General features: G+C 63.9%; 51 protein-coding genes and 3 tRNA genes (2 of these 54 running past the window's edge). 13 read left to right on the forward strand and 41 right to left on the reverse strand.

The annotated features are described in order from the left end of the window. A protein-coding gene (locus KI794_RS07700; RefSeq protein WP_255809676.1) for a heme o synthase crosses the window boundary here: on the reverse strand, positions 1 to 20 show its start. Its footprint begins 913 nt before the window's first position; only the first 20 of its 933 coding nucleotides appear in the window; the start codon lies at positions 18 to 20; the stop codon falls past the left edge of the window. Between the two features lie 105 nt (positions 21 to 125). Here KI794_RS07700 and tkt point away from each other — a divergent pair, with 105 nt between their 5' ends. From tkt to KI794_RS07715, 3 genes are read left to right on the forward strand one after another with little or no spacing between them, the layout of a single operon-like run. After that, positions 126 to 2,213, forward strand: coding sequence for a transketolase (gene tkt, locus KI794_RS07705; protein WP_119283768.1), 2,088 nt, complete (start codon positions 126 to 128; stop codon positions 2,211 to 2,213). A gap of 28 nt (positions 2,214 to 2,241) precedes the next feature. Beyond that, positions 2,242 to 3,351: a transaldolase gene (gene tal, locus KI794_RS07710; protein WP_119283769.1), complete on the forward strand. Its 1,110-nt coding sequence runs from the start codon at positions 2,242 to 2,244 to the stop codon at positions 3,349 to 3,351. Beyond that, positions 3,348 to 4,865, forward strand: coding sequence for a glucose-6-phosphate isomerase (locus KI794_RS07715; protein WP_255809677.1), 1,518 nt, complete (start codon positions 3,348 to 3,350; stop codon positions 4,863 to 4,865). The genes tal and KI794_RS07715 overlap by 4 nt, the downstream gene beginning before the upstream one ends. A gap of 66 nt (positions 4,866 to 4,931) precedes the next feature. Here KI794_RS07715 and KI794_RS07720 read toward each other — a convergent pair whose 3' ends face one another. The 10 genes from KI794_RS07720 to uvrA form a co-directional block, all read right to left on the reverse strand. Beyond that, positions 4,932 to 6,890, reverse strand: a complete 1,959-nt coding sequence (locus KI794_RS07720; RefSeq protein WP_255809678.1) for an acetoacetate--CoA ligase — start codon at positions 6,888 to 6,890, stop codon at positions 4,932 to 4,934. A gap of 134 nt (positions 6,891 to 7,024) precedes the next feature. Further along, complete coding sequence (locus tag KI794_RS07725) at positions 7,025 to 7,390, reverse strand: RNA polymerase-binding protein RbpA (RefSeq protein ID WP_119283772.1); 366 nt, start codon at positions 7,388 to 7,390, stop codon at positions 7,025 to 7,027. 23 nt (positions 7,391 to 7,413) lie between these two features. After that, a complete protein-coding gene (secG, locus tag KI794_RS07730; RefSeq protein WP_119283773.1) occupies positions 7,414 to 7,662 on the reverse strand; it encodes a preprotein translocase subunit SecG in 249 nt (82 codons plus the stop codon). 100 nt (positions 7,663 to 7,762) lie between these two features. Further along, a complete protein-coding gene (gene tpiA / locus KI794_RS07735) occupies positions 7,763 to 8,593 on the reverse strand; it encodes a triose-phosphate isomerase (RefSeq protein WP_119283774.1) in 831 nt (276 codons plus the stop codon). Continuing rightward, the gene (locus KI794_RS07740) at positions 8,590 to 9,807 is read right to left on the reverse strand and encodes a phosphoglycerate kinase (RefSeq protein ID WP_255809679.1); all 1,218 of its coding nucleotides are present in this window, start codon (positions 9,805 to 9,807) and stop codon (positions 8,590 to 8,592) included. The genes tpiA and KI794_RS07740 overlap by 4 nt, the downstream gene beginning before the upstream one ends. Before the next feature lie 22 nt (positions 9,808 to 9,829). After that, positions 9,830 to 10,447 (reverse strand): superoxide dismutase, encoded by a 618-nt coding sequence (locus KI794_RS07745; RefSeq protein WP_119283776.1) that lies wholly within the window; start codon positions 10,445 to 10,447, stop codon positions 9,830 to 9,832. Between the two features lie 84 nt (positions 10,448 to 10,531). Next, a complete protein-coding gene (whiA, locus tag KI794_RS07750) occupies positions 10,532 to 11,506 on the reverse strand; it encodes a DNA-binding protein WhiA (protein ID WP_255809680.1) in 975 nt (324 codons plus the stop codon). 59 nt (positions 11,507 to 11,565) lie between these two features. Beyond that, positions 11,566 to 12,444 (reverse strand): RNase adapter RapZ, encoded by an 879-nt coding sequence (gene rapZ / locus KI794_RS07755; RefSeq protein WP_119283778.1) that lies wholly within the window; start codon positions 12,442 to 12,444, stop codon positions 11,566 to 11,568. After that, a complete protein-coding gene (gene uvrC / locus KI794_RS07760) occupies positions 12,437 to 14,308 on the reverse strand; it encodes an excinuclease ABC subunit UvrC (RefSeq protein ID WP_370647874.1) in 1,872 nt (623 codons plus the stop codon). Before uvrC ends, rapZ begins: the two co-directional genes overlap by 8 nt. 112 nt (positions 14,309 to 14,420) lie before the next feature. Beyond that, positions 14,421 to 17,468, reverse strand: a complete 3,048-nt coding sequence (gene uvrA, locus KI794_RS07765; RefSeq protein WP_255809682.1) for an excinuclease ABC subunit UvrA — start codon at positions 17,466 to 17,468, stop codon at positions 14,421 to 14,423. Between the two features lie 132 nt (positions 17,469 to 17,600). Between uvrA and KI794_RS07770 the strand changes: the two genes are divergently transcribed. Further along, positions 17,601 to 18,455: a siderophore-interacting protein gene (locus KI794_RS07770; protein ID WP_255809683.1), complete on the forward strand. Its 855-nt coding sequence runs from the start codon at positions 17,601 to 17,603 to the stop codon at positions 18,453 to 18,455. Between the two features lie 64 nt (positions 18,456 to 18,519). Here the strand turns inward: KI794_RS07770 and KI794_RS07775 are convergent, their stop codons facing one another. Next, positions 18,520 to 19,026 (reverse strand): hypothetical protein, encoded by a 507-nt coding sequence (locus KI794_RS07775; RefSeq protein ID WP_255809684.1) that lies wholly within the window; start codon positions 19,024 to 19,026, stop codon positions 18,520 to 18,522. Between the two features lie 92 nt (positions 19,027 to 19,118). Between KI794_RS07775 and KI794_RS07780 the strand changes: the two genes are divergently transcribed. After that, positions 19,119 to 19,517, forward strand: a complete 399-nt coding sequence (locus tag KI794_RS07780) for a VOC family protein (RefSeq protein ID WP_255809685.1) — start codon at positions 19,119 to 19,121, stop codon at positions 19,515 to 19,517. A 44-nt stretch (positions 19,518 to 19,561) separates the two neighbouring features. Here KI794_RS07780 and uvrB read toward each other — a convergent pair whose 3' ends face one another. The 3 genes from uvrB to KI794_RS07795 all read right to left on the reverse strand — a co-directional run bounded on the left by uvrB (position 19,562) and on the right by KI794_RS07795 (position 22,760). Further along, positions 19,562 to 21,649, reverse strand: a complete 2,088-nt coding sequence (uvrB, locus tag KI794_RS07785; protein ID WP_119283782.1) for an excinuclease ABC subunit UvrB — start codon at positions 21,647 to 21,649, stop codon at positions 19,562 to 19,564. 69 nt (positions 21,650 to 21,718) lie between these two features. After that, positions 21,719 to 22,579, reverse strand: coding sequence for a zinc-binding dehydrogenase (locus KI794_RS07790; protein WP_255809686.1), 861 nt, complete (start codon positions 22,577 to 22,579; stop codon positions 21,719 to 21,721). Positions 22,580 to 22,616: 37 nt separating this feature from the next. Further along, positions 22,617 to 22,760 (reverse strand): hypothetical protein, encoded by a 144-nt coding sequence (locus KI794_RS07795; RefSeq protein ID WP_255809687.1) that lies wholly within the window; start codon positions 22,758 to 22,760, stop codon positions 22,617 to 22,619. Positions 22,761 to 22,978: 218 nt separating this feature from the next. On the opposite strand from KI794_RS07795, the gene KI794_RS07800 reads away from it, so the two are divergent. Beyond that, positions 22,979 to 23,503: a DIP1984 family protein gene (locus KI794_RS07800; RefSeq protein WP_255809688.1), complete on the forward strand. Its 525-nt coding sequence runs from the start codon at positions 22,979 to 22,981 to the stop codon at positions 23,501 to 23,503. Positions 23,504 to 23,774: 271 nt separating this feature from the next. Here KI794_RS07800 and KI794_RS07805 read toward each other — a convergent pair whose 3' ends face one another. Both KI794_RS07805 and KI794_RS07810 read right to left on the reverse strand, forming a co-directional pair. After that, positions 23,775 to 24,974, reverse strand: coding sequence for a winged helix-turn-helix domain-containing protein (locus KI794_RS07805; protein WP_119283785.1), 1,200 nt, complete (start codon positions 24,972 to 24,974; stop codon positions 23,775 to 23,777). A gap of 9 nt (positions 24,975 to 24,983) precedes the next feature. After that, complete coding sequence (locus tag KI794_RS07810) at positions 24,984 to 25,817, reverse strand: helix-turn-helix transcriptional regulator (protein ID WP_119283786.1); 834 nt, start codon at positions 25,815 to 25,817, stop codon at positions 24,984 to 24,986. Positions 25,818 to 25,890: 73 nt separating this feature from the next. On the opposite strand from KI794_RS07810, the gene ilvD reads away from it, so the two are divergent. Beyond that, positions 25,891 to 27,750 carry a dihydroxy-acid dehydratase gene (gene ilvD / locus KI794_RS07815; protein WP_119283787.1) on the forward strand — a complete coding sequence of 620 codons (1,860 nt, stop codon included), beginning with the start codon at positions 25,891 to 25,893 and terminating at the stop codon, positions 27,748 to 27,750. Positions 27,751 to 27,895: 145 nt separating this feature from the next. Here the strand turns inward: ilvD and ndk are convergent, their stop codons facing one another. The 4 genes from ndk to ileS form a co-directional block, all read right to left on the reverse strand. Next, positions 27,896 to 28,312, reverse strand: a complete 417-nt coding sequence (ndk, locus tag KI794_RS07820; RefSeq protein WP_255809690.1) for a nucleoside-diphosphate kinase — start codon at positions 28,310 to 28,312, stop codon at positions 27,896 to 27,898. A 71-nt stretch (positions 28,313 to 28,383) separates the two neighbouring features. Further along, the gene (locus KI794_RS07825; RefSeq protein ID WP_255809691.1) at positions 28,384 to 28,857 is read right to left on the reverse strand and encodes a DUF4233 domain-containing protein; all 474 of its coding nucleotides are present in this window, start codon (positions 28,855 to 28,857) and stop codon (positions 28,384 to 28,386) included. Then, complete coding sequence (locus KI794_RS07830) at positions 28,854 to 30,197, reverse strand: bifunctional folylpolyglutamate synthase/dihydrofolate synthase (protein ID WP_255809692.1); 1,344 nt, start codon at positions 30,195 to 30,197, stop codon at positions 28,854 to 28,856. Before KI794_RS07830 ends, KI794_RS07825 begins: the two co-directional genes overlap by 4 nt. After that, on the reverse strand, positions 30,194 to 33,571 hold the full coding sequence (gene ileS, locus KI794_RS07835; RefSeq protein WP_255809693.1) for an isoleucine--tRNA ligase: 3,378 nt from the start codon (positions 33,569 to 33,571) through the stop codon (positions 30,194 to 30,196). The genes KI794_RS07830 and ileS overlap by 4 nt, the downstream gene beginning before the upstream one ends. A 494-nt stretch (positions 33,572 to 34,065) precedes the next feature. Here ileS and KI794_RS07840 point away from each other — a divergent pair, with 494 nt between their 5' ends. The 3 genes from KI794_RS07840 to KI794_RS07850 are packed head-to-tail and all read left to right on the forward strand — an operon-like array spanning position 34,066 to position 37,328. Continuing rightward, the gene (locus KI794_RS07840) at positions 34,066 to 35,421 is read left to right on the forward strand and encodes a quaternary amine ABC transporter ATP-binding protein (RefSeq protein WP_119283792.1); all 1,356 of its coding nucleotides are present in this window, start codon (positions 34,066 to 34,068) and stop codon (positions 35,419 to 35,421) included. Next, on the forward strand, positions 35,418 to 36,362 hold the full coding sequence (locus KI794_RS07845) for an ABC transporter permease (protein WP_255809695.1): 945 nt from the start codon (positions 35,418 to 35,420) through the stop codon (positions 36,360 to 36,362). The genes KI794_RS07840 and KI794_RS07845 overlap by 4 nt, the downstream gene beginning before the upstream one ends. A gap of 54 nt (positions 36,363 to 36,416) precedes the next feature. Beyond that, a complete protein-coding gene (locus tag KI794_RS07850) occupies positions 36,417 to 37,328 on the forward strand; it encodes a glycine betaine ABC transporter substrate-binding protein (RefSeq protein WP_119283793.1) in 912 nt (303 codons plus the stop codon). A 74-nt stretch (positions 37,329 to 37,402) separates the two neighbouring features. Here the strand turns inward: KI794_RS07850 and KI794_RS07855 are convergent, their stop codons facing one another. Further along, on the reverse strand, positions 37,403 to 38,389 hold the full coding sequence (locus tag KI794_RS07855; protein ID WP_119283794.1) for a diaminopimelate dehydrogenase: 987 nt from the start codon (positions 38,387 to 38,389) through the stop codon (positions 37,403 to 37,405). 94 nt (positions 38,390 to 38,483) lie between these two features. Beyond that, entirely contained in the window at positions 38,484 to 38,957 is a 474-nt protein-coding gene (locus tag KI794_RS07860) for a MarR family winged helix-turn-helix transcriptional regulator (RefSeq protein ID WP_119283795.1), read from the reverse strand. Between the two features lie 188 nt (positions 38,958 to 39,145). Between KI794_RS07860 and valS the strand changes: the two genes are divergently transcribed. Genes valS through KI794_RS07875 form a run of 3 tightly spaced genes read left to right on the forward strand, consistent with a single transcriptional unit; the run spans position 39,146 to position 42,588 of the window. After that, complete coding sequence (valS, locus tag KI794_RS07865; RefSeq protein ID WP_255809696.1) at positions 39,146 to 41,731, forward strand: valine--tRNA ligase; 2,586 nt, start codon at positions 39,146 to 39,148, stop codon at positions 41,729 to 41,731. Between the two features lie 31 nt (positions 41,732 to 41,762). Beyond that, positions 41,763 to 42,095, forward strand: a complete 333-nt coding sequence (locus tag KI794_RS07870) for a Fe-S oxidoreductase (protein WP_255809697.1) — start codon at positions 41,763 to 41,765, stop codon at positions 42,093 to 42,095. Position 42,096: 1 nt separating this feature from the next. Beyond that, entirely contained in the window at positions 42,097 to 42,588 is a 492-nt protein-coding gene (locus KI794_RS07875) for a hypothetical protein (protein ID WP_255809698.1), read from the forward strand. On the opposite strand, the gene clpX is transcribed toward KI794_RS07875, so the two are convergent. The 18 genes from clpX to thrS form a co-directional block, all read right to left on the reverse strand. Next, a complete protein-coding gene (gene clpX, locus KI794_RS07880) occupies positions 42,585 to 43,856 on the reverse strand; it encodes an ATP-dependent Clp protease ATP-binding subunit ClpX (RefSeq protein ID WP_119283799.1) in 1,272 nt (423 codons plus the stop codon). The two genes, KI794_RS07875 and clpX, sit on opposite strands and share 4 nt — an antisense overlap. 129 nt (positions 43,857 to 43,985) lie before the next feature. Next, a complete protein-coding gene (locus KI794_RS07885; RefSeq protein WP_119283800.1) occupies positions 43,986 to 44,657 on the reverse strand; it encodes an ATP-dependent Clp protease proteolytic subunit in 672 nt (223 codons plus the stop codon). Between the two features lie 21 nt (positions 44,658 to 44,678). After that, entirely contained in the window at positions 44,679 to 45,263 is a 585-nt protein-coding gene (locus tag KI794_RS07890; RefSeq protein ID WP_119283801.1) for an ATP-dependent Clp protease proteolytic subunit, read from the reverse strand. 180 nt (positions 45,264 to 45,443) lie between these two features. Then, on the reverse strand, positions 45,444 to 46,982 hold the full coding sequence (tig, locus tag KI794_RS07895) for a trigger factor (protein WP_255809699.1): 1,539 nt from the start codon (positions 46,980 to 46,982) through the stop codon (positions 45,444 to 45,446). A gap of 60 nt (positions 46,983 to 47,042) precedes the next feature. After that, positions 47,043 to 47,117 (reverse strand) — tRNA-Pro (locus KI794_RS07900). A gap of 256 nt (positions 47,118 to 47,373) precedes the next feature. Further along, positions 47,374 to 47,447, reverse strand: a tRNA-Gly gene (locus tag KI794_RS07905). A gap of 89 nt (positions 47,448 to 47,536) precedes the next feature. Continuing rightward, positions 47,537 to 48,085 carry a gamma carbonic anhydrase family protein gene (locus tag KI794_RS07910; protein ID WP_255809750.1) on the reverse strand — a complete coding sequence of 183 codons (549 nt, stop codon included), beginning with the start codon at positions 48,083 to 48,085 and terminating at the stop codon, positions 47,537 to 47,539. A 78-nt stretch (positions 48,086 to 48,163) separates the two neighbouring features. After that, positions 48,164 to 48,236: transfer RNA gene (locus KI794_RS07915), tRNA-Asn, on the reverse strand. A 73-nt stretch (positions 48,237 to 48,309) separates the two neighbouring features. Then, positions 48,310 to 49,155 (reverse strand): ABC transporter ATP-binding protein, encoded by an 846-nt coding sequence (locus KI794_RS07920; protein WP_255809700.1) that lies wholly within the window; start codon positions 49,153 to 49,155, stop codon positions 48,310 to 48,312. A 12-nt stretch (positions 49,156 to 49,167) separates the two neighbouring features. Continuing rightward, positions 49,168 to 51,021 carry a DNA primase gene (gene dnaG / locus KI794_RS07925; RefSeq protein ID WP_255809701.1) on the reverse strand — a complete coding sequence of 618 codons (1,854 nt, stop codon included), beginning with the start codon at positions 51,019 to 51,021 and terminating at the stop codon, positions 49,168 to 49,170. A 255-nt stretch (positions 51,022 to 51,276) separates the two neighbouring features. Continuing rightward, positions 51,277 to 52,539: a deoxyguanosinetriphosphate triphosphohydrolase gene (locus KI794_RS07930; RefSeq protein ID WP_255809702.1), complete on the reverse strand. Its 1,263-nt coding sequence runs from the start codon at positions 52,537 to 52,539 to the stop codon at positions 51,277 to 51,279. Further along, the gene (gene dusB / locus KI794_RS07935) at positions 52,532 to 53,719 is read right to left on the reverse strand and encodes a tRNA dihydrouridine synthase DusB (RefSeq protein WP_119283807.1); all 1,188 of its coding nucleotides are present in this window, start codon (positions 53,717 to 53,719) and stop codon (positions 52,532 to 52,534) included. Before dusB ends, KI794_RS07930 begins: the two co-directional genes overlap by 8 nt. Positions 53,720 to 53,757: 38 nt before the next feature. Further along, a complete protein-coding gene (locus KI794_RS07940) occupies positions 53,758 to 54,543 on the reverse strand; it encodes an isoprenyl transferase (RefSeq protein WP_119283808.1) in 786 nt (261 codons plus the stop codon). 9 nt (positions 54,544 to 54,552) lie between these two features. Continuing rightward, the gene (recO, locus tag KI794_RS07945) at positions 54,553 to 55,275 is read right to left on the reverse strand and encodes a DNA repair protein RecO (protein WP_119283809.1); all 723 of its coding nucleotides are present in this window, start codon (positions 55,273 to 55,275) and stop codon (positions 54,553 to 54,555) included. 190 nt (positions 55,276 to 55,465) lie between these two features. Further along, positions 55,466 to 56,059, reverse strand: a complete 594-nt coding sequence (gene ruvC / locus KI794_RS07950) for a crossover junction endodeoxyribonuclease RuvC (RefSeq protein WP_119283810.1) — start codon at positions 56,057 to 56,059, stop codon at positions 55,466 to 55,468. Between the two features lie 2 nt (positions 56,060 to 56,061). Then, positions 56,062 to 56,826, reverse strand: a complete 765-nt coding sequence (locus KI794_RS07955) for a YebC/PmpR family DNA-binding transcriptional regulator (protein WP_119283811.1) — start codon at positions 56,824 to 56,826, stop codon at positions 56,062 to 56,064. A 66-nt stretch (positions 56,827 to 56,892) separates the two neighbouring features. Further along, positions 56,893 to 57,459, reverse strand: coding sequence for an HIT family protein (locus KI794_RS07960; protein WP_119283812.1), 567 nt, complete (start codon positions 57,457 to 57,459; stop codon positions 56,893 to 56,895). A gap of 18 nt (positions 57,460 to 57,477) precedes the next feature. After that, on the reverse strand, positions 57,478 to 57,671 hold the final stretch of the coding sequence (gene thrS, locus KI794_RS07965; protein ID WP_119283813.1) for a threonine--tRNA ligase. It continues 1,774 nt past the right edge of the window; the window shows 194 of its 1,968 coding nt (coding positions 1,775-1,968); the start codon falls outside the window, past its right edge — the gene reads right to left on this strand; its stop codon occupies positions 57,478 to 57,480.

The following is a 57,671-nucleotide window of genomic DNA, read 5'->3' on the forward strand; positions in this document are numbered from 1 at the left end:
GGAGAAATCTTCGTAGACATCGGGGCCATAGTACCTGGGCTATCGGTAGGATTGATGAGAGTGCGCGCTTGGCGCATGTGCGGCGCCACGAGGCGCACAGGATTGGTTGCGGGAAAGGCAGGCCATTGGCTAACGGACTTGAGTGGACAGAGCTCGACGATCGCGCAGTAGACACCGCGCGGGTGCTCGCGGCGGACGCCGTTGAGAAGGTTGGGAACGGCCACCCGGGGACGGCGATCAGCCTCGCCCCCGTCGCGTACCTCCTGCACCAGAAGGTCATGCGGCACGACCCGAGCGACGCGAAGTGGATCGGTCGCGATCGGTTCATCCTCTCGGTCGGACACTCGTCGCTCACTCAGTACGTGCAGCTCTACCTCGGTGGCTACGGACTCGAGCTTGACGACCTCAAGGCACTCCGCACGTGGGGCTCAAAGACTCCCGGCCACCCCGAGTACGGGCACACCGACGGCGTCGAGATCACCACCGGTCCCCTCGGGCAGGGCCTCGCGTCTGCCGTCGGCTTTGCGTACGCAGCGCGCTACGAGCGGGGCCTGTTCGACCCCGAGGCCGCGCCCGGGACGAGCCCGTTCGACCACAACATCTACGTCATCGCCGGCGACGGTGATCTCCAGGAGGGCGTCACCGCCGAAGCCTCCTCGCTCGCGGGCCACCAGGAGCTCGGCAATCTCATTGCGATCTATGACTCGAACCAGATCTCGATCGAGGACGACACCGACATCTCCTTCTCCGAGGACGTCGCGATGCGCTACGAGTCCTACGGCTGGCAGGTCATCGAGGTCGACTGGAAGAAGACAGGCAACTACGTCGAGGACGTCGCTGAACTGAACGATGCTCTCGAGGCCGCGAAGGCAGAGACGACGAAGCCGTCGCTCATCATCCTGAAAACCATCATTGGCTGGCCCTCCCCCGGTAAGCAGAACACCGGTGGCATCCACGGCGCCAAGCTTGGGGCGGAGGAACTCGCCGGTTTGAAGACCGCGCTCGGCTTCGATCCTGCGGAGCACTTCGCCGTCGCGCCCGAGGTCATCGAGCATTCTCGGAAGGCAGTCGAGCGCGGCGCCGCCGGACGCAACACCTGGCAGGAGTCGTTCGACGCCTGGGCCGCGAAAAACCCTGAGCGCAAGGCGCTGTTCGACCGCATTGAGGCTCAGGAGCTGCCCGAGGGCGCGCTCGAGGCCCTCCCGACTTTCGAGCCCGGCGAGTCCGTCGCGACCCGCTCGGCGAGCGGCAAGGTTCTCGCGGCCCTCGGCCCGATTATGCCCGAGCTGTGGGGCGGTTCGGCAGACCTCGCTGGTTCGAACAACACGACGATCCCGGGTGTGCCGTCCTTCGTCCCCGCGAGCCACTCGACGAGCACCTGGTCCGGTGACAAGTACGGGCGCGTCCTGCACTTCGGTATCCGTGAGCACGCGATGGGCTCGATCCTCAACGGCATCCAGCTACACGGCAAGACCCGCAGCTACGGCGGCACCTTCCTCATCTTCAGCGACTACATGCGCCCGGCCGTTCGCCTGGCGGCGCTGATGAACGTGCCGAGCATCTTCGTCTGGACGCACGACTCGATCGCCCTTGGCGAGGACGGTCCCACGCACCAGCCGATCGAGCAGCTCGCGACGCTCCGCGCGATCCCGAACCTCACGATGGTTCGCCCTGCGGATGCGAATGAGGTCTCGATCGCGTGGCACGAGATCCTCACCCGCCATGCCGGCCCGACAGGCATCGCTCTCACTCGGCAGAACGTCCCCGTGCTCCCCCGCGGCGGCGAGTTCGCGTCGCACGAGGATGCGGCGGCAGGAGTTCGCCGCGGCGCGTACGTGCTTGCTGACAGCGCGACGGGATCGCTCGACGTGATCCTCATCGCGACTGGCTCCGAGGTGCAGCTCGCCGTCGAGGCGCGCGAGCAGCTTGCGGCCGAAGGTATCGGCGCGCGCGTCGTCTCCGCGCCGTCGCTGGAGTGGTTCGCCGAGCAGACCGACGAGTACCGCGAGAGCGTGCTGCCCGCAGCAGTGACCGCCAGGGTGAGTGTCGAGGCAGGGCTCTCGCTCGGCTGGGAGCGCTACGTCGGCGACCGCGGCCGCTCGGTCTCGATCGAGCACTTTGGCGCTTCGGCGGACTACGTCACGCTGTTCGAGAAGTTCGGAATCACGACGGATGCAGTCGTGGCAGCCGCGCGCGAGTCACTCGCGAACTAGCCCCACAGACAGCATCGAAGGAGCACCCATGAGCAACGAGCGCACTCAGGCACTCAGCAACGTCGGCGTGAGCATTTGGCTCGACGACCTGTCCCGCACACGCATCGAGAGCGGCCAGCTGGCCGAACTCGCCGAGACAGTAAACGTAGTCGGCGTAACAACGAACCCGACGATCTTTCAGAACGCGATTGGTTCGGGCGTCGGCTACGCCGACCGCATTTCTGAGAGCGCGAAGAGTGGACTCGACGCCGCCGCAACGATCACCGAGCTGACGACCGCCGACGTTCGCGACGCCTGCGACATCTTCGCTGGCGTGTTCGCAGCGACTGGCGGCCGGGATGGGCGCGTGTCGATCGAGGTTGAGCCCGGTCTTGCCCGAGACACCGCAGGCACGGTCGCGCAGGCCAAAGAACTGTGGGCGAAGGTCGACCGCGAGAACGCGATGATCAAGATCCCCGCGACCGTCGAGGGACTCGAAGCGATCTCCGAGGTCATCGGAATGGGCATCAGCGTCAACGTGACGCTCATCTTCAGCCTCGAGCGCTACCGCCAGGTTATCAACGCGTACCTCGTCGGCCTCGAGCGTGCGCGCGCTGCAGGCATCGATATCTCGAAGATCCACTCGGTCGCATCGTTCTTCGTTTCTCGAGTCGACTCAGAGGTTGACGCGCGTCTCGAGGCCGTCGGCACCGATGAAGCTCGCGCGCTCAAGGGCCAGGCTGGCGTTGCGAACGCTCGCCTCGCGTACGAAGTGTTCGAGCAGTCGTTTGCGAGCGATCGCGCGAAAATGCTCCTCGAGCTCGGCGCGAACGCGCAGCGTCCGCTGTGGGCATCGACGGGTGTGAAGGATCCGAACCTCCCCGACACGCTCTACGTCACCGAGCTTGCAGCGCCGAATACGGTGAACACGATGCCCGAGGCGACGCTGAACGCCCTCGCAGACCACGGCGAGGTGCAGGGTGACCGCGTGAGCGGCACCTATGGCGAAGCCAACCAGGTGCTGAACCTCATCGACGGCCAGGGCGTCGACTATGTCGATGTCACTGACAAGCTCGAGGTCGAGGGCCTCTCGAAGTTTGACGCCTCTTGGGATGATCTTGTCGAGACAGTGACGGGCGCTCTGAGGGCGGCTCAGTGACACTTTCGCTCACCGGAGTGAGTCGGGACGACGCATTTTCGCGAAGCCTCGACTCGCTCCTCGACGCACGCTTCGCCACTCGTCTCTTCGCGCAGGACGCGACGCTCTGGGGTGACGCCGCCGCCGCGGAGGCCGCGACGAGGCTTGGCTGGACGGACTTTGAAGCGAACGCCGCCCAAGTGATCGAACAGACACAGAAGATCGCCGGGCAGTTTGCTGCAGAAGGCGTCGATACCTTCCTGTTGTGCGGCATGGGCGGGTCGAGCCTAGCCCCGCTCATGATCGCCCCCGATCTCGCCGTGCTCGATTCGACGCACCCAGATGCGGTCAGGCGCGCGCTCGAGAGTGACCTTTCGCGCACGGCGGTGATCGTGAGCTCGAAGTCAGGCGGAACAGTTGAGACTGTCAGCCAGATGCACGCCTTTGAAGCCGCGTTCGCGGGAGCGGGGATCGACCCGAACGACAGGATCGTGATCGTCACCGATCCTGGTTCTACGCTTGCTACTGACGCCGCCGAAACAGGCAAGCGCATTGTGTTCGCCGACCCAAACGTCGGCGGTCGATTCTCGGTGTTTACCGCGTTCGGCATTGTGCCCTCGATGCTTGCCGGCGCTGATATGGCAGAGCTCGTCGCCGCAGGCGCCCACTCGCGCGACGTGCTCAGTGCTGACAGTTCGGGAAACCCCGCCCTCGTGCTTGCTGCGGCGCTCGCCTCGGGCGTGCCACAACGCTTTGTTGCTGAGTTGCAGTCTGACGACTCACTCCCTGCCGAGTTCGGATTGTGGATCGAGCAGCTTGTCGCGGAGTCGACAGGTAAACAGGGCACGGGGGTCTTCCCCATCGCACTGCCGGCAGGCGCGACAGCGAGCGGCGCAGCAACTGCAACACTCGTGCGACTGTCAGCGATTCAGGGAGCCGAAACTCCTGGAATCGGCATCCAAGGCTCGCTTGGCGAGCAGCTGCTGCTCTGGCAGGTCGCGACTGCCGCGATGGGTTTCCTGCTTGGCGTCGACCCATTTAATCAGCCTGACGTCGAAGCCGCGAAGATTGCGACGCGGGAGTCGCTTGGTGAGCCTCCCGAACCAGTCGCTGAAGAGCCCTCTCCAGCCGAAACTCACGCTCGGCTGCGTTCGCTCGTTCGTCGTGACGGCTACGTTGGCCTCCAGGCGTACGTCGACCCGAGCGATTCGGCGGTTGCTGAACTTCTCGTGACTCTTCGCCAGGCGCTTGTCGGCGAATTGGGTGTGCCAGTCGCGCTTGGGTACGGGCCTCGCTACCTACACTCCACTGGTCAGTTCCACAAGGGTGGTCCAGGCTGCGGCGCGTTCTTGCAGATCATTCAGACTGGAGCCCGAGAGGTCGCGATCCCCGGCGAAGATTCGGGGTTCGGTGCGCTGTTTGGCGCGCAAGCCCGTGGAGACGCCTCGGTGCTTCGGGCCCGTGGTCGCGGCGTGCTCTCCGTCGAGACGAGCGACCCGGCAGGGTTCCTCCGCGATTTCATCGCGTCGATCTAGTAACTCGGCTCTGCGCAGTGTGAGGTTGTGGTCGGCCGGTCTCGGCGGCCACAACCTCACACTGCGTTATGTATCGAGGGTTCGTTCGGCCGCGTAGGCCTGGAACCAGCGAAGCGCCTCCGGCTGGTCGGTTGAATCAATCGATCCGATCGCTGCTGGGTCTGCGCCGAGCAGAATCCGTTTAATCGGCACCTCCATCTTCTTCCCCGTCCGTGTGCGTGGCACCGTCGGGGTGAGAATGACCTCATCTGGGACGTGCTGCTTCGACGCGCGGCTTGCGACGGCGTCTCTGATTCGCTGCTGCGAGTCGCCATCCTGCCACGACTCAGACGGGACGACGAAGATCGGCATCCAGTACCCGCCGTCCGCTGTATCGATACCGATGACGAGTGAGTCCAACACGTCTGGAAGCTCTTCAACGGCCGCGTAGATCTCGGCGCTTCCCAACCTGATCCCTCGCCGGTTGAGCGTTGCGTCGGACCTGCCGTGCATAACGACCGTGCCGCGCGACGTGACTGTTGCCCAGTCCCCCTGCCTCCACACTCCAGGGTACGTTGAGAAGTAGGCGTCGTGGTACCTGCTGCCGTCTGGGTCACCCCAGAATCGCAATGGCATTGAAGGGAGCGGGCGCGTGATGACCATTTCACCCTCCTCATCAATGAGCGGACTGCCTGCGTCGTCCCACACCTCCAGGGCGACTCCGAGCGTGCGAGCCGAGATCTCGCCGTCCCAGACGGGGGTGATTGGGGACCCTCCAACAAACCCCCCGACAATGTCGGTGCCGCCGCTCACGGAGTTCACCGGCACGCGGTCTCCGAACACGCTGCGAACCCACTGGTTCGCGGCAGCTGGAAGCGGCGAGCCCGTGCTCGAGATGAGGCGAAGTTCAGCGCACTCGGGAACATCGATGCCCGCAGCCGCCGACGCGAGAATCTGGCCGGGGCTCGTGCCGAAGACGTTCACGCCGTGCCTGTCGACGACCTGCCAGAGCTTCTCAGGGCCGGGGTAGATCGGGTCGCCAACGTAGAGTACCGCCGTCGCCCCGAAGAGCAGACTGCTCACCTGGATGTTCCACATCATCCAATTCGGCGTCGTGTACCAGAAGAATGTCTCGCCTGCTGTGAGGTCTGACTGGAGCGCGAGCGACTTGAGCTGCTCAAGGAGTACTCCCCCGTGCCCGTGCACGATGCCCTTGGGCTTGCCCGTTGTGCCCGAGGTGAACAGCACCCAGAGCGGGTGTGCGAACGGGACGGGGTCAGGCGAGAATTCCGGCTGGCCGCCCGCGGCGATCGCGTCGGCCCATGTCGTTGCGCCATCGACCCCTGCCGCACCCGAGAGGGTCGGCACTGAGACCGTATGCTCAACAGAGGGCATGAGGCGCAGCAGTCCGGTCGCCTCAGCCGAGCGGTCGAACTCTGCGCCGCGAAACACGTAACCGGTGCCACTCACGAGCACCTTCGCGTCGAGCTGCCCGAGGCGATCCGCCGCCGCAGGCGCGTTGTAGTCAATACCAGTCTGTGACCAGATCGCTCCGATGCTCGCGGTCGCGTAGAAGGCGACGACGCCCTCATAGCAGTTCGGGAGATAGCCGACGACGCGGTCTTCGCGGCCGACCCCAACGCTCCGAAGATATGCAGCAAATGCGGCAACGTCGCCTCGGAGGGCTTCGTATGTATGCGACTCAATCCGGCCGTCCTCGTACTCGACGATGATGGCCGGCTGGGATGGCTCGCCAATCCGCAGACGATCCGCGAAGTTCAGGGTCGCTCCCGGAAACCACACCGCGTCGCGGATCCCAGTCCCGGCGAGGACAGCGCGCGGCTGGTCGACGAAGCCGGCGCCGAGGAACTCGGCGACCCCGCCCCAGAACGCTGCTGGCTCTGCAACTGACCAGGCCTGAAGCATGCCGTAGTCACCCACAGCCGCGGGATCCAAGCCCCGGTTCTCGACGAACCATCTCGTGATCTCAGTGATTGTTGCAGTTTCGATTGCTTCGGCGGTTGGGCTCCATTGGGGGTGCGTCATTGCTACCTTTTCATTCGCGAACTACTGTGTCCCCTCATCCTAGGACACGTTCGGTGATGAGGCTCCGAACGCGAAAACGCGTGACCCCCGATCCATGTGGATCGGGGGTCACGCGTCACAGTATGCTGCGGAGGCTAGGCGGTGAGCTTCGCAGTACCGCGGCGCTGGCGGAGCTTCAGCAGGGCGGCCTCAAGCAACTCCTCTGCTTCCTCAGGCGTCCGGCGCTCCTTCACGTATGCGAGGTGCGTCTTGTATGGCTCGTTCTTTGCGAGCTCAGGTGGGTTGCTCTGATCCTGTCCAGCGGGGAGCCCCGTTGACGGCGAGTCAATCTGCTCAGGAATGTCCTCGTCGGACACGTCTGCCGCGAAGTAGCGGACAGTCTCGTTGCCGAGCGCGTCCCAATACGAGACCTTCTTACGTTCTGCGCGCACGCCGTGATCCATCTCGCCCATTGGGCCGGATCCGACGCGCGCACCGCGAATGGCGTTACTGCCTGCCACGGGTGACCTGCTTTCGAAAAATGCTAGATAAGCGTGAACCGATCGACGAGGCCGAGCCCGACGATCGAGAAAAACCACACGAGTGACACGATCACTGTGAGGCGGTTGAGGTTGCGCTCTGCGACACCCGACGACCCAAGACTTGAAGTCACGCCGCCACCGAACATGTCGGAGAGCCCGCCGCCGCGCCCCTTATGGAGCAGCACGAACAGGATGAGCAGCAGGCTCGTGAGGACGAGCAGCGAGATCAGAGCGATCTTCAGTACGAGCAAAATAGGTGCCTTTCGCAGCGAGGCGCAATAAGTCAGCCTCCAGTATACCCCGCGCCCGAGAAATGGGCGGAAGCGGGAAGGAAGTGTCTGTCGTGCGGTGTTAGACGGTGACGTGCTTCGTGAACTGCGCGATCCGGCTGAACTCGTCAACCTTCAGGCTCGCGCCTCCAACAAGTGCACCGTCAAGGTTTGGCTGCTTGAGGTACGAGGCCACGTTCTGACTTGCGACAGACCCACCGTAGAGCACGCGTGTGGAGTCAGCCACTGCATCCCCACGCTCGGCGCGCAGAACATCGCGGAGGGCCTTGCCAACCTCTTCAGCCTGTGCGGGAGTCGCCGGGTCACCGCTGCCGATGGCCCAAACGGGCTCGTACGCGACAACGATCTCTGCGCCTGCGGGAAGCTGGGCGAGCGCCGCCTGGAGCTGCTGCACGGGGATCGCCGCGGCGCCGTGCGCCTCGAGATCCTCCGCAGTCTCACCGACGCAAATGACTGGAACCATTCCCGCTTCAACGGCGGCGCGGGCCTTCAAACCGACTGTCTCGTCGGACTCGCCGTGGCCACCGCGACGCTCGGAGTGTCCGACGATGATGTAGCGCACGTCGAGCTTTGAGAGCATTGCAGCGGAGACGTCACCCGTGTAAGCACCGGCTGCGTGGGGCGAGACATCTTGCGCGCCGAGCGCAACCGCAAGCTTGTCGGCCGTCAGGAGCGTCTGCACAGATCGGAGGTCGGTGAACGGCGGGAACACAGCGACCTCAACCTCGCCGTAGTTGTGCTGCGCATCCTTCAGGCTCCACGCGAGCTTCTGAACGAACGCGATCGCCTGCAGGTGATCAAAGTTCATCTTCCAGTTGCCGGCGATAAGCGGCGTGCGCTTCACGGGCGGCGCAGGCTGCACGGGCGCGTCTGTCGCGGGTGCGTCGTTCATGCGAGGACCTCCAGTCCGGGCAAAGCTTTGCCCTCGAGAAATTCGAGGCTCGCACCGCCACCAGTCGAAATGTGACCGAAGGCATCGTCGGCGAAGCCGAGCGCGCGAACCGCGGCGGCGGAATCGCCACCGCCAACTACAGTAAAGCCAGAGGTTTCAGTGAGCGCACGCGCAACCGTCCGGGTACCTTCGGCGAATGCTTCCATCTCGAAGACGCCCATAGGCCCATTCCAGAACACAGTTGCCGACGCCTCGATAACCTCAGCGAACGCTGCAGCGGACTCCGGGCCGATATCGAGTCCGAGGCCGGAAGCACCGAACGAACTCGATTCGATCGCGTCTGCGGGAACCACTTCGTGAGCCGCGTCAGCGGCGAACCGCTCCGCGACAACGATGTCAGTGGGAAGCACGATCTTGACGCCCCGTGCGGCTGCCTGGTCAAGGTATCCGCGGACGGTGTCGAGTTGATCCTCCTCAAGCAGGCTCGCGCCAACGGGGTGCCCCTGCGCAGCGAGGAACGTGAAGACCATCCCGCCGCCGATGAGGAGCGTATCGACACGTTCGATGAGGTGTGCGATCACGCCAAGCTTGTCGGACACCTTCGAACCGCCGAGCACGACGGCGTAAGGTCGCTCTGCCTTGCCCGTGAGACGCTCAAGCACCTCGAGTTCGGCCGCCACGAGGCGGCCAGCGGCGCTCGGCAGCAGCTTCGCGAGGTCGTAGACGCTCGCCTGCTTGCGGTGCACAACACCGAAGCCGTCTGACACGAAGGCATCACCGAGTTCCGCGAGCTGGGCCGCGAATGCTCCGCGGGCCTCGTCGTCCTTGCTCGTCTCCCCGGGATTGAAGCGGAGGTTTTCGAGGAGCACAACGTCGCCGTCGGAGAGCGCGGCGACGGCGGCGCTGGCGGCTTCGCCGACGGTCTCGTCGACGAAGCCGACCTCTGTGCCGAGCAATTCAGTCATGCGCTCGGCCACCGGCCGCAGCGAGTAGCGCTCATCGGGAGCGCCCTCGGGGCGGCCAAGGTGGCTAATCAGCACGATTCGCGCTCCGGCCTCTCGCAGTTCACGAATCGTGCTGAGCGAGGCGCGGATCCGCCCGTCGTCGGTGATGCTCTTCGCGCCGTGCTCGTCAGTGGCGAGCGGCACGTTGAGGTCACAGCGGACAATTACTGTTTTCGAGCCCAACGGGCCGAGCGAATCGAGGGTGCGCATGGTTCCTTCGTGGTGAGCTGAACTAGATCAGGCCGGGCGTCTGGCTGCGCGCGGTCTCAAAGCGCTTCGCGACGTCCTGCCAGTTTGCGATGTTCCAGAACGCCTTCACGTAGTCAGCGCGGACGTTCAGGTAATCAAGGTAGTACGCGTGCTCCCAGCAGTCGAGCATCAAGAGCGGCACCGTGCCGGCGGGCAGGTTACCCTGCTGGTCGAACATCTGCACAATGTTCGCGCGCTGGCCGAGGGTATCCCAGGCGAGCACTGCCCAGCCCGAGCCCTGCACGCCCATGGCTGTCGCGGTGAAGTGTGCCTGGAACTTCTCGAAGTCACCGAAGAACTCGTCGATCGCCGACGCGAGTTCGCCCTCGGGACGGCCGCCGCCCTCGGGCGACATGTTGTTCCAGAAGATCGTGTGGTTCACGTGGCCGCCCACGTTGAATGCGAGATCCTTCTCGAGCTTGTTCACCGGCGCGAGATTTCCAGACTCGCGGGCCTCGGCCAGCTGCTCGAGCGCCGTATTTGCGCCGGTGACGTACGCCTGGTGGTGCTTGTCGTGGTGCAACTGCATGATCTTGCCGCTGATGTGCGGCTCGAGGGCAGCGTAATCGTAAGGAAGTTCAGGGAGTGAGTATGCGGTCATGGCAGCTCCTTTTCTGTTGAGTGCTTCTGATAGGCAGTCTATTGCGGGAACACACGTCGAAACGAGTGTTCGCTGCGAGCTAGATCAGACGAGTTCCTCAGGAACGCTCGCCTCGGTCCCCGGGATTCCCTGGTCCTCGGCAGCCTTGTCGGCCATCGCGAGCAGGCGCCGGATCCGACCAGCAATAGCGTCTTTTGTGAGGGGCGGATCGGCACGGGCTCCGAGCTCATCGAGGCTCGCTTCGCGGTGAGTGAGGCGCAGCTGACCCGCGTACCTGAGATGATCGGGAACATCGGAGCCAAGGATCTCGAGCGCACGCTCAACGCGAGCGCACGCGGCGACGGACGCCTCAGCAGAGCGGCGCAGGTTTGCATCGTCGAAGTTCACAAGCCGGTTGGCTGTCGCACGGGTCTCACGAGCTTTTCGGAGGTTGTCCCATGCCTCACGGCACTGCTCGGCTCCCATCACTCCGAGGAGTGTGCCGATCGCTTCTCCGTCCCTGACAAGCAGCTTCGATACGCCGCGGATGTCGCGACTCTTCGCGTCCACACCGATCCTGCTCGCGGCACCAACGAGCGCCATGGCCGTCTCGCTGCTCGGGCACACAACCTCAAGGCTGACTGTGCGGCCGGGAGGGGTGATCTTTCCGCGAGCAAGGAATGCTCCACGCAGGGCGGCGGCGAGTTCTTTCGAGTCGCCGGTTGTCACGCGGTTCGGGAGGCCGCGGATCGGCCTGCGTCGCTGATCGAGCAGTCCCAGCTGGCGGGCGAGGGTCTCGCCGTCGATAACGCGGACAAGGAACTGCGGTGCGCCTGGGCGCACACTTGTGGGGGGCAACTGTCGGGCTTCGGCGCGCACGCCGTAGAGCTCCGCAAGGTCTTTTCGCACGCGCTGAACTGTCTGCGGAGTGTGCAGTTCAGCTTCAAGGGCAATACGCCCGTTGATCGTGTGTAGGCCGCCAGACAAGCGCAGGATCGTGGCGAGTTCCGCCATTCTCTCCCCAGTCCGTTGCACGGGGAGCTTCACCAGCTCGCTCATGACATCGGCGGTACTCGGCACAGATATTCCTTTCGAAACAGGTGAATAGCAAACTAAATGACGGCGAAGCGCGCCGGCATTTACTCGCGACCGAGGTCGCGGTGGCGGAGCTGAACGCTCACGCCGGGCAGGCCGGCAAGCCGGTCTGCGAGCTCGCGGGCGACAGCCACGGAGCGGTGTTTACCGCCAGTGCACCCAATGGCGAGCGATGCGTGTCGCTTGTTTTCGCGCTGAAAGCCGGCAAAAACCGGGGTCAGCGCTGCGACGTATGCATCAATGAACTCGGTGGCACCCTCACGGCTCAGGACGTAGTCCTTCACAGCCGGATCAACACCGGTGAGTGAGCGAAGATCGGTCTCCCAGAACGGGTTCGGAATGAACCGCATGTCTGCCATGAGGTCGACGTCAGTCGGGGCCCCATACTTGAAGCCGAAGCTCATCACGGTGAGCTGCAGGCCCGCGACGTCCTCTGACGAGAACATTTCACGAGTCGCAGTGGTGAGCTGGTGCACGTTGTATCCGGAGGTATCGACAACGACGTCACTCGTCGCACGAAGCTCCTGGGAACGTTCGCGCTCAAGGCGAATGCCCTCAAGCAACCCCCCTGCCTCAACCTGGAGCGGGTGCGGCCGCCTGACGCTCTCGTAACGGCGCACGAGAATATCGTCGGCAGCATCGAGGAAGACGACGCGAACTGTCGCTGTGTGGCGCAGCTCGTTCACCGTCTCTTGGATATCGGCGAAAAGATCCCGACCGCGAACATCGACAACAGCCGCGATGCGCGGAAGCGCCCCGCCTGACTTGTCAGCCATGTCTGCGAGGGTCTTGACCATCGACAGCGGCAGGTTGTCAACGACATACCAGCCGAGGTCCTCGAGGGTGTTCGCGACGGTGCTTCGGCCAGCTCCGGACATGCCGGTGACGATCAGGATCTCCTGACCTGTTGAGACCTCATTCATCCGCACCCTCCTCAAGCTCCGTGTCTGTCTGCGCATCGTCAATCTTAGCGTCAGGCGCGCCCTTGCGGAGTCGGGTAAGGTGGCTGAGAATCTGTTCGGCCGTGCGTTCCCCAATGCCAGGCACTGCCGCGAGCTCCTCGATCGAGGCGGCCCTCAGGCGCGTCGCAGAACCGAAGTGCCGAAGGAGCTGTTGCACACGCTTCGGCCCGAGTCCAGGTACGTCCGCGAGCTGCGAAGCAATGGCCTCGCTGCGACGTTGTCGTTGGAATGTGATCGCAAACCTGTGCGCCTCATCGCGGGCGCGTTGTACGAGAAATAGGGCTTCGCTCGTGCGCGGAAGCACCACAGGAAAGGGATCCTCTGGCAACCACAGCTCTTCAAGCCGCTTTGCGATGCCGCACAGCGCGACGTCGGTGATGCCTGCCTCCATCAACGCCCGGTGCGCGGCCTTCACCTGCGGTTCGCCGCCATCGACGATGAGGAGTTGCGGGCGGGCGCGATACGCACCGGATGGAAGCTCACCTGACTCACGAGCAAGGTTCAACTGAGCCGCCCTGCGTGACACGACCTGGTAGATCGAATCAGTATCGTCAGTCGTCTCTTCGATCCTGTATTTTCGGTACTCGCTCTTTGCGGGAAGCCCGTCTTCGAACACCACGAGTGACGCGACAACGCCGGTCCCCTGCAAATGGGAGACGTCGATGCACTCGATTCTGAGTGGAGCCTCGCTGAGGCCCAAGGCCTGCTGCAGTTCGGCAAGTGCGTCGGTGCGTGACGTGATGTCAGCGGCACGCTTGAGCTTGTAACGCATGAGATTCTCGCCTGCATTCAACGTCGCCCGGTCCATGAGCTGGGCTTTGTCGCCGCGCTCGGGAGTGCGAATGTGCACCTTTCCCTTGCGCGGGCGGAGCTTGGCGAGGGTCTCTTCGAGCGAGGCGAGCCCGTCTGGCAGCTGCGGTACGAGGATCTCCGGGGGTGGCTCATGCCCGCCCTCGTACGCAGTCTGCAGCACTTGCTCGAGCAGCCGCCCGGGCGAGTCGTCGAGCTCCACGTCAACAATCCAGCTGCGCTCGCCACGCACGCGACCTCCCCGGATGATGAACTGGTGAAGCGCGGCTGAGAGCTCATCGGTGCGGAGACCGAACGCGTCGACATCTACCTCGTGACCGAGCACAATGGCGTTCTTCTCCATCACGTGCTCGACCGCCGCGACCTGATCGCGAAGCCTCGCCGCGTCTTCGTAACGTTGCTCGGCGGCCGCGTCTTTCATGCCGCGCTGCAGCTTTCTGAACTGCGACTGATAATTGCCTCCGAGGAACGACACCAGCGCGCCCACGCGCTCGCGATGCTCGTCAACTGTCACAGTGAAGGAGCACGGACCCGCGCACCGCCCGATCTGGCCCGCGAGGCACGGCTTGCCGCTCGCCATCGCACGCTTGTAATCGGCGTCGTTGCACGTACGAATTGGAAAGGCCTGCTGCAGCAGAGCAGCGGTCTCCCTGATTGCCCACACCTTCGGGTAGGGCCCGAAATATCTCGCACCCTTGATGCGTTCGTTTCGGGTAATAATCAGCCGTGGGGCTTCCTCCCCCAGCGTCACAGCAAGGTAGGGGTACGTTTTGTCGTCCTTGAACTGCACGTTGAACGGAGGCTTGTACTCCGTGATCCAGGTGTGCTCGAGGACGAGCGACTCGGTGTCACTTGCAACGACAGTCCAGTCGACGTTTGCGGCCAGCGACAGCATGCGGCGGGTGCGCGGCATGAGCGAATGCATCGGCTGAAAGTAGTTCGCAAGCCGAGCCCTGAGGTTCTTCGCCTTGCCGATGTACAGTACGCGGCCCTGGCGGTCTGAAAAGCGGTACACCCCAGGGCTCGTAGGGATCTCTCCCGACGCGGGCTTGAACGCGTCGCGGGGGTCAGCAGGTTCACCTGCTAAATTGCCCCCGCGACGCGGGTCAGTTGTCACGCCGCCGCCCTCACGAGACGACCGTAGCCGCGGCGGCCTTCTGTGCTGGCGACTTCTTCGCCGGGGCCTTCTGTACTGAAGACTTCTTTGCCGAAGACTTCTTTGCTTTGGTAGCTACGGGTGCCCCAGGCGCCACCGCGAGCGCCTTCCGTGCCGTCCGCGCGACGGGAGCCTTCTCAAGCGCCTCGGCAAGGAACACGCCCGTGTGGCTCTCTGAGTGCTGCGCGACCTGCTCCGGGGTGCCTGTGGTGAGGATCGTTCCACCGCCGGATCCGCCCTCTGGGCCGAGGTCAATCACCCAGTCCGCACTGCGGATCACATCGAGATTGTGCTCAATCGTGATGACGGTGTTGCCCTTGTCGACAAGCCCGTTCAGTACGAGCAGGAGCTTACGCACGTCTTCGAAGTGCAGACCAGTTGTTGGCTCATCGAGCACGTAAATGCTGCGGCCGTTCGAGCGCTTCTGTAGCTCGGTTGCGAGCTTTACGCGCTGCGCCTCACCACCCGAAAGGGTTGTGGCGCTTTGGCCGAGTCGAACGTAGCCGAGGCCGACGTCGACGAGGGTCTTCATAAACCTGTGGATCGACGAGATCGGCTCAAAGAACTGTTCCGCCTCTGCGATTGGCATCTCGAGGACCTCGGCGATGTTCTTGCCCTTGTAACGAACCTGCAGCGTCTCTCGGTTGTATCGGTTGCCGCCGCACACCTCACAGGCGACGTAGACATCGGGGAGGAAGTTCATCTCGATCTTCAGCGTTCCATCGCCCGAGCATGCCTCGCACCGGCCGCCCTTGACGTTGAAGCTGAAGCGGCCAGGCAGGTAGCCGCGAGTCTTCGCTTCGGGGGTGTCTGCAAACAGGTTACGGATCTTGTCAAAGACGCCAGTGTACGTCGCGGGGTTCGAGCGCGGCGTGCGACCGATCGGTGCCTGGTCGACATGAACCACTTTGTCGAGGTGCTCAAGACCAGTGACACGAGTGTGCTTGCCCGGGACCATGCGGGCGCCGTTCAGCTGATTTGCGAGCACTCGGTAGAGGACGTCGTTCACGAGCGTCGACTTACCGCTGCCTGAGACGCCGGTGACCGCCGTCATGACGCCAAGCGGGAATGTTGCGTCGACATTCTGGAGGTTGTTCGAACGGGCGCCGACGACCTTGAGCTCGCGATTCTTGTCGAGTGGCCTGCGCGTCAGTGGCGTCTCTATGGCGCGGCGGCCAGCGAGATAGTCGCCCGTGACTGAGTTGGTGTTCGCGCGCAACTCGGGAAGCAGCCCCGAGTGGACCACGGTGCCACCCTCGACGCCGGCGCCGGGGCCAATGTCGACAAGCCAATCCGCTGCCTCAATCGTCTCCTCATCGTGCTCAACGACGATGAGCGTGTTGCCAAGGTCACGGAGCTTCACGAGCGTTTCGATAAGGCGCCTGTTGTCGCGCTGGTGCAGGCCGATTGACGGCTCATCAAGCACGTACAGCACTCCCGTAAGTCCCGAGCCAATCTGGGTCGCGAGCCGGATGCGCTGGGCCTCGCCGCCTGACAGGGTGCCTGCGGCGCGAGCGAGCGTCAAGTACCCAAGCCCAACCTCGATGAGGAAGTCGAAGCGGAGCCTGATCTCGCGAAGCACCTGAGCGGCGATCTTCGCGTCTCGTTCGCTGAGTTCGACGCTGTCAAAGAAGTGCTTGGCGTCGAGCAGACTGAACTCGCCAACACTCGCGATCGACTCGTCATCGACGGTCACCGCGAGCACTTCAGGCTTCAGTCGCTGGCCGTTGCAGACGTGGCAGGGAACTTCACGCAGAAACTCGGACCATCGCTCGCGGCGGTTGTCGCTTTCGGCCTCAGCGTACTGCCGCTCGATGAACGGGATGACACCCTCAAACCCGCTTGTGTACTTTACCTCTCTGCCGAACCGGTTCTTCCAGCGCACGTTGACCTTGAAGTCGTTGCCTCGAAGTACAGCCTCCTGCACGTCTTCGTCGAGCTCGCCCCAGGGGGTCTTCAGTGAGAAGTCGAGGTCTTTTGAGAGGCCAACGAGAAGCTTCTCGTAGTACTGGTAGAGGCTCTTGCCCTGACTCGTCCACGGAATGATCACGCCCTCGCTGATTGACAGCTCAGGGTCGCCAAGCACAAGGTCTTCGTCGACAGACATGCTGGTACCGAGCCCGGAGCACGTTGGGCACGCGCCGAAGGGGGCGTTGAACGAGAATGTCCGTGGCTCAATCTCCGTGAGTTGAACTGGGTGCTGATTCGGGCATGAGAGTTGCTCCGAGAACAGCTGCATGCGGTCATCTGCGTCTTGGTCGCGGTCAACATAGTCGATCTGCACCGTGCCGTCTGCGAGCCGAAGTGCGGTCTCCAGTGAGTCGGTGAGCCTGCCCAGCCCATCCGGAGAGGCGACGAGTCTGTCGATAACGACCGAGATATCGTGCTTGATCTGCTTCTTCAGTTTCGGTGGGTCGCTGAGCTGGATGAGCTCGCCATCCACTATCGCGCGGGAGTATCCAGTCGCCGCGAGCTCCTGGAACAGGTCGACGAACTCGCCCTTCTTCTTTGAGACGACGGGTGCAAGCACCTGAAAGCGGGTGCGCTCCTCGAGCTGCATGAGGCGGTCGGCAATCTGCTGCACGGTCTGAGACTCGATGCGTTCGCCGCATACCGCACAGTGCGGGATACCGACCCTGGCCCAGAGCAGACGCATGTAGTCATAGATCTCAGTAATCGTGCCCACTGTCGAGCGCGGGTTGCGGTTCGTTGATTTCTGGTCAATCGACACGGCGGGGCTCAGCCCCTCGATAAAGTCGACGTCGGGCCTGTCGACCTGGCCAAGAAACTGCCTGGCGTAGGCGCTCAATGACTCGACGTAGCGACGTTGCCCTTCCGCGAAGATCGTGTCGAACGCGAGGCTCGACTTACCGCTGCCCGATAGGCCAGTAAAGACAACGAGCGAGTCCCGCGGAATCGAAAGGTCAACGTTCTTGAGGTTGTGCACCCGAGCGCCCTGGACACTGATGTGCGCGTGCGCTGCCGAGGAACGAATAGGTGTTTTGCTCTGAGAAGTCACTCCCCTAGCTTAGCGTCTCCCCGCCCACGATTCGAACATGTGTTCTAAAAAACTTCCGTGTTCGCCGCTGGCGTCAGCCTAGAGAACAAGCTCGGAGTATGCCAGTCTTGACAGTCGAGACAAAATCATCTGATGAATGAGGTAGTGATCATGGCAGCTTCCGCATCTGGAGCACCCCCGCGCCCGGCGCGACCCCAGATAGTGCTTTCCGTCAAGGAGCGTGTGCAGCTCAGCCCGCACCTCGTGCGTATCGTCGCGCACGGGCCGGGCATGGCGCAAATCGATGCGGGACCGTATACAGACGCCTACAGCAAGATGCTCTTCAGGCAACCAGGCAGCGGCATCGAGCCGCCCTACGACCTCGACGCGCTGCGCGACGAGGTGCCACCCGAGGAGATGCCATCGACCCGCACCTACACGGTGAGGCGCGTGGATCACGGGGCAGGCGAGCTCTGGATCGACTTCGTCGTGCACGGCACCGAAGGCATCGCGGGGCCGTGGGCGGCTGCGGCCGAGCCAGGCGATCCCGTGGTGCTTCGGGGAATTGGAGGTGGGTACGCCCCCGATCCGAGCGCCGACTGGCACCTACTTGCGGGCGACGAGTCTGCGATTCCCGCGATCGCCTCGGCGCTCGAGGCGATGCCCGAAGACGCGGTAGGCGTCTGCTTCATCGAGGTCGCGGGCGAGGCCGACGTGCTCCAGCTCCGTAGCCCAGCTGGCATCACGGTGAACTGGCTGTTCCGTGGCACTGCTGCGGCGGGGACGTCGACTGTGCTTGTCGACGCCGTGCGCGAAGCCGAGTGGCTGCCCGGCCGCGTGCATGTCTTCGTGCACGGCGAACGCGGCGCGATGAAGGCGCTGCGTCCATACTTCACGGACGAGCGTGGAATTGATCGCGCAAGCCTGTCGCTCTCTCCCTATTGGGCGTATGGCCGCCGTGAGGATCGCTTCCAAGCAGAAAAGCGCGAGGCGATCGGGCAAATCTAGCGAGCTGCGGCCGTGAGCACGCAGTACTGGTGAGTGAGCTGCATTGCCTGCTCCAGGTGCGACGTCACGAAGCAGCGCGCTCCGGGGCTGAATCAGCGTGTCGAAACGCCCATCGCATGTGGTCGCTTGTCAGGAAGTCGCCTATTCCGATCATGAGCAGGCTAAAAACGATCTGCTCGGTGATCATCCAACCTGGGTACAGCCCTGGGATTGCGGCAATCACGAGTGTCACGACTGGGAATATCTGGGTGAAGAGTCTGAGTCGCTTATAGGCCCACCGCCAGCCGAGTGATGCCCGCCAAGCGAAATAGCCGAGCGTGAGCGTCATGCCAAGCACGACTACCGTTCGCATCCACACGGCAACTGGCACTGATGAGCCGGAGCCCACGAGGATGGCAGCAGTAGCGACCGCTCCAACACCGAGCAGCAGTTCGGCGCCAAGCAGCCACCGAATCCAGCTGAACGCTCTGCGCGTCTTCGCGTGGGCGAGTTCTGCCGCAGCGATTCGTTCCCCGGCCCCGCGGCCACCGGCCAGCCTATCGATCTTCCGTAGGAGGGATTCCCAAGTCATGGCCTCAGGCTACGCGCGTTTCCCCGGGCGTCGGGTCGCAGCTAGTGAAAATCATTCAAAGGGATGACGGGGGTGCGAGCTATGCTGCGTCCATGACACTTGCATTCAACTTCATTGGTATCGTCACTAACGACCTCTCGGCGTCACTCGCGTTCTACCGCACTCTCGGCCTCGATATTCCGGAGGGGGCCGAAACGGAGGCGCATGTCGAGGTCCTGCTTGACGGAGGGATGCGTATCGGCTGGGACACACTGGAGACAATTCGAGGCTTCGACCCAGCCTACGAGCTGCCGTCAGGCAGTCACCGCGTCGCATTTGCCTTTGAGGCTGTGTCACCGGCAGAAGTCGACGAGGTGTTTGCCAAGCTCGTGGCGGGCGGGGCTCGTTCCCGAGTTGAGCCGTGGGATGCGTTTTGGGGCCAGCGCTACGCGACAGTCATGGATCCTGACGGGAACGCGATCGACCTCTATGCGCCGCTTTCAGTGAGCTAGCGGGGTTGGCGGCGTATGCACGCGCCGCCAACCCCGGCGGCTGCCTAGATGTGACCTGCAGCGTCCATGCTGCGCAACTCGCGCTTCATCTCGGAGACCTCGTCGCGAAGCCGCGCCGCGAGCTCAAACTTGAGCTCCTCTGCGGCGAGCAACATCTGCGAGGTGAGGTCGGCGATGATCTCCTCGAGCTTGTCTGCGCCCTCCGCACCGATCGCTCCCGCCCGCGACGCGGCCTTGCCCTTCGTTCGCTGCGGTGAGCCCTTCTGCGCGTGCCTGGACGTTCGGTTCGCGAGCACCTCGTCCGTATCTGCGGCCTCCCGGTTGAGTACCTCCGTGATGTCGCCGATCTTCTTGCGCAGCGGCTTCGGATCGATCCCATGCTTGGTGTTGTACTCGATCTGGATCTCGCGGCGCCGGTTCGTTTCCTCGATAGCAAGCTGCATCGACGGCGTGATTCGGTCGGCGTACATGTGTACCTCGCCCGAGACATTTCGCGCCGCGCGGCCGATCGTCTGGATGAGTGAGGTCGATGACCGGAGGAACCCCTCCTTGTCGGCATCGAGGATGGCGACAAGCGACACCTCAGGAAGGTCGAGACCCTCACGCAGCAGGTTGATGCCAACGAGCACGTCGAACACGCCGGCGCGCAACTCCGTGAGCAGCTCTACCCGTCGAAGTGTGTCGACGTCGGAGTGCAGGTAGCGCACCTGGACGCCGGCCTCTTCCATGAAGGTGGTGAGCTGCTCAGCCATTTTCTTTGTGAGCGTCGTGACGAGCACACGCTCGTCGCGCTCGACCCTGCGGCGTACCTCCTCGAGGAGATCGTCGATCTGCCCCTCCGAGGGCTTCACGACGATTTCTGGATCGACGAGCCCAGTCGGTCGGATGATCTGCTCGACCACGCCGTCGGCGAGTTCCATCTCGTACTTCCCTGGGGTCGCCGAGAGGTAAACGGTCTGGCCGACGCGTTCCTTGAACTCGCCAAACTTCAGCGGGCGGTTATCCAGCGCACTCGGGAGTCGGAACCCGTGGTCGACAAGCGTGCGCTTTCGCGACGAGTCGCCCTCATACATCGCACCAATCTGCGGCACTGTCACGTGCGACTCGTCAATGACGACAAGAAAGTCGTCAGGGAAGTAGTCAAGCAGACAGTGCGGGGCCTCCCCAGGGACGCGCCCATCCATGTGCATTGAGTAGTTCTCAATGCCAGAGCAGAAGCCGATTTGCTCCATCATCTCGAGGTCAAACGTCGTCCGCATGCGCAGACGTTGCTCCTCGACAAGCTTGTTCTGCGATTTCAGCTCCGCTGAGCGCGCTTCGAGCTCGGTCGAGATGTCAGCCATCGCACGGTTCATGACCTCGCGGCTCGCGACGTAGTGTGACCCGGGGAAGACTGACACGCTCTCGACCTGTTTCACCACGTCGCCTGTGAGTGGATGCAAATAGTACAGCGCCTCGATCTCGTCGCCGAAGAACTCGATCCTGATGGCGAGTTCCTCGTACATCGGAATGATCTCGACAGTGTCGCCCCGCACCCTGAAATTTCCGCGAACGAACTCGATATCGTTGCGCTGGTACTGCATTTGGACGAAGCGCCTGAGCAGCACATCGCGGTCGAGGCGATCCCCAACCTGCAGCGGCACCATTGCCTCGTAATACTCCTCGGGCTTGCCGAGGCCGTAGATGCACGACACTGTCGAGATGACGACGACGTCGCGACGGCTCAGCAATGAGTTTGTTGTCGAGTGGCGAAGACGTTCCACCTCGGCGTTCACCGAGGAGTCTTTCTCAATGAACGTGTCTGTTTGCGGGACGTACGCCTCGGGCTGGTAGTAGTCGTAGTAAGAAACGAAGTATTCAACAGCGTTGTTGGGCATGAGCTCACGAAACTCGTTCGCGAGCTGGGCGGCAAGTGTCTTGTTGTGGGCAAGAATGAGCGTGGGCCGTTGCACCTGTTCAATGAGCCACGCGGTGGTCGCAGACTTCCCTGTTCCGGTCGCGCCGAGGAGCACAATGTCGGTCTCACCGGCATTGATGCGGCTTGCGAGCTGCTCGATTGCTTGCGGCTGATCTCCGCTCGGCTCGTACTCACTGACGACCTCGAACGGGCGAACGCTGCGGGTTGTTTCCATGCAATCAAGCATAATCCTCAGATCGCCCTATTCGAAACTTTGTTCGCATAGGGCGATCTGAGAGTGTTGCTACGGGACGAGGACTGCGCGACCGGCGATGCGTCCGTGGTGGAGGTCGTCGAAGGCCTCGCGCGCGTTGTCGAGTGAGTACGGCACGACCTCTACCGCGATCTTGCCCGCGGCGGCGAGGGCAATGACCTCGCGCATGTCGCTTCGGGTGCCGCCGTAGGCACGCTCGATGTTCACGCCCCACGGCAGCCCGGCACCAGCTCCGGCGCGGTACTCGAATGCGCCCCCGCCGAGGCCGACGAAGCGGATTGCGCCGCCACCGCGGACGACTGACACCGCGAGGTTCACCGTGGGCTGCACCCCGACGAAGTCGAAGACGACGTCGGCGCCTACTCCCCCGGTCTCCGCAAGGATTCGAGTTGCGGCCTCGCCATCGCTCGGAATCGCAAGGTCAGCTCCATGCTGTTCAGCGAAGGCGAGCTTTTCTGTATCGGTGTCGAGCGCAATGACCCTGGCGCCCGTCGTGGCTGCGAGAATCTGCAGTGCCATATGGCCAAGGCCGCCGAGACCGATGAGAACGACTGTCGAGTCACCTGTCATGCGGTCGCGAACCGTGTTGATTGCGTGCATAGGGGTGAGTGCGGCGTCGGCGAGCGGGGCAGCTGCCACTGGATCCAGATCACCGAGAGGATCGAGGTGGCGGGCTTTCACCGCAATGAAATCGGCCATGCCGCCTGGGCTGCCGATACCGGGTGACAGCGGCGCGAGGCTGCCTCGGGGTGCGACGACCTCGCACTGGTTGTCTCGCCCTGCGAGACACTCGCGGCACCGGCCGCAAGACAGGATCAGCGAGACAATCGCCCGATCCCCGACCGTCCAGCCAGAGACGTCGGCCCCCAACTGCTCGACGATGCCCGCCACTTCGTGGCCGAGGGTACTGCCAATGAGTGGGCTCTCATCACCCCCCAGCGATAATGCTGATGTCAGAGTGGCAGACGCCCGCGCCGCCGACGCGCAGGAGTACCTCATCTGGCGCGATCTCGGGGGTTGGCTTCTCTTGTACCTCGACTGTGTTGTTCCGAACGAAGGTGACAGCGCGCATGAAACGGTTCCTCTCCTCAACTGACGACCGGCTCGGTTCAGGGCGTTCGGTGCGTGGTCCAACGGCCCCTCCCCTCACTCCGGCTATTCGTTCCCTTAGGCTACGCCTGTGGCCTCTTCTCTGCTGCACGATCGTTCACAGTTATCAAGTTTCACCAGAATTGGGCGTGATAATCTAGGCCCTCCTAGCCGGAGCATCGACAGAGAGTGGGACTACTTGTGAAACTCGCAGAGGCGCTTGCGCTCCGCGGCGACACGCAGAAACGAATCGCCCAGCTGCGCTCGCGCATCGTTGCGAACGCTCACTATCAAGAGAGCGATACTCCGGTCGAAGATGCAGCTGCACTGCTTGCGGAGGTTGAGCTCGCGGTTGGTGAACTCGAGGTGCTCGTGCGGAGCATTAACGCAACAAACTCAGCGATCCAGCTTGAAATCGCGCCGAAGTCACCGAGCGGCGGCCGCCGCCGCCAACAGAGCGGTGCTGCGACAGCGTCCGAGGTCACGATGACCGACGCGTTAGCGCGTCGCGATAGTCTTCGACTGCGTCACTCGATTCTTGTCGAAGCGGCTGACGCCGCACAGGACCAGGGCATGTTCCGCCAAATGCGATCAGAGCTTCGCCAAATCTCTGCCCTGCAGGTCCCTGACCTGCGCGCCCAGGCCGATACACTCGCCCGAGAACTGCGCGAGCTCGACGCTCAGATTCAGCAGGCGAACTGGCTGAACGACCTCGTCGAGGGCTAGCGATCCAGTAGTAAACCACAACTTCATATGCGCGAGTCGGTACCGATTCGACCAGCGGGCACACCCCGAGCCAGACGGGAAACTCTGGCTTCTAGGAGGGTGGCGGGCAACCCACACACTGACAGTGCAGCCCAGCACTTGGCACATGTGACTGCTTACCCAGCACACTGCACTACCGCGTGCCGGGGTCGAGTCGGGAGGGTGGGGTCGGGGACATTTCGCGAACGTTCGAATCAGTGGTGACCGCAGCGTGGGGTGTTGCCTCCAAGAACTAGTTCCTGAGCCTCAGGTCCAGATTGCCCACGCCTGTGCTTCGAATGTCACTCAGCCCCTGCCAGTCAGCCGCGGCACGCAGTAGCTCTGCCGCAACATCGCTTGTATGCTGAGGCGCCCCAGGCTCCTGCCAGGCCGCCTGCACAAGCAGCGCGTCCCCCGGCCTGTCGGCTTTGAGGTCGATACGCCCTGCGAGCCGCCCTCCCACGAGAAGGGGAAGGCAGTAGTAACCGAACTGTCGTTTCTCTTTCGGAGTGTAGATCTCGATGCGGTAGTGGAAGTCGTGGATTCGCTCGGCGCGCGGGCGGAACCATACGATCGGATCGAACGGAGTCAGCAGTGCGTTCGGCGCGAGTCGCGATGGGATGGCCGCGTCACGGTGCAGCCACGCGATCTCCGGCGTGCCGTTCTTGCCGAGCCAACCCTCGACCTCAACTTGGGTAAGCTCGCCCGACTCGACGAGATCTGCAACCGCGGCCTTCGCCTCCGGGGTCTTCAGCCTGTGGTAGTCGGCGATGTCGGCGAGCGTTCCGACGCCAAGCGAGCGGGCGGCTCGTGCCACAAGTTCGCGCTGCGCGGTCGTGCGGTCGACAGCGCGAAGGTGGGGTTCGGCAATGACCTGTTCCGCAAGCGCGTAGCGACGCTGAAAAGACTCGCGCCCGGCGGACACGACCTCGCCTGCAGCAAACAGTACTTCGACGGCGTGTTTCGTGTCGCTCCAGTCCCACCACGGGCCGCGCTTTTGTCGGGGGCCGTCTTCAAGCTCTCGCACGAGCTGTGGGCCGTCACTGCGTAACCGCTCCCTGACAGCCTCGATGCTGGGAGCGAGGCGCTCCCAGCGGCCGTCGCGCGTGTGGCGTGCGCGAAAGTCATCCATGCGCCACCCGAAGAGAGGCCTGTCCGAGACGGGAATGAACGCGGCCTCGTGGGCCCAGTACTCGGTGAACTCGCCGCTTCTCCAGAGGTGGTCGTCGAGATTGTCTTGCGCGTAGCAGCCGTGACGAGAGAAGACAGGCATGTAGTGACTGCGGGAAAACACGTTCACCGAATCGATCTGCAGCACATGCAGTTTAGAGAGCGCCTTGTCGAACGGGCGGCGCTTCGCAATCTTCGGAGAGTTCGCGAAGCCTTGCGCCGCAAGCGAAACACGGCGCGCCTCGGCGGCGCTCAGTGTGGCGGTGGATCCTGCTGGGGTCATGATGCCACGCTACAGTGTGCCACCGACAGCGGCGCGGGCTGCTCCGTGCAGGCCCGGTGGTGCTGGGGCATAGATCACGACGTGCATGTCGGCAGCGTCTGAGGGGACGAGCCTGTGGTGCTCGAACACGAGCTCGCCATCGGTCGGATGCGTGAAGGTTCGAAGCCGCGAGGTGAACCGGCTCACAGTTTGCTCAGCCCACTGTTCGCGAAACTCCGGACTGAGTTCCGTGAGCGACTCGATGAGCGCGCGGTGGCGCTCTGAGCTCAACCTGACGCCAGACTCTGCTCTGAATTCCGCGAGGAAGCTCCTGCTGTCGCGCTCCCAGTTCGGAAGGAGCTCGCGGTTGCGCGGATCTGTGTAGATGATGCGCAGCAGGTTTCGCTCCGCTGCAGGCGTATCTACGATCGGTCCGTAGAGCCACTCGTAGCCAGCGTTCCAGCCGACGATTGTCCAATCGCTCGTAAGAATGAACGCTGGAAATTCGAAGGCTCTGATGAGGTTCAAGAGATGTGCCGGCGCCTCGTCGGGTGGAGCCGGCTGCTGCGCACGGCCAGGCGTGGCTAGGGCGTGCACGTACTCGGCCTCAGGCTCAGTGAGTTGAAGTACTCGCGCCACCGCATGTAACACCTGGTCGGATGCGTTGATGTCTCGCCCCTGCTCGAGCCAGGTGTACCAGCTCACACTGATGCCTGACAGTGTGGCTACTTCCTCGCGGCTCAGTCCTGTCTCGCTGCGGCGGTTTCCCGGTGGCAGGCCGAGCGCAGCGCGTGATTGCGCGCGCCGTTTGCTGGCGAGGAACTCCCCGAGCTGTTGGCCGCGGGCGGTGCGAGGACGAATCATCAGATCATAGTACTCCTAGTACTAGTACTTCTGCTCACTTCCCGTGCACACAGCCTCGTGGCCTACTGGAACAATGCCCACGTATCGCTCATTCACAGTCACCCATGGCCGCAACATGGCCGGCGCTCGCGCGTTGCTGCGTGCAGCCGGAGTCAACGGCGCCGATCTTGGCCGCAAGCCGATCATCGCCGTCGCGAACTCCTTCACAGAGTTCGTGCCGGGCCACACGCATCTTGCCCCGGTCGGGCGCATCGTCTCCGACGCGATCATTGAGGCTGGCGGTATCCCGCGCGAGTTCAACACGATTGCGGTCGACGACGGGATCGCGATGGGTCACGGAGGCATGCTGTACTCGCTGCCGTCCCGAGACCTCATCGCAGACTCGGTCGAGTACATGGTTGAGGCGCACTGCGCCGATGCGCTCATCTGCATCTCAAACTGCGACAAGATCACCCCGGGAATGCTGCTCGCAGCCTTGCGCCTCAACATTCCGACAGTGTTCGTGTCGGGTGGGCCTATGGAGTCCGGCCGGGCCGTGCTCGCGAACGGAATGGTGCGCACGCTTGACCTCGTCGACGCGATCTCAGACGCGGTCAACGACAGCATCTCGGACGAGGACATGCTGAAGATCGAGGAGTCCGCCTGCCCGACATGTGGATCATGCTCGGGCATGTTCACTGCGAACTCGATGAACTGTCTCACCGAGGCGATCGGGTTGTCGCTGCCTGGCAACGGTTCGACGCTCGCGACTCACACAGCGCGCAAGGCACTCTATGAGAATGCCGGCAGAACGATCGTGGACATCACGAGGCGCCACTACGATGACGACGACTACAGTGTGCTCCCCCGTAGCATCGCGACGCCCGAGGCGTTCGGCAATGCGATGGCCCTCGACATTGCGATGGGCGGCTCGACGAACACGATCCTCCACCTCCTTGCTGCGGCCCACGAGGCCGGGGTGGACTTCGGGCTCGACGAGATCGACGCCGTGTCGCGTCGGGTGCCCTGCCTCGCGAAGGTCGCGCCCAATGTTGCAAACGGGAAGACGTATTACATGGAGGACGTGCATCGGGCAGGCGGCATTCCGGCGCTCCTCGGCGAGCTGCGCCGCGGCGGTCTACTCGACGACACAGTGCACACAGTGCACTCGAAGAACCTTGGAGACTGGCTCGACGAGTGGGACGTACGCGGCGGAAAGGCGTCAGACGAGGCGTTTGAGCTGTGGCACGCCGCCCCTGGCGGGGTGCGCTCGTCGACAGCTTTCTCGCAGTCCGAGCGGTGGCGCGACCTCGACCTCGACCAGGAGAACGGCTGCATTCACTCTGTCGAACACGCGTACTCCAAGGACGGGGGCCTCGCCGTCCTCCGCGGCAACATCGCCGTGGACGGTGCGGTTGTGAAGACCGCGGGCGTCGACGAGTCGATCTGGACGTTCTCGGGCCCCGCGGTGGTCTGCGAGTCGCAGGACGAGGCTGTCGAGAAGATCCTCAACAAGCAGGTGAACGAGGGCGACGTCGTTGTGATCCGGTACGAGGGGCCGAAGGGCGGACCCGGCATGCAGGAGATGCTCTACCCGACATCGTTCCTGAAGGGTCGTGGACTCGGTAAGAAGTGCGCGCTGATCACTGACGGCCGCTTCTCGGGTGGCACGTCAGGTCTCTCGATTGGGCACATCTCCCCCGAGGCGGCGAGTGGTGGCATCATCGCCCTCGTTGAGGACGGCGATACGATCTCGATTGACATCCCGACGCGGGCGCTCACGCTTGACGTCCCGGAGGCCGAGCTTGAGCGCCGCCGAGCTGCACTCGAAGCAAGTGGCGGCTATCGTCCTAAGAATCGGGTCCGCCACGTCTCGGACGCGCTGCGAGCGTACGCAGCGTTCGCGCAGTCGGCCGACAAGGGCGCCGTGCGGGTCATCCCCGAGGCGTTCTAGGCGCGGCCGCCGGCACCCAAAACGCATTATCCCTCCGAGACCACGCCCTAACAACGGTTAGGAACGGGCGGTCTCGGAGGGATAATGCGTTTTCGAGGCAGGCTGCTCCCAAGGCTGGCTGGCAGGCTCGGGAGCAGCGGCGTGCTTAGGCGAACCAGAGGCCGAGCTCGCGCTCAGCCGAGAGAGTCGAATCCGAGCCGTGCACGAGATTCTGCTGAACTGCGAGGCCCCAGTCGCGACCGAGATCGCCGCGGATGGTGCCCGGGGCGGCGACGGTGGGGTCCGTCGCGCCAGCGATCGAGCGGAACCCCTCAATGACGCGCTCGCCCTCTGCGCGCACCGCAACGACGGGCCCGGAGCTCATGAACTCGATAAGCGGCTCGTAGAACGGCTTGCCCTCGTGCTCTTCGTAGTGTGCAGCAAGCAGCTCGCGGCTCGGTGTTAGCATACGCAGGCCACTGAAGGTGTAGCCCTTCGCCTCGATGCGGCGCAGGATCTCGCCTGTCAGCCCGCGGGCGACTCCGTCAGGCTTGACGAGGATGAGTGTTTGCTCGGTGGACATGAAGCTCCTGTTCGAGTTGTGTGTTCAGCAATATTCAGTCTAGTGAGAGGTGAGATGACGGGTCGCCCCGACTACTCCCCCTGCTCAGCGCGTAGCGCGGCGTTTTGCGCGTCGATCTTCCCGCCGCGCACGATGCAGTAGACCCACAGCGCGGTGAAGATGCCCCCGACGAAGAGTGCAGCCGGCAGGATCACCGCCGTGGCGAGCATAAGGGCGTGCGTGACCCAGCCCAGACGGATGCCAACCTCTCCGAACCGGATCGTCGCAAGCGAGACGATACACAGGAGCGCGAGCACGCCCCCGATCACGAGGCCGAGCCACCGAGGATCAGTGATTCCGAGCCCGAAGATCGTCAACCCAATCAGCACAACGATGATGAGCTCGAACCCGAGCACGATCGAGGCAAGCGCCTTGCGCGTGGACCGTTCGCCGGTTGTTGCGCCGGAGATGCGCATCGCGGAATTATGGGCTGCTGCTTCTGACGGTGAGAGGACGAGCTCGTCGTCGTCGGATCCAGCGGCGGGTGTGTCGGGCGCGGAAGTCATGCGGTTCCCCATTTTTCTGAGCGTGAGTGGGTGAGAGCCTCGCCCGCCAGCAGCACGGAGCCGACGACGAGCACAGCGCGGGTGTTGGACTCCCCCGCCCAGCTGCGCGCGCGCTCGAGCGCGAGTGGGAGCGATGCGAGCTCCTCGACAGGAGTGTCTGGGATCGCCGACTCCGCGATCGAGGCGAGCTCGTCAACGGGGAGAGACCTCGGTGAGTCGACAGCGGTCACAAACACTTGGCTCGCGATCGGCGCGAGCGTTTGCAGCAGCCCATGCGCGTCCTTCTCCTCAAGCACACCCGTGACGATCGCGAGTTCGTCGAATGAGAATGACTCGGTGACGGCGCGTACGAGTGCCTCTGCGCCATGAGGATTGTGGGCTGCGTCGATGTAGACGATCGGATCGGTGCCGATAAGCTGCAGCCTGCCGGGCGATGTGAGCTGCCCGAAACCCTCGTCGAGGACCTCTTCAGGGATCGGCCGCTCGCCGCCGAAGAACGCCTCCACGGCCGCAATTGCCAGTGTGGCGTTCTCGGCTTGGTGCTGACCGTAGAGTGGGACGAATGCTGGGTCGTAGGCATGCCCAGAGATCCCGACGACGTCGACCTGACGACCGCCGACTGCAAGGCGATCCTCGACGAGCCTGAAATCCCGGCCCTGCGCATAGAGCCGAATGCCGAGGTTCGCTGCTGTGTCGGCGAGCTCGCCGAGCGCGTCGATGTCCTGCTCGGCAGACACCGCGGTGCTGCCCGGCTTCATGATGAGCGACTTTGTGTGCGCAATCGCCTGCGTGTCCGGCCCGAGGTGCTCGGTGTGGTCGAGACCGATCGGAGTGAAAACAGCGACCTGCGCGTCGGCGATGTTCGTCGCATCCCACTCGCCACCCATGCCGACCTCGATCACGGCAACTTCGACAGGCGCGTCTGCAAACGCGACGAATGCGAGCACCGCAAGTGCCTCGAAGAACGTAATACGCCCATGGCCCGCTTCGGCGAGCTCCGCATCGACGAGTTCGAGCGGCAGTCGAAGCTCGTCCCAGGCATCGGCGAGCGCAGCCTCGGCAATCGGCTGGCCATCGACCTGGAAACGCTCACTGAAGTCGACTAGGTGGGGGCTTGTGAATAGCCCGGTCCGGAGCCCGTGAGCTCGCAGCAGTGACTCGATCGCTCGGCTCGTTGACGTCTTGCCGTTCGTACCGGCGATCTGAATCACCGGATAGGAGAGCTGTGGCGAGCCAGCGAGCTCTGCGAGCCTGCGCACGGGCTCAATGCGTGGGCGGGGGTTCGCTTCGCCCACGCGCGTGAGTAGCTCTTCGTATACCCGAGCTGAAGTGCCGCTCATCGTGCGTTCTCCTCCCCTGGTGCGTCGAGCCCGGTGACGTCAATCGTGATTATGACCGGGGCTTTCTCGACGCCAAGTGCCTTCGCGCCCGTGACGAACACGCCACCGCCGGGAGACTGGATGTCGTCGACGATCGCGTCGATCCCGATCGCTTCCTGCACCGCGATGCCCTCGGCGAGCGTTTCCGCCGCGATGAGCGCCGCATGCGTCTGCAGCGCGGCCGCATGCGCGGGTTCGGCGTTCAGCGCAAGCACGATGCGGTCGCTCACGTCGAGCCCAGCGGCCTTGCGCGCCTCCTGGATCGCTCGGATCGCGTCGCGCGCGATGCCCTCGGCCTCGAGCTCCGGCGTGGTCGTCGTCTCGAGGATCGCGAACCCGCCGCCCTGAATGAGCGTGATGGCCGGGCCGCCGTCATCGGCGCCCGAGCCCGCCTGCAGCGTGAGCTCGTACTCGTGCGGTTCGAGGGCGATGCCGCCGGCGACGACGACGCCGTTCTCCTCGCTCCAGTCACCCGCCTTCGCGCCCTTGATCGCGACCTGTACCTGCTTGCCGAGGCGGGGGCCCGCGGCGCGCGCGTTGACGGCAAGGGTCTGCACGATGCCGTTCTCGGCCGCGCTCGACTCGGTCTCTTGCACAAGCCGCACCTGCTTGACGTTGAGCTCATCGCGAAGGATGTCGGCGAAGGGCTCGAGCGCGGCCGGTCGCGAGGTCACGACGGTGAGCTCTGCGAGCGGCAGACGGACGCGGAGCTTGTGCGCCTTGCGGAGGGCGAGTGCCTGCGACGTGATCTGGCGAACCTCGTCCATCGCCGCGACGAGCTCGTCGTCGACCGGGAACTCGGAGGCGTCGGGCCAGTCGGTGAGGTGCACCGAGCGCCCGCCGGTGAGGCCGCGCCACACCTCTTCGGTGACGAGGGGGGCCATCGGCGCGGAGACGCGCGCGAGCGTCTCGAGCACGGTGAAGAGCGTGTCGAACGCCTGCTTGTTTGCGGGCTTGCCGTTCGCGCCGGTAGTGCCCTCCCAGAACCTGTCGCGCGAGCGGCGCACGTACCAGTTGGTCAAGACCTCTGCGAACGCGCGCAGTGTCTCTGCCGCGGAGGTCGTGTCGAGCCCATCAAGATGCGCCTGAACCTCGCGGATGAGCGTGCCAGTCTTCGCGAGGATGTACCGGTCAAGCGGGTCGGTCGAGTCGACGCGGCGCTCTGCCTCGACGCCATCGGCGTTAGCGTACAGGCTGAAGAAGTACCAGCTGTTCCACAGCGGCAGGATAAACTGGCGCACGCCCTCGCGGATGCCCTCCTCAGTCACGATGAGGTTGCCGCCGCGCACGACCGGCGAGGCCATGAGGAACCAGCGCATCGCGTCGGAGCCGTCGCGGTCGAAGACCTCGTTCACGTCTGGGTAGTTCTGCAGGCTCTTCGACATCTTGTTGCCGTCAGAGCCGAGCACGATGCCGTGGCTGATGACGCTCTTGAACGCCGGGCGGTCGAAGAGGGCCGTCGCGAGCACGTGCTGGACGTAGAACCAGCCGCGGGTCTGACCGATGTACTCGACGATGAAGTCGGCGGGCTGGCTCTTCTCGAACCACTCAACGTTCTCGAACGGGTAGTGCGCCTGGGCGAACGGCATCGAGCCCGAATCGAACCAGACGTCGAGCACGTCCTCGATGCGGCGCATCGTCGACTTGCCGCTCGGATCGTCCGGGTTCGGCCGGGTGAGCGAATCGATGTACGGGCGGTGCAGGTCGATCTCACCTGCCTCGTTGCGCGGGAGCTCGCCGAAGTCGGCCTCGAGCTCTGCCACGGACCCGTAGACGTCTTCGCGCGGGAACTCCGGGTTGTCGCTCTTCCACACCGGGATCGGGCTGCCCCAGTACCGGTTGCGGCTGATCGACCAGTCGCGCGCGCCCTCAAGCCACTTGCCGAACTGGCCGTGCTTGACGTTCGCGGGGACCCACTCGATCTCCTCGTTCACCTCGAGCATGCGGTCCTTGATGTCCGTGACGCGCACGAACCAGCTCGAGACCGCGCGGTAGATCAGCGGGTTGCGGCAGCGCCAGCAGTGCGGGTACGAGTGCAGGTAGCTCTGCTCGCGCAGCAGGCGGCCCGAGGCCTTCAGCATGCGGATAAGCGGGCGGTTCGCGTCCATCCAGAGCTCGCCGGCAACGTCGGTGACAGCGCCAATGAATCGGCCGCCCTCGTCAAGGCTCACGATTGTCGGCATGCCCGCGGCGGTAGTGAGGCGGTGGTCATCCTCGCCGTACGCTGGCGACTGGTGGACGATACCGGTACCGTCAGTGACGGTGACGTAGCCGTCAACGAGCACCCGCCAGTACTTTTCGGTGCCCCAGATCTCGGTGTCGGCGAAGTAGTCGAAGAGCGGTGCATACTCCACGTTGAGCAGATCGACACCCTGCAGCGTGCGCGTGACGGCGTCGCGAACCTCGTCGGCCGACTCGTAGCCGAGGTCCGATGCGTAGTTGCCCGCCAGATCCTGCGCGACGAGGTAGTTCGCCTCCCCCGCAGCGGCGCCATCCGAGCCACCGGCGGGACCGGCGGGCACGACGACGTAGGCGATGTCGGGGCCGACAGCGAGCGCGGCGTTCGTCGGCAGCGTCCACGGCGTCGTCGTCCAGGCGAGGGCACGCACTCCCGTGAGGCCGAGCTCGGCAGCGCGGTCGCCACGGAACGGGAAGGTGACAGTCACCGAGGGATCCTGACGCTCCTGGTACACGTCGTCGTCCATCCGCAGCTCATGGTTCGAGAGCGGCGTCTCGTCGCGCCAGCAGTACGGCAGAATGCGCTGGCCTTCGTAGGCGAGGCCCTTGTCGTACAGCTGCTTGAACGCCCAGATGACGCTCTCCATGAAAGAGACGTTCAGCGTCTTGTAGTCGTTTTCGAAGTCGACCCAGCGCGCCTGGCGGGTGACGTACTCCTCCCACTCCTTGGTGTACTGGAGGACGGACTCGCGGGCCTTCGCGTTGAAGGCGGCGACGCCCATCTCCTCGATCTCGCTCTTCTCGGTGATGCCGAGCTGCTTCATCGCCTCGAGCTCGGCGGGGAGTCCGTGAGTGTCCCAGCCGAAGCGTCGCTCAACCTTCTTGCCGCGCATGGTCTGGAAGCGAGGGAACACGTCTTTCGCGTAGCCCGTGAGTAGGTGGCCGTAGTGAGGCAGGCCGTTGGCGAACGGCGGGCCGTCGTTGAAGACCCATTCGTCGCAGCCTTCGCGCTGGGCAATAGAGGCGCGGAACGTGTCGTCCGCGTCCCAGTAGGAGAGCACTCGCTGCTCGACCTCGGGAAGTCGCGGAGATGGATTCACGCCGAACGAGGCGCCTGTGGCTACAGTCTCGCCTGTCGTTTGCTTGGGATAGCTCATGGGTGGGTACCTTCTCGTCACGCGATTCTCACGCTGGGGCGAGTGTACGAATCGATTCGTATCCCGCGGTACCACCCGGCTTGCGCTCGTGGAGCGCCACTTCATTGAGCTGTAACGGGCCACCCGTCTGGTTCTACTGGGCCGCCCGTGGGTGGCTGTTCTTCCAGAGACTCCCCGGTGATTGCCGGTTCGCAGTCGATGCCTCCACTCTACCCGAGAATCCCCGCCTCTCGCGGCCTGGATATTGCCATGTGCGCGGACAGCGGAACAGTATGAACCTGATTTCCCCGCCTTTGGGTAACGAATGGGTAACAACCGTAAATTGAAGTTATGCCTGATCCCAGCAGTATTCGAGGAGTTATCTGTGAATCAGGTGTTAACGCTCGATGGTCGAACCGGGATAGCGTCGAAGGAGGGTTCTCGGTTCAACCGCCGCTTCACCGAAGCGGCATTTGGAGCGCCGAAAATCCGCGGAATCACCGCACAGGAGGAAAATGTCTCACCAAAATGTCGACGCGAAAGTCAACTCGGAGGTCGACGAAATCGCCATTTCGGTTGACCACGCATACAAAGTCTTTGGCCGGCGAGCAAAGGAGGCCGCAAAGCGGCTCCGTGCCGGCGCGAGCCGCGAGGACGTGAAGCCGTTTGGCACCGCGGCAGTAATTGACGCAAGCTTTGACGTTCGCGTCGGCGAGATCTTCGTCGTTATGGGGCTCTCGGGCTCCGGGAAATCGACACTCATTCGCCTGCTTAATGGGCTTGGCGACACAACAGACGGCTCGATCAGCGTTTTCGGTAGCGAGATCGTTGGCATGGGGGCCGCAGACCTGCGCAAGGTGCGGCGCGAGCAGATGTCGATGGTGTTCCAACACTTCGCGCTTTTCCCACACCGCACGGTGCTTGAGAACGCCGCCTACGGCCTCGAGATTCAGGGAGTGCCGGTTGATGAGCGCAGCGAGCGAGCGCGCGAGTGGCTCAGCCGCGTCGGACTTGACGGCTGGGCTGACGCGCTGCCGTCCGAGCTCTCAGGTGGCATGCAGCAGCGCGTCGGGCTCGCCCGCGCGTTCGCTGCTGGCACCCGGATCCTGCTCATGGACGAGGCGTTCTCTGCGCTGGACCCGCTCATTCGGCGGGAGATGCAGGAACTGCTCGTCGAGCTTCAGCAGGAACTTGGCATGACGATCGTGTTCATCACCCACGACCTCAATGAGGCGATGTTCCTTGGCGACAGGATCGCGGTGATGCGCGACGGGCGCATCGTGCAGCTTGGCACGCCCAACGACATCCTGACCGACCCCGCAAACGACTACGTGGCCCAGTTCGTCCAGGACGTCGACCGCGCGCGGGTTCTGACGGCCGGCGACGTCATGGAGCCGCCGCGCGCGGTGGTCCCGGCGTCGGCCGGGCCGCGCGCGGCCCTGAAGGCCATGCGCGACCTGCAGACGTCTGCTTGCTTCGTGACGTCCGCGGGCCGCAAACTCATCGGCGTTGTCCGCGACAAAGACATGCTCCGCCTCGTCCGAGACGGCGGCACCAACATCGGCGACGCGCTGAAGCCGACGCCGTCGATCGTCTCCCCCGACCAGCTGATCGCCGAGCTCTTCGAGCTTGCAGTGGAGAGCCCGCTGCCAGTGGCTGTCGTCGACGATCAGGATCGCCTCATCGGCGTCGTCCCGCGTGTGACACTGCTCGCGTCACTCACGAGCCTGCCGACGATGACGACTGAGATTCCAGTCATCGAGCCCACCCCGGACGTGCCGCGGGCGATCATCACAGCGACACTCGAGGCGACTGACGAAGGTACGACAGCGCCCGAAGAGCTCGCCTCTGCCGAAGGGAGCGCACTGTGAACGACTTCTTCCGTATTCCGATCGGTAGTTGGGTCGCGGCCGCGTTTGACTGGATCAAGTCGAGCTTTGATGGCGCTCTCGACCTCATCTCCCTCGTGGTGAAGACGCTCGTGCAGGGCGTCGCAGACGGACTTCTCGCTGTCCCCGCCCCCGCGCTCATCATCCTGCTCGCGCTGCTGGGATGGATCATCCGCTCCTGGCAGTTCGGAGCCGGAACGCTCGTCACGCTCACACTGATCATCGGAATGTCGCAGTGGGAGAACGCGATGTTCACGCTCGCCCTGGTGGTGATCGCGACGCTCATTGCAGTGATCATCGGCGTGCCACTCGGTATCCTCGCCGCGAAATCCGACGGCTTTAGCGCGGTCATCCGGCCGATTCTCGACTTCATGCAGACCATGCCGTCGCTTGTATACCTCATCCCAGCCGTGACGTTCTTCGCGGTCGGGTTCGTCCCCGGTGTATTCGCGACCGTGCTGTTCGCGCTTCCGCCCGGGGTGAGATTCACCGAGCTTGGCATTCGTGGCGTCGACGCTGAGACAGTCGAAGCCGGCCATGCGTTCGGCTCAACGCCAGGCAAAATTCTGCGCGGTATTCAGCTGCCGCTCGCAATGCCGACGATCCTCGCCGGTATCAACCAGGTGATTATGCTTGCGCTCTCGATGGCCGTAATCGCCGGCATGGCAGGTGCGAATGGGCTTGGCAAGGAGGTCGTCTCGGCGCTCGCAACCCTGAACATCGCGAAGGGAGTCGAGGCGGGACTCGCTGTCGTGATCCTCGCCGTCTTCCTCGACAGGCTCACGGCTGCCCTCGGGACCCCGGGCGAGTACACCCGGTCCCTCCGCAGCTCCCTCACTCGCAGACGAAGCCTCAAGCACAGTGCGACGCGCGCGGCGCAACGTGAGGCGGCTCCAGCCAACGCACGAGTCGCCGCTCACTAAGACCTCACTGACCCACACCCCAACCCCGCACGTGTGTGCGGACGAAAGGAAACTATGAAGAAGCGTCACCTACTGACAACCATTGCACTCGCTGCAGCAGGGAGCATCGCGCTCGCCGGCTGCTCGAACGGCGCGGGAGATACCGAAGGTGGCACGGGGGATGGTGGCTCGAAGGGCACGATCACCCTGAGCTTCATGCCGGGTTGGACTGACGGCATGAGCACTGCTTACCTTCTTGAGGACCAGCTTGGCAAGCTCGGCTACACCGTGGAGATGGAAGAGCTCACCGACGCCGCGGTCATCTACGCAGGGCTTGCGAACGGCGACTTCGACATGTACCCGTCCGCTTGGTCGGAAGCGACCCACTCGCAGTACATGGATACCTACGGCGACAAGATTGAGGATCTCGGCTCCTACTACGAGGGAGCCTCTCTCACGATCGCCGTTCCTGAGTACATGGACGACATCAACTCGATCGAAGATCTCAAGGGCAAGGCCGACAGGTTCGGCGGTGAGATTATTGGCATCGAGCCGGGCGCCGGCCTCACCGCGCAGACACAGGACGTCATGATGCCCGAGTATGGGCTCGACAGCGAGTTCGAACTTGTCACGTCCTCGACGGGCGCGATGCTTGCGACGCTCCAGTCAAAGATCGACGCCGAGGAAGATGTTGTCGTGACCCTCTGGCGCCCATTCTGGGCGAATGCGGCGTTCCCCGTAAAGGATCTCGCCGACCCTAAGGGCGCGATGGGTGGTACCGAGGGACTGCACTTCCTCGGCAAGCTCGGCTTTGCCGAGGAGTTCCCGGAAGCGGCCGACTACATCGAAGGCATCAAGCTCGACGACGACGCGTACGGCGCGCTCGAGAGTCTGATCACCGGTGACGAGTTCAAGGGTGACCCCGAGGGCGCCGTCCAGGAGTGGCTGAAGGACAACGCTGACGCCTACCCAGGCATCATCGCTTAGCGCCAGGCGTCGCATGACGGCGGGCTGCGTCAAACCGAAAGGTTCGACGCAGCCCGCCGTCATGTTTATTCGAGCTACAGCAGCTCGGCGCGGAGCTGCGCAGGCGACTTCGGTGAGAGGAGGCCAGGCGCGATATCAAATGGTGTGAACGCGCCGGTCGCCCCGGTCGCGGCGAGTCGAGCGGCCGCACGGGCATATGCAACGAGCACGCTCGACGTGAACTCGGGGTTTGAGTCGAGCGCGAGGCGGTACTCGACCGTCTGGTTGACGCCCTGCGACGTCTCCCCAGAGCGGATCACGAATCCGCCGTGAGGCATGCCGGCGTGGTCGCGGGCGAGCTCATCGGCGGTGATGAAGTGCACCGTCGTATCGTAGGGCTCAAAGTAGTCGGGCATCGTGACGATCGTCTCTCGGATCGACTCTGCGTCTGCGCCGTCCTCCAGCACAACGAAGCACTCGCGGTCGTGCTGCTCGCGCGTTGTCAGCTCGGGGTTCTCCCCCGCCCTCACCCGCTCGATCGCGCTCTCAGATGGCAGCGTGTACTGCACGGCTCCCGCAACACCTGGAATGCGGCGGAGCGCATCAGAGTGCCCCTGGCTGAGGCCGCGGCCCCAGAACGTGTACGTCTTGCCCTGGGGCAGGACCGCCTCTCCGAACAGGCGGTTGAGCGAGAACAAGCCCGGATCCCAGCCCGTGGAGATCACCGCGACTGTGCCGGCGTTCGAAGCTGCGGCATCCACTGCCGCGAAGTGCTCGGGCACCTTCGCGTGCGTGTCGAAGCTGTCGACGACGGTGAACGACGAAGCGAGCTCAGGGGTCTGCTCAGGGAGATCGCTCTTTGAACCACCGCAGAGGATGAGCACGTCGATCTTGTCTGCGAAGTCCGCGAGTGAATCGATCGCGAACACCTGGGTGCTTGCGCCAACTGTTTTCACTGTGACGGGATCGCGACGGCTGAAGACTCCGACAAGATCAAGGTCGGGGTTCAGGCCGATTGAGGTCTCTACGCCGCGGCCAAGGTTGCCGTAGCCAACAATGCCGACGCGAATGCGTTCTGTCATAGTCTCTTCCTCCTGCCGCGGGAGATGGATACCGCGACCTCATTATCGTAGAGGGCTGCAGCCGCTCTCTGGAGCAGTGTTACAACGATGACGACTATCGCGCTACAGGCGGAAGGACTATCGGGGCTGGCCCACCAAGGCCCTGAACGAACCTTTCGAGAAAGCCGCCGACTATGCGCAGCTCCTCACCAGTCATGTCGACCTTCGCGTCGTGAATCAGGCGAACACCCACGTCAACGAGCCGTTCATACGCGTCTCGCCCCTGGTCCGTCAGCGTGATGTACACCGATCGGCGATCTTGCTCGGTTACCGTACTCTCGATGAGTTGCGCGTTTCGCAGTCGCGTCAAAGACTTCGACAGGGTCGGGCGTGTGACGCCGAGCATCTCCGCGACGTCTGCAGGGCGCAACTCGGTTGTACGGGCGCCAAGAATGTAAATCACCCGAATTTCACTATCTTCTATGTCCAGGCCGACACGCTCGGCTACCTGGCCGTCTGAGGGCACTGCGCCCCACTGGCGGGCAACCGTCGCGAGTGCGCCCAGCATCTGCCGTTCGATCTCTCGCATGCACACAGTCTATATAGGTTGCGCACAACACAACTACTTTCTTGTGCAGGACGACGATAGACTTGGGCGAAACCCCTTCAGGCACCAGAGTCGATCAGAGATCAGCTCGCTTACGCGGTGCCGTCCACATCGAACCCGACACGCGCGCTTACGTCGCGCGATCTGTCGAGAAAACGGAGCCCAGGTACATGAGCGCGATCCCTGACAAGCCGGCACTCGAGGGACTCGAAGCAAAGTGGGGGGCGATTTGGGAAGAATCCGGCACCTACGCTTTCGATCGCGAAGGCGCTGCCCGCGGTGATGTCTACAGCATCGACACTCCCCCTCCGACCGCGTCGGGCTCGCTGCACGTCGGGCACGTGTTCTCGTACACACACACTGACACGGTCGCGCGCTACAAGCGCATGAATGGCAAGCGCGTCTTCTACCCGATGGGCTGGGACGACAACGGCCTGCCCACCGAGCGTCGCGTGCAGAACTACTACGGCGTGCGCTGCGATCCCTCGCTGCCCTATGTCGAGGACTTCGTGCCGCCGCATGATGGCGGCGACGGCAAGAGCATCAAGGCTGCCGACCAGCAGCCGATCTCACGCCGTAACTTCATCGAGCTCTGCGAGCGACTCACGATCGAGGATGAAAAGCAGTTCGAGGCGCTGTGGCGCACTCTTGGCCTGTCAGTCGATTGGAAGCAGACCTATCGCACGATTGGCGCCGACTCGCTCCGCGCTTCCCAGCTCGCATTCCTGCGCAACATTGAGCGCGGTGAGGCGTACCAAGCGCAGGCTCCGACGCTGTGGGATATCACCTTCCGCACCGCAGTAGCCCAGGCAGAGCTTGAGGATCGTGAGCAGCCGAGTGCGTACCACACGCTCGCATTCCACAAGTCGGACGGATCCGGCGACATTCTTATTGACACGACGCGCCCCGAGATGCTCGCGGCCTGCGTCGCGCTCGTCGCCCACCCTGACGACGAGCGCTTCAAGCCGCTCTTCGGTACGACGGTTCGCACGCCGATCTTTGACGTTGAGGTGCCGATCGTCGCCCACCACCTCGCGAAGCAGGACAAGGGCACCGGCATTGCGATGATCTGCACCTTCGGCGACGTCACCGACGTGATCTGGTGGCGAGAGCTCGACCTTCCGAACCGCGCGATCCTCGGTTTCGACGGCCGCGTCATCAGCGAAGCGCCGACGGCGATCACCTCAGAGTCAGGCCGCGAGGCGTACGCCCAGATCGCAGGCAAGACTGTGTTCAGCGCGAAGCAGACCATGGTTGAACTGCTGCAGGCATCAGGTGAGCTCACCGGCGAGATTCGCAAGATCACGCACCCCGTGAAGTTCTTCGAGAAGGGCGATAAGCCCCTCGAGATCGTGTCGACCCGTCAGTGGTACATCAAGAACGGCGCCCGCGACGAGGCGCTGCGCGAGCGGCTGCTCGCGCACGGCAAGGAACTCGAGTGGCACCCCGACTTCATGCGTGTGCGCTACGAGAACTGGGTCGAGGGGCTCTCCGGCGACTGGCTGATTTCACGCCAGCGGTTCTTCGGCGTGCCGATCCCCGTCTGGTACCCGCTGGACGCGGACGGCAACCCAGTCTTCGACGAGCCGATCGTGCCGGCAGCGGACACACTACCCGTTGACCCCTCGAGCGATGTTCCGGCAGGCTACACCGCCGAGCAGCGTGGTGTTCCAGGCGGCTTCCAAGGTGAGGTCGACGTCATGGACACCTGGGCCACCTCGTCGCTCACGCCGCAGCTCGCGGGCGGCTGGGAGCGCGACGAGGAACTCTACGACCTGGTCTACCCGTTTGACCTTCGCCCGCAGGGCCAAGACATCATCCGCACCTGGCTGTTCTCGACGTTGCTGCGTTCCGAGCTCGAGTCCGGCACTCTTCCCTGGCGTCACGCGGGCATCTCGGGCTGGATCCTCGATCCCGACCGCAAGAAGATGTCGAAGTCGAAGGGCAACGTCGTCACTCCGGCAGGCATGCTCGACCAGCACGGTTCAGATGCCGTCCGCTACTGGGCAGCCTCGGCGAAGCTCGGCACCGATGCATCATTCGACCCGCAGAACCCGACGCAGATCAAGATCGGCCGCAGGCTCGCAATCAAGCTGCTGAACGCCGCAAAGTTCACGCTGTCGTTCGACGCGAGCTCGGCTGGCACTGTGTCGGAGCCGCTCGACAGGTCGATGCTCGCTGGCCTCGCCAGCGTCATCGCAGATGCGACTCGCGCGTTCGAATCTTACGATCACGCCCGTGCGCTCGAGCTCACCGAGTCTTCGTTCTGGACCTTCTGTGACGACTACCTCGAACTCGTCAAAGAGCGTGCACACGGTGGCACCGGCCAGGCGCAGGCCTCAGCAGTAACCACCCTGCGCGCGGCACTGTCGGTGTACGTGCGTCTGCTCGCGCCGTTCCTTCCCTACGCGACCGAGGAGGTGTGGTCGTGGTTTGAGCAGGGCTCGGTCCACACCGCGAACTGGCCCCTCGCAACGGAGCTCGACGAGTTCATCGGAGCCGATGCGGACGCGGGGCTCTTGGCTCTCGTTGGCGGTGCGCTCATCGGTGTCCGCGGAGCGAAGACAGACGCAAAGGTGTCGCAGCGCACCGCTGTCACTCTCGCAGTGATTCACGCGCCAGCAGCCGACGCCGCGCGACTTGAGCTCGCCGCAAGCGATCTCGCGGACGTAGGGCGGATCGCCGAGCTCCGCATCGAGGCTGCCGATGTCGCTGAGGCACAGGTGGCCGAGATCACCGTCGAGTCCGCAGAGTAACGCCGACTCACACCAGAGAACGAGGGATCGCATGCAGCTCGGGTCACGCTGGCAGGTGGGGCAGCCACCGCACCCCGGAGTGCCCGAGCTGCTGCATGCGGCCGTCGCTGCAGCTGAGCGCCAGCTTAAAGGTGGCCCCCAGGTGGGTCACCACGGGGGTTCCTGGACGCTTACATGGCTTGAGGGGCGCCCTCGTGTTGAGCTCTTCGACACATCAGGTCGAGTGAGAGCCGACATCGGCATCGATGCTGACGGTACTGTGATCGAGCGTGCCTTTCCGGCCCACGACGCAGAACTGGCAGCACCGGCCACCGGGACAGCTATCGGTGAGAACGACGATGACGACGACGATTGGTTGAGCTGATATGACGAAGACGAATCGCCTCGGAGCCGGGGCCGCAGCACTCGGGCTCGCTGCCGTGCTCCTCGCGGGGTGCGCGCCCGAGCCAGGAACGGTGGCCCCGGACGGTAGGGACCTCACGGAAAAGGTCGAGCCCGAAGGCGGGAGCTGGACTGAACCGAACCCAGAGGAGGCCTACGAGAAGTCGGCGGAGCTCCCAGATGGCTTCCCCGAGGGCTTCGTGGTTCCCGAGGGCGCGGTCGTCGACGACGCAGGCAACCGCGACTTTGGAAGCTGGTACGTCGTGCTTAGTGCAGCCGACAAGGCTGCAGCTGACACGCTTTGGGACTCCGTGGTTTCGGGCTCAGGCTTTTCAGCCTCGGACGAGGCCTCGACAGGTGACGGCGGCCGCACAGCAACGCTTGTCTCGCCAGCGCTCGAAGTCACCGCGGTGACGATGGCGGGCGACGACGGCGCGATCCTGCTGAGCTACGACATCACTGAGGTCGTGGGCTAGGCGCTCTCTCGCCCACTCTCGGCCATCACGAGCAGGGGCGGAGCCTCCTCGAGCACTGCCTCGCGCGTAACAACAACCTTCGCCACGTCGTCGTTCGACGGCACCTCGAACATTACCGGCCCAAGTACGGTCTCGAGAATGGATCTCAGTCCGCGGGCACCAGTCTTTCGAGCTACAGCGAGGTTCGCGATCTCGGCGAGGGCCGCATCCTCGAATTCGAGTTCGACATCGTCGAGCTCGAACATTCGCTGGAACTGTTTCACGAGCGCATTCTTCGGCTCGGTGAGGATTCGCTGGAGGGCAACTGTGTCGAGCGGGTCAACTGTTGCGATGACTGGGAGCCGGCCAATGAATTCGGGAATCAGGCCGAACCTATGGAGATCTTCAGGCTGCACCTCGGCGAAGAGCTCAGACTCGTCTCGTTTGCTTCCCATCGGCGTGCCAAACCCGATACCGCCCTTTCCGAGGCGCTGGGCGATGATCTCTTCGAGCCCGGAGAAAGCGCCGGCGACAATAAAGAGCACATTCGTTGTATCGAGCTGGATGAACTCTTGGTTCGGGTGCTTGCGGCCACCCTGGGGCGGGATTGAGGCGACAGTACCCTCAAGGATCTTCAGCAGAGCCTGCTGTACTCCTTCGCCTGAGACGTCACGGGTGATCGATGGGTTCTCTGCCTTGCGCGTGATCTTGTCGATCTCGTCGATGTAGATGATGCCAGTCTCGGCGCGCTGGACGTCGAAGTCGGCTGCCTGAAGTAGCTTCAGGAGGATATTCTCGACGTCCTCGCCGACGTAGCCAGCCTCTGTGAGCGCCGTCGCGTCTGCGACTGCAAAAGGAACGCCGAGTTGACGCGCGAGCGACTGCGCGAGGTATGTCTTGCCACACCCCGTCGGCCCGATCATCATGATGTTCGACTTCGCGATCTCAACCTGTTCGTTGGCGAACTCGGCGCTGGTGATTGCGCTCGCGGCGCGAACACGCTTGTAATGGTTGTAGACCGCCACTGCGAGCGACTGCTTCGCGCGCTCTTGCCCGATCACGTACTGATCGAGAAAGCCCGCGATCTCACGGGGCTTGTGAAGCGTGAAGTCAGACGACTCCGCGGGCTGGTGCTCGGAGAGTCGTTCTTCGATGATCTCGTTGCACAGCGCGACGCACTCGTCGCAGATGTAGATCTGCGGGCCAGCGATGAGCTGGGCGACCTGCTTCTGAGACTTACCGCAGAAAGAGCACTTCAGCACTTCGCTGCTTTCGCCAATACGCGCCATATTCCGAAACCTCCTCGCGCCGCATGTACGCTTCGAGCCTAGTAGTGACCCCCGACAATGACTGACGGCGCGCCGCCGTTGTGGGCCGCGCGCCGTCAGCTTGTAATCACACTGTTATCGTTGCTCTCGCTACTGAGCGATGACGGGCTGCGGATTCTTCCGGCTCGTCAGCACCTGGTCGACAAGGCCATACTCGAACGCCTCCTGGGCGCTCAGGATCTTGTCACGGTCGATGTCATTGTGAACTTCCTCGATCGAACGCTTCGAGTGCTTGGACAGTGTCTCCTCAAGCCACTCACGCATCCGCTGGATCTCGCGTGCCTGGATCTCGATGTCTGATGCCTGGCCGTGACCACCCTGCCCGCTTGACGGCTGGTGGATGAGTACACGAGCGTTTGGAAGCGCCAGGCGCTTGCCAGGGGTGCCGCCGGCGAGCAGAACGGCGGCTGCCGATGCAGCCTGGCCCAGGCAGACAGTCTGAATGTGCGGCCGGACATACTGCATCGTGTCGTAGATCGCGGTCATCGCAGTGAACGATCCGCCCGGTGAGTTGATGTACATCGTGATGTCGCGTTCAGGGTCCTGGCTCTCGAGCACGAGCAGCTGGGCCATCACGTCGTCGGCGGAGGCGTCGTCAACCTGGACACCCAGGAAGATGATGCGGTCTTCGAAAAGCTTTGCGTACGGGTCCTGGCGCTTGAAACCGTACGCCGTGCGCTCCTCGAACGTGGGCAGTACGTAACGCGAGTCGGGCATCATGCGATCGGCAGAGCCACCCTGCGGCATGTAGAGATTCGTCATAATTTCTGTTTTCCTATCGGACTACTTGCTCGTACCGCCGCCGCCGACAACCTCGGAGGCGGAATCCCTAATGAAGTCGACGAAGCCGTACTCGAGGGCTTCCTCGGCGGTAAACCAGCGGTCGCGATCGCCGTCTTCGTTGATCTGCTCGACGGTCTTACCCGTCTGCTTCGCGGTGATCTCGGCGAGGCGATTCTTCATCGAGACGATGAGCTGCGCTTGCGTCTGAATGTCGCTCGCGGTGCCACCGAAGCCGCCGTGGGGCTGGTGCAGCAGCACGCGGGCGTTTGGCGTGATGTAGCGCTTGCCTCGTGTGCCCGCGGTCAGCAGGAACTGGCCCATCGACGCGGCCATACCGATGCCGACGGTCACGATGTCGTTCGGCACGAAGCTCATGGTGTCGTAGATAGCCATGCCTGCGGTGATCGAACCGCCTGGCGAATTGATGTACAGATAGATGTCGGCTTCCGGATCCTCCGCTGCAAGGAGCAGGATCTTTGCGCAGATCTCATTTGCGTTGTCGTCGCGCACCTCAGACCCGAGCCAGATGATTCGGTCTTTCAGCAGGCGGTCGAACACGCTGTTCACGGGCGACTGTTCAGCCATTCGGCGCTCCATTCGTAAGTTGCTTGATTCGAGAGTATCGACTGCGAAAGGCGCGCGCTCGCGTGTTCGCCGTGGGCGTTGTTCGGGGGGGGGGGGGGGGGGGGCGCCGTGTTCGCTGCAAACGAAGAAGTCCCCGGCCAATCTGGCCGAGGACTTCCCCAATCTCTGCTGAGCGAAGAGTTACTTCTCTTCCGCTGCTGCCTTCTTCGCAGCGCGGGTTGCTGCAGCCTTCTTCGCAGCTGCCGAGCGGGCGGCCTTCTTGGCCTCCTCATCGGCGTCAGCTGCGGGAGCCTCGTCCTTCGAAGCCGCCTTCTTGGCTGGCGTCTTCTTGGCCGGCTTCTCGGCCTCGTCTGCCGGTGCGGCAGCCTTCTTTGCCGGAGCCTTCTTCGCGGGCTTCTCTGCAGCAGGTGCCTCGGGGGCCTCTTCAGCCTCGTCCTCGGTATCGACTGCGACGAACGCGCCAAGGTCTACAGCCTTGCCAGCCTTGTCGGTGACAGTTGCCTTGCCGAGCGCCACAGCGAGAGCCTTGTTGCGGGTGACCTCAGCGAGGATCACCTGCAGCTGGTTGCCCTGGCTGATCGCCTGCAGGAACTGCGTGGGCTCCATGCCGTACTGCTGCGCCGACTGGTAGATGTAGTCGGAGAGCTCTGCCTGTGTCGGGGTCACGTCTTCGCGCTCGGCGATCGCGTCGAGCAGAAGCTCCATCTGGATCTGCTTCTCGCTCGCCACGCGAACCTCTGCACGGTGCTCGTCGTCTTCGAGGCGGCCTTCACCCTCGAGGTGGCGGTGCACCTCCTCCTCGACGAGCTCCTCCGAAATCGGGATATCGGCCTGCTCGATGAGCGTCTCAGTGAAGATGTCGCGTGCCTGACGGCCCTGCGCGAAGACCGACGCCTGTGAGACCTGATCCTTGAGGCTCTCGCGCAGCTCTGCGATGGTGTCGAACTCGCTCGCAAGCTGTGCGAACTCGTCGTCAGCCTCGGGAAGCTCGCGCTCCTTCACTGCGGTGAGCGTGAGCTCAACCTCAGCGTCCTGGCCTTCGTACTCGCCGCCAAGCAGCTGCGAGGTGAAGTTCGTTGTCTCCCCCGCGGTGAGCGTCTCGACAGCCTCGTCGGTACCTGCGAGGAGGTTACCTGCGCCGACCTCGTACGATACTCCGCTTGCCTTGTCTACTTCCTTGCCGTCGACCTTCGCGGTGAGGTCGAGTTCAACGAAGTCGCCGGTCTTGGCCGGACGATCGACAGTAACAAGGGTTCCGAACCGCTCACGGAGGCTTGTGAGCTCTGCCTCGACAGCAGCTTCGTCGATCTCCGCCTCGTCGACGGTGATTGCGAGACCGTCGTAGTCGGGGAGGGTGAACTCGGGGCGAACCTCAACCTCGAAGAGGAGAACGAGTTCACTCGAAGCATCGGCTGCTGCCGGCATCGATTCGATGTCTGCTGAGGGGCGACCCATCGGGCGCACGCCTGCCTCGGCAACTGCAGCCTGGTAGAAATCGTCGAGCGAGTGGTTCACTGCCTCGGAGATGACTGAATCGCGGCCGAAGCGCTGGTCGATGATCTGTGCCGGTGCCTTGCCCTTGCGGAAGCCTGGGATCGAAACCTGCTCGGCGATCGACTTGTACGCGTTCTTCAGGTACGGAGCGAGCTCATCCTGCGTGACGGTAACGGTCAGCTTCGTGCGGGTCGGTGTGAGCTTTTCAGCTTTCGTCTTCGGCAATTTGGCCTCTCATCGTCGGATCATGCTGCTATCAGCCAGTATCGGGCCAATAGACCCTTGTCGGGGCGACAGGATTCGAACCTGCGACCTCCCGCTCCCAAAGCGGGCGCTCTAGCCAAGCTGAGCTACGCCCCGAGACTCTCGTCTCTCGGTTGCGCTCACAGCGCGCAACCTGACCAATCCTAGTCCAAACCAGAGCAAATCAGCACACTGGGCGGCGTTTGCGGAGCAAATGCGTAGAAAAATGGCGGAAACACGCGGCAGAGCGGGTCCTCCGGGAGTGTCATCGCCTGCCTCGAAATCGAACTCCCCGGGTTCCTCACAGCATCAGCCGGCCCAGAATCCAGTTCCCCGAACAGCAGAAAGCCCCTCACTGAAGTGAGGGGCTTATTGGAGGGGATGACGGGAATCGAACCCGCGTAATCAGTTTGGAAGACTGAGGCTCTACCATTGAGCTACATCCCCACACCGCGAAATCGGTGCGACGCTTGCGCGACTCATCGAGCATACTGCATGTTCGCTCCCTCGCGCGAACGCGCCTGCATCCCGGCGCGTCACGCCCCGGAAGTGCTCCTCGGATCACCTGTCGGATCGCTCGTCGCTGCTCGGTGGTTGTCGGTGTACTTGAGGTACACCTCTGAGTTGAGGCGCACTGATTCGCGATCCGTGTCATTCAGCTCGCGCACGACTCGGGCTGGCACTCCAGCGACGAGGGAGTGCGGCGGGATGACCATCCCCTGAGGTACGACCGCCCCAGCGGCCACAAGGCTGCCCTCCCCCACGACTGCGTCGTTGAGCACGGTCGCGTTCATGCCGATGAGACACCCGTTCTCGACAGTGGCGCCGTGAACGACCGCGTTATGCCCAATTGAGACATCATCGCCGATGACAGTTGCCCGGCCGCGAAACGTGTGAATCACCACACCATCCTGGGCGTTTGTTCGCTCGCCAATGCGCACCGCGTCTGAGTCGCCCCGCACGACCGCGTTGTACCAGATGCTCGAATCGCGCCCGATGGCGACATTGCCAACAACGATTGCTCCTGGGGCGAGCCAGACGCTCTCGTGCACATCCGGCGAGCCGTAAGGCTCGACTTGAATCATGTGTCCGTGGTGTTGACTCACTGCACGCTCCTTTGGGTAGACAAAAAGGCCCTTACTCAAGAGTAAGGGCCTTCGTTGCTCCCCCGGCTGGGCTCGAACCAGCGACATCCTGATTAACAGTCAAGCGCTCTGCCAACTGAGCTACAGGGGAATATTGCCGCAGCAACTCGACTAGCGTACCAAGCGTTTCGCGGGGCGTGCAAATCGCTGCGCCCCGGGCGCGTCTACTCCTCGGCGATCTCGTCGTACGCCGTCGATCGGAGGGCCTCCGCGAGCTTGCGAACATACTCGTGCTCAGTGCGCCTGAAGATTGAGTTGATCTCACCGCGGCCGACAATTCGGCCTTGCTGCAGCACAATAACTTCTTCCGCGAGCGCCTCGAGCATGCCGATATCGTGACTGACGAGCACCATCGAGGCGCCTGTGCGCTTTCGGTACCACTTCAACAGGTCAACGATCTTAGGCCTATTGTTCGCATCGACCCCGAGGGTTGGCTCGTCAACGACGAGTACAGTCGGGTCGAGCATCAGTGAGCGCATCACCGCTACGCGCTGACGTTGACCCTTTGAAAGCTCGTAGGGGTACTCCTGGAGCTTCGCGAGTGGCAGCGCAACGATGTCCATCATCTCAGCGACGACTTCCCCGAGCGGTTCACGGTCGAAGCTTCGAACACGTTCCTGAATCGGCTCGAACAACACGTCGCCTACGTTGAGCTCGGGAGTGAGGGTCGCTCCCGCGTCCTGCGACAGGTGACCGACATACGCTGTCAGCCGGGAGCGTGAACGCCGCGACAGGCGCTCCAACGGCATGCCAAGGGCGGTGCCGACGCCGCCAGCTGACTTAATTCGCGCATTCTTGTCGCCCTCGGTGCCTCGCCCTGCGAGGTAGCGGGTAAGTGTCGACTTTCCCGAACCGCTTTCTCCGAGCACGGCTAGCACTCCCCCACGTGGCAACTCGACGCTGACGCCTTCAACAGCTTGGAAGGCGCGCCCGCCAGCGTGTGCTGGATACCTCAGTGAGAGATCCGAAGCGAACAGGACTGGGTCTGCATCGAGGTTTGGATGTGCCACACGCTCACCTTACTAGTCGTGGCGCAGGCCACGCCGCGCATTCTCCAGCGCGGCGAGTTGTTCCTGCACGCGACGGGAGGCTTCGCTCGAGGAGTCGCCGATACGTTGCAGGCGCGCGAGCAACTCCTGCTTCAACGAGACGAGGTCGCGGTCGAGCAGTGAGATGACGACCTCACGTGCGTACTCAGGCAGGAGCGCTGGATCACGCTGTGGCATCGAGGCGACCGCGAGTTCGCGCACGAGGCCCTGATGTGTCGGTGGTGCCGCAGCGAGCACCGCCTCTACCCAGGCCCCGCCGTTGAGGCTCGGCAGCGCCGCGCTGAGCGCGTCTCTGACGACGCGCAGTTGCGGCTCGGTGACCTGCGCGGTGACAGCCTGCGAGAGCAGCTCAGATCCGACCGCAGGGCCCTGCTGGATCATCGCCATAAGCGCATCGCGCTCGAGCCACACGGCTGGTGTCGAACGCAACGTGTTGAGCGAGATCGCCGGGCGGGCCGGCCCGGGTTCAGCGGCGTGGTTTGGACCCGCGTACTCAGGCTCGGTGGGTGCCTGCCGGTGCGCGTTCTTCACCGCATGCTGCACCTCGGTGAGATCGAGGCCGAGCATTCGCGCAAGCTCGCGGGTATATCCAGGTCGCATTCCCGGATCCTTAATGCCGGCGACGATCGGGGCGGCCTGCCGGAGCGCGGACACCCTGCCCTCGACTGAGTTCAAGTCGTACCGACTGATCGCCTGCTTGAGCGCGAACTCGAACAGCGGTACCTTCTTGCTGAAAAGCTCCCGGACGGCGTCGTCGCCGCGGTGGAGCCTGAGGTCGGCCGGGTCGTAGCCGTCCGGCGCGACCGCGGCGTACGTCTGCGCGGTGAAGCGCTGCTCCTCGCCGAACGCGCGCAGCGCGGCCTTCTGGCCTGCCTCGTCTGGGTCGAAGGTGAAGATCACCTCGGCCGCGGAGTCGTCACCCATCACGCGGCGGAGCATCGAAATGTGCTCCTTACCGAAGGCGGTGCCGCAGGTGGCGACGGCGTCGTCGACGCCCGCGAGGTGGCATGCCATGACATCCGTGTAGCCCTCGACGATCACGGCGCGCCCGCCGCGGGAGATCGCCTTTTTCGCCAGGTCGAGCCCGTAGAGAACCCGCGACTTGTGGTAAACCGGTGTCTCTGGGGTGTTCAGGTACTTTGGCCCGTTGTCGTCCTCGTAGAGCTTCCTGGCGCCGAATCCGAGCGTCTGCCCACTCGTGTCACGAATCGGCCAGACGATGCGGCCGCGGAAGCGATCGTAGACCCCGCGTTGCCCCTCGGAGACGAGACCGGCCTGCACGAGTTCCTGCGGCGTGTAGCCAAGCTGCCGGAGGTGGCCCGTGAGGGCGTCCCACCCCCGCGGGGCGTAGCCGACGGCGAACTGCTCCCATGACGCCGAAGCAAAACCGCGCTGTTCGAGGAAGCCGCGGGCGGTCTGGGCCTCCTCCCCCATAAGCTGATCGCGGTAGAAGTCGCTCGCCGCCTGGTTAGCAGCGAGCAGCCGCGCCTTGTTCGGCCCGTCTTCGCGACGCTCGTAGCCCTCCTCATAGGTGAGCACATAGTTCGTGCGGGCCGCAAGCCGTTCGACTGCCTCCGCGAACGAGAGGTGGTCCATCTTCTGCACGAAGCTGATCGAGTCGCCCGACTCGCCGCAGCCGAAACAATGGAAGTAACCGAGGGCCGGGCGCACGTGGAAGCTCGGACTGCGCTCGTCGTGGAACGGACAGAGCCCCTTCATCGAGTCGATGCCAGCGTTCTTCAGTGCGACGTAATCCCCAACGAGGTCGGCGATGTTTGTGCGGCGCTTCACTTCCTCAACATCGCTTGCTTTGATCCGACCCGCCATAGGGGCCATTCTAGTCTTTGCGGGGCGCCGGCGACGGCAGCTCGCTCAGGGCGCACCGGCCTCAGCGGTCGTAGCGATGCCGTGGGTGCAGCGCTGCACGCGCGCAGGGTCTGGGATCGACGATGTGTATGCCGCAGCGCGGCGGAAGCTGCATTAGCTCGGCAGATCACAGGCGGTGCGAGCGAGCACCCGCAGCTCTACCAGCCGGCACGGTGGCGCCGGAGCCGCTGGCGGACACACGCGATGCGTGTGTCTCTATACCAGCGGCACCTCACACAGCCGGCGGTGCCAGGCGATTGCAGACTGGTCAGTGAGCGACGCCACCTGGTCCACGATCACGCGCTTTGCTGCTGCCTCGTCGGCGGCCGCCGCGAAGTCTGCCTGGAACGCGGGTTCGAGATCGCGATCCTGACCCTCCCACAGGGTTTCGAGGAGCTCGGCGAGGAGCGCGCGCTGCCTCCGGTAAGTTGGCTGCCTGCGGCCACTCGCCATCACGAACGCCGCGACGATGCCCTTGAGCACCGCGATCTCGGCATGGATCTCCTTCGGCACCACGAGGGATGCGCCATAGCGGGCAAGCGGAGCCCCGCCGGCCGACTCCCGTGTCGCTGCGATGGCGGAGCGCGCGAAGTGCCCGATCATGTCGCTCGTGAAGTTCTTGAGCTGCGCCTGGTGCCTGCGCGATCCGTCCCACCGCGTTAGCCAGGTCGGCGTCGCCGAGATCCTGTCGTAGGCCGCCGAGAGCTCGTCGTGCGTGAACGAGCCGTCGGCCCAACTCGCGACGTCGGCAATGAGCGAGTCATGCCCCGAACGCGAGGTAAGGATCAGCGGATCAATGTGGTCGCTCACGATCGCGTCTTCAAAGTCGTGCACGGAATACGCGATGTCGTCTGACAGGTCCATCGTCTGAGCTTCTGCGCACTTGACCCTGTCGGGCGCGCCCTCGCGCATCCAGTGGAACACCGGGGCATCGTCGGGGTAGTACCCGAACTTGCCGCTGCCCGAGGGAGCCTCCGAGAGTGCCCACGGGTACTTGCAGCTCGCGTCGAGCGTCGCCCGCGTGAGGTTCAGGCCGGCGCTCTCACCCGAGTCGTCGAAACGCTTCGCTTCGAGCCGCGTCAGGATCCTGAGCGTTTGCGCATTGCCCTCAAACCCGCCGGCATCGCTCGCCCACTCGGCGAGCGCCCGTTCTCCGTTGTGACCGAACGGCGGATGGCCGAGGTCGTGGGTGAGGCATGCCGCGTCGACGACGTCGCGGTCGAGACCAAGCGACGCGGCGAGCTCGCGACCAATCTGCGCGACCTCGAGCGAGTGCGTGAGGCGGTTTCTCGCGAAGTCGATGCCCGCGGTCGGGCTGAGCACCTGGGTTTTCGCGGCAAGCTTGCGCAGGCCAGAGGAATGAATGACGCGTGCCCGATCGCGTTCGAAATCGCTGCGCGCGCCGCTGTGCGTCTCGGGCACGAACCGCTCGATGTCGGCCGCACCGTACTCCCCGCGCGCGGGCTCCAGGCTAGCCACCCGAGTCGTCCCGCTCCGCTTCGGCGAGCTCCGCGAAGTCAATGTGCGCGCTGTCGCGTGAATCGAGCCAGCCGTCGGGGAGCTTGGGCTGCTTCGGGCTCCCAGCCCGCCCGCGCTGTCCCTCCGCGCCAACGCCGGGGTACGGCAGGGAGCGGTCCATCGTCTCGTAAATCTCGTCGAGGTGCTCGAGCGACTCGACCATTGCGAGCGCTCGGCGGGTGTCGCCGCCGACACCGTAGCCCTTGAAATACCAGGCGACGTGCTTGCGGATGTCGCGGCAGGCGCGCGCCTCCTCCCCGTCGAAAAACTCGATGAGCAGCTCGGTGTGGCGGCGCATCGCGTCCATCACGAATCCGAGGCCCGGCCTTGCGATGGCGGCGTTCGCCTCATCCCATGTGAGCTCGCCCTGTTCCGCCTTGAACGCGGCGGCCAGGTCGCCGAACAGCCACGGACGCCCCAGGCACCCGCGCCCGACGACGACGCCGTCACAGCCAGTCTCCCGAACCATACGGATCGCATCGTCAGCCGCCCAAATGTCCCCGTTGCCGAGGATCGGCACGCTCGTGATGGCCTGCTTGAGCTCAGCGATCGCCGCCCAGTCTGCCGTCCCCGAGTAGAACTCGTTCGCGGTGCGCCCGTGGAGGGCAATGGCAGCGACGCCGGCGGCCTCGGCTGAGCGCGCGGCGTCGAGAAAGGTGAGGTGATCCGCATCGATCCCTTTGCGCATCTTCACCGTGAGCGGAATATCGCCGGCGGCCTTCACGGCGCCGTCGACGATCGCGCTAAACAGGTCGGCCTTCCACGGCAGGGCGGCCCCGCCGCCCTTGCGCGTGACCTTCGGCACCGGGCAGCCAAAATTCAGGTCGATGTGGTCCGCGAGATCCTGATCAACGAGGAACCGGACGGCCTCGGACACAGTCTTCGGGTCGACGCCGTACAGCTGGATGGAGCGGGGAGTTTCGCTCTCGTGGTGCTTGATGAGCCGGAGTGATCCCGGGGTGCGTTCGACGAGCGCGCGGCTCGTGATCATCTCGCTGACATAGAGCCCCGCGCCGTACTCTCGGCAGAGCCTGCGAAACGCGGTGTTGGTGATTCCGGCCATCGGCGCGAGGATGACTGGGACGTCGAGCTCGAGGGGGCCGATACGCAGGCGGGAGCCTGGAAGCGTTGAGATAGTCATGACTGCTCTATTGTCGCAGATCACGCCGACTCTCGGCGCTAGCGCGACTTTGGCTTGTCGACCGCGCCGCCGAAGCGCCTATCGCGGTCATGGAAGATCTCGATAGCCTCCCACAGGTCCCGCCGTGAGAAGTCTGGCCACAGCTGGTCGAGAAACACCATCTCGGCGTAGGCCGACTGCCAGAGCATGAAGTTACTCGTGCGCTGCTCCCCCGAGCTGCGAACAAAAAGGTCGACGTTCGGCAACTCTGGCACGTAGAGGTGCTTCTCGATGACGCGCTCTGAGATTCCGTTCGGGGAGAGCCTGCCGTCGGCAACTTCCGTGGCGATGCGCTTCACGGCGTCGGTGATCTCGGTGCGTCCGCCGTAGTTCACGCACATCGTCAGCGTGAGGCCGGTGTTGTGCGCTGTGTAGGTCTCGGCGAGCTTGAGCTCCTTAATCACCGACCCCCAGAGCCGCGGCCGACGTCCGGCCCAGCGCATGCGCACGTTCCAAGCGCTGAGCTGCTCGCGCCGTCGCCGCAGCACGTCGCGGTTGAAGCCCATGAGGAACCGAACCTCGTCGGGCGAGCGTCGCCAGTTCTCGGTCGAGAACGCGTACACGCTGAGGTGCGTCACCCCGGCCTGGATCGCCCCGGCGACGACGTCGAGCAGCACCTGTTCGCCCATCCGGTGGCCCTCGACGCGCGGCAGGCCACGTTGGTTCGCCCACCGCCCGTTGCCGTCCATTACTATCGCGACGTGTTTGGGGGCCGGGCCCCGAAACTTCGGTGGCTGTTCCCCGGTCCAGTCAACGGGAACCAGGGTCTCGGGAGCAATAGCCATGCACCGATTCTAGGCGCGTGGCACTGAGAACGAACGTAGGCCACGCTCAAGATGCCACTGGGTGTATGCCGCCGCAATCCCGGCGGCCTGCCCGCGCTCACGCTCTCCGCTCGCGACGGCCGTGTCCCAGTCGCCCGCGAGTAGCGCGCGGAGCAGATCGATACTCACCTGGTCAAGGCGCGGCGAGCCTGCCGGCCGGCAGTTCTCGCAGGCGACACCGCCGAGCTGTACCGCGACTGCGGTGTGAGGGCCGGGTGCGCCGCAGCGCACGCACTCATCAAAGCCGGGCGTCCAGCCCGCGGCGGCCATGGCGCGCAGCAGGTAGCCGTCACGGACGAGTTCCGGGGGAATCTTGCCCGCGGCGAGGGTGCGCAGAGCGCCAACGAGGAGCCTAAACAGCTCGGGCGAGGGCCCGCCCTCAGCGAGCCGCTCGGCGGTCTCGGCCATCACGCTACCGGCCCGATACCTGTCGTAGTCCGCGGTGATCGCGGGCCCGTACGAGCCGAGGGTGACTGCCTGAGTGATCGTGTCGAGTGTACGACCCTCGTAGCACTGAACGTCGGCGACCATGAACGGCTCAAGTCTGGCGCCGAACTTTGACGAAGTCCTGCGCACGCCCTTCGCGACAGCCCTGAGTACGCCACGCTTGCTCGTGAGGAGGGTGACGATGCGGTCAGCCTCCCCGAGCTTGTGCGTGCGGAGCACGACACCCTGTTCGCGATAGAGGGGCACCCCACCATTATGGCGCGTCGGGCTTGGGATCGTCTCTTTCCCCGCAGTGGCTCCGCCATCCAACCCCGTCAATAGATCTGGGATCTGCGCGAGCAATCCCGGGCCGGTCAGGAACCGGCATACGAATTGCCGATCTGCAGTTCTGCGGAAGGTGCGTAGCGCTGCGGGCTGGACGCCGGGGCGCGGCAAGCTAGGCGCGCGGGCCGCTCCTGCGCCGGCCGCCCTTCGCCTCAGCTTCGCGCCAGGCTCGCTGCGCTGGGGTCTCTCCCATCGGTGCAGCACTTGCCCGTTGCCGGTCTGGTGCTCCCCCTCGACCAAGGTGCCAGGCATGGACGATTGCGAGGGCGAGCGCGTCGGCAGCGTCGGCGGGCTTGGGTGGAGCGGCGAGCCCAAGCAGCCGTGTCACCATATTCGTCACCTGCGCCTTGTCGGCGGCGCCGTAACCGGTCACCGAGGCCTTCACCTCGTTTGGGGTGTACATCGCGACAGGGATGCCGCGCTGCTGCGCGAGAAACATCACGATGCCCGAGATCTGGGCGACGCCCATCACGCTCGGTAGGTTCTGCTGAGCGAACACCCGCTCGATAGCTATGGCATCGGGGCGGTCGCCGTCGAGCAGTCGTTCGAGGGCTGAGCCCAGCTGGTGGAGCCGCACAGGCAGCTCGGCCCCAGCTGGGCTCGTCAATACCTCGACGTGTTCGAACGTCAGTTTCCGGGATCCTTCGGAGCTCACGACGCCCACGCCGAGCCTCGTGAGCCCCGGGTCAATCCCGATGACGCGCACGGTTACTCGTCGTTGGCGAGTTCCGCCTGGACCTCGTCGGTCAGGTCGAAGTTCGCGTAGACGTTCTGCACGTCGTCGCTGTCTTCGAGGGCGTCGATGATGCGGAACACCTTGCGGGCGGTTTCAGCATCAATCTCAACCTTGAGGTTCGGCACGAACTCTGCCTCGGCGGAATCGTAGTCAATGCCAGCGTCGACGAGTGCACCGCGGGCGGCGGTGAGATCAGTCGCCTCAGTAATCACCTCGAACGCCTCGCCGTTCGGAGTCGGCTTGACCTCCTCGGCACCTGCCTCGAGTACTGCCATGAGCACGTCATCTTCAGTGGTGCCCTCGGCGGGCACCGTGATGACGCCCTTGCGCTCGAAGTTGTAGGCAACCGAGCCTGGATCGGCGAGCGTCGCGCCATTGCGGCTCAGGGCTGTGCGAACCTCGGCTGCGGCGCGGTTCTTGTTATCGGTGAGGCACTCGACCATCAGAGCAACGCCGTTCGGGCCATAGGCTTCGTACATCGTCGTGAAGTACTCCACGGATTCGCCAGTGAGTCCGGCGCCGCGCTTGATCGCACGGTCGATGTTATCGCCGGGAACAGAATTCTTCTTCGCCTTGTGCACCGCCTCAGAGAGGGCTGGGTTTCCGGCGAGGTCGGGCCCGCCGATGCGCGCGGCGACCTCGATCACCTTGATGTACTTGGCAAACGCCTTCGCGCGCCGCGAGTCGAGAATTGCCTTCTTGTGCTTAGTGGTTGCCCACTTGGAGTGTCCGGCCACGGGTGCTCCTGCTTTCTTACGTGTGTGTCTGCTGCGATCCGAATGTTGGGGCGACGAGGCCCCACGCTAGGCGTCGGGTGGGTCTGCCCAGGCTGCCGCGATCAGGTCGCGGACCTCGCCGAGTAGCTGTGGCATCGCTTTCGTCTGCCCAATGATTGGGAAGAAGTTCGCGTCAGATGCCCACCGCGGCACGATGTGCTGATGGAGGTGGGCGGCAACACCGGCGCCAGCGATCTCGCCCTGGTTCATGCCGAGGTTGAACCCAGCACAGTTCAGCGCGCGGCGCGCTGCGCGCATTCCGGCCTGGGTCAGTGCACCGATCTCAGCGACCTCTTCTGCGGTCGCGTCGTCGTACCCAGCCACGTGGCGGTACGGGCACACAAGCATGTGCCCGCTGTTGTACGGGAATAGGTTGAGCAGCACGTACGCTGTCTTCCCGCGGTGCACGATGAGCGATGAAGCGTCGTCGTGTCGCGGAGCCTCGCAGAACGGGCAGTCTGTGTGATCTGCCTGGTGGTGATCTGCGACATACGCCATGCGGTGAGGCACCCAGAGGCGCTGCAGCGGGTTCGGCGTGCCGACCGTGCCGCGCTCCCCTGGGCCCTCAGCTTGGGTTTCCTCAGTTCCACTCATGGTTCTCGCGCCTACCAGCTACTCCGACCAGGCCGTCGAGACCTGCTCGTGACTCTCGATCGCTGCGAGAATGCGAGCGATAGCGTCGTCGACAGGGACGCCATTGAGCTGCGTGCCGTCGCGGAACCGGAAGCTGACTGCGCCCGCCGCGCGATCCTCCTCGCCAGCGATGAGCTGGAACGGTACCTTCATCTTCGTGTGGGTTCGGATCT

Origin of the sequence: Leucobacter aridicollis (assembly GCF_024399335.1) — a bacterium.
Classification (GTDB): Bacteria; Actinomycetota; Actinomycetes; order Actinomycetales; family Microbacteriaceae; genus Leucobacter; species Leucobacter aridicollis_A.

Excerpts from the sequence above, each read along its gene's own strand:
- tal (WP_119283769.1), top strand. The coding sequence starts at position 2,242 with ATGAGCAACGAGCGCACTCAGGCACTCAGCAACGTCGGCGTGAGCATT.
- KI794_RS07720 (WP_255809678.1), bottom strand. The coding sequence starts at position 6,890 with ATGACGCACCCCCAATGGAGCCCAACCGCCGAAGCAATCGAAACTGCA.
- tpiA (WP_119283774.1), bottom strand. The coding sequence starts at position 8,593 with ATGAACGACGCACCCGCGACAGACGCGCCCGTGCAGCCTGCGCCGCCC.
- KI794_RS07740 (WP_255809679.1), bottom strand. The coding sequence starts at position 9,807 with ATGCGCACCCTCGATTCGCTCGGCCCGTTGGGCTCGAAAACAGTAATT.
- KI794_RS07745 (WP_119283776.1), bottom strand. The coding sequence starts at position 10,447 with ATGACCGCATACTCACTCCCTGAACTTCCTTACGATTACGCTGCCCTC.
- rapZ (WP_119283778.1), bottom strand. The coding sequence starts at position 12,444 with ATGAATGAGGTCTCAACAGGTCAGGAGATCCTGATCGTCACCGGCATG.
- KI794_RS07770 (WP_255809683.1), top strand. The coding sequence starts at position 17,601 with ATGAATGAGGTAGTGATCATGGCAGCTTCCGCATCTGGAGCACCCCCG.
- KI794_RS07775 (WP_255809684.1), bottom strand. The coding sequence starts at position 19,026 with ATGACTTGGGAATCCCTCCTACGGAAGATCGATAGGCTGGCCGGTGGC.
- KI794_RS07780 (WP_255809685.1), top strand. The coding sequence starts at position 19,119 with ATGACACTTGCATTCAACTTCATTGGTATCGTCACTAACGACCTCTCG.
- uvrB (WP_119283782.1), bottom strand. The coding sequence starts at position 21,649 with ATGGAAACAACCCGCAGCGTTCGCCCGTTCGAGGTCGTCAGTGAGTAC.
- KI794_RS07795 (WP_255809687.1), bottom strand. The coding sequence starts at position 22,760 with ATGCGCGCTGTCACCTTCGTTCGGAACAACACAGTCGAGGTACAAGAG.
- KI794_RS07805 (WP_119283785.1), bottom strand. The coding sequence starts at position 24,974 with ATGACCCCAGCAGGATCCACCGCCACACTGAGCGCCGCCGAGGCGCGC.
- KI794_RS07810 (WP_119283786.1), bottom strand. The coding sequence starts at position 25,817 with ATGATTCGTCCTCGCACCGCCCGCGGCCAACAGCTCGGGGAGTTCCTC.
- ilvD (WP_119283787.1), top strand. The coding sequence starts at position 25,891 with ATGCCCACGTATCGCTCATTCACAGTCACCCATGGCCGCAACATGGCC.
- ndk (WP_255809690.1), bottom strand. The coding sequence starts at position 28,312 with ATGTCCACCGAGCAAACACTCATCCTCGTCAAGCCTGACGGAGTCGCC.
- KI794_RS07825 (WP_255809691.1), bottom strand. The coding sequence starts at position 28,857 with ATGACTTCCGCGCCCGACACACCCGCCGCTGGATCCGACGACGACGAG.
- KI794_RS07830 (WP_255809692.1), bottom strand. The coding sequence starts at position 30,197 with ATGAGCGGCACTTCAGCTCGGGTATACGAAGAGCTACTCACGCGCGTG.
- ileS (WP_255809693.1), bottom strand. The coding sequence starts at position 33,571 with ATGAGCTATCCCAAGCAAACGACAGGCGAGACTGTAGCCACAGGCGCC.
- KI794_RS07840 (WP_119283792.1), top strand. The coding sequence starts at position 34,066 with ATGTCTCACCAAAATGTCGACGCGAAAGTCAACTCGGAGGTCGACGAA.
- KI794_RS07850 (WP_119283793.1), top strand. The coding sequence starts at position 36,417 with ATGAAGAAGCGTCACCTACTGACAACCATTGCACTCGCTGCAGCAGGG.
- KI794_RS07855 (WP_119283794.1), bottom strand. The coding sequence starts at position 38,389 with ATGACAGAACGCATTCGCGTCGGCATTGTTGGCTACGGCAACCTTGGC.
- KI794_RS07860 (WP_119283795.1), bottom strand. The coding sequence starts at position 38,957 with ATGCGAGAGATCGAACGGCAGATGCTGGGCGCACTCGCGACGGTTGCC.
- valS (WP_255809696.1), top strand. The coding sequence starts at position 39,146 with ATGAGCGCGATCCCTGACAAGCCGGCACTCGAGGGACTCGAAGCAAAG.
- KI794_RS07870 (WP_255809697.1), top strand. The coding sequence starts at position 41,763 with ATGCAGCTCGGGTCACGCTGGCAGGTGGGGCAGCCACCGCACCCCGGA.
- KI794_RS07875 (WP_255809698.1), top strand. The coding sequence starts at position 42,097 with ATGACGAAGACGAATCGCCTCGGAGCCGGGGCCGCAGCACTCGGGCTC.
- clpX (WP_119283799.1), bottom strand. The coding sequence starts at position 43,856 with ATGGCGCGTATTGGCGAAAGCAGCGAAGTGCTGAAGTGCTCTTTCTGC.
- KI794_RS07885 (WP_119283800.1), bottom strand. The coding sequence starts at position 44,657 with ATGACGAATCTCTACATGCCGCAGGGTGGCTCTGCCGATCGCATGATG.
- KI794_RS07890 (WP_119283801.1), bottom strand. The coding sequence starts at position 45,263 with ATGGCTGAACAGTCGCCCGTGAACAGCGTGTTCGACCGCCTGCTGAAA.
- KI794_RS07910 (WP_255809750.1), bottom strand. The coding sequence starts at position 48,085 with ATGATTCAAGTCGAGCCTTACGGCTCGCCGGATGTGCACGAGAGCGTC.
- dnaG (WP_255809701.1), bottom strand. The coding sequence starts at position 51,021 with ATGGCGGGTCGGATCAAAGCAAGCGATGTTGAGGAAGTGAAGCGCCGC.
- dusB (WP_119283807.1), bottom strand. The coding sequence starts at position 53,719 with ATGACTATCTCAACGCTTCCAGGCTCCCGCCTGCGTATCGGCCCCCTC.
- KI794_RS07940 (WP_119283808.1), bottom strand. The coding sequence starts at position 54,543 with ATGGCTATTGCTCCCGAGACCCTGGTTCCCGTTGACTGGACCGGGGAA.
- KI794_RS07960 (WP_119283812.1), bottom strand. The coding sequence starts at position 57,459 with ATGAGTGGAACTGAGGAAACCCAAGCTGAGGGCCCAGGGGAGCGCGGC.